The sequence below is a fragment of the Bacillus sp. RC51 genome (assembly GCF_044908115.1).
GTDB lineage: Bacteria > Bacillota > Bacilli > Bacillales > Bacillaceae_G > Bacillus_A > Bacillus_A mycoides.
This window is the reverse complement of record NZ_JBIYCW010000003.1, coordinates 230,687-288,357: the sequence shown is the minus strand read 5'-3', so window position 1 is coordinate 288,357 and position 57,671 is coordinate 230,687. Positions and strand designations below refer to the sequence as shown.

Annotated in this window: 61 protein-coding genes, 1 pseudogene and 2 other annotated features (1 of these 64 cut by a window edge); of the genes and pseudogenes, 21 read left to right on the top strand and 41 right to left on the bottom strand. The window is 35.8% G+C overall.

All coding sequences use genetic code 11. The features are described from left to right. The 11 genes from ABH959_RS09860 to ABH959_RS09810 all read right to left on the bottom strand — a co-directional run. Positions 1-716 carry the 5' portion of an L-lactate dehydrogenase gene (locus ABH959_RS09860; protein ID WP_420196576.1) on the bottom strand. The gene continues 235 nt to the left of window position 1, outside the view, so the window shows 716 of its 951 coding nt (coding positions 1-716); the start codon lies at positions 714-716; its stop codon lies beyond the left edge, outside the window. Between the two features lie 246 nt (positions 717-962). Beyond that, on the bottom strand, positions 963-1,211 hold the full coding sequence (locus ABH959_RS09855; protein ID WP_002034620.1) for a spore coat protein: 249 nt from the start codon (positions 1,209-1,211) through the stop codon (positions 963-965). Between the two features lie 13 nt (positions 1,212-1,224). Beyond that, positions 1,225-1,410, bottom strand: coding sequence for a hypothetical protein (locus tag ABH959_RS09850; RefSeq protein ID WP_002089398.1), 186 nt, complete (start codon positions 1,408-1,410; stop codon positions 1,225-1,227). Positions 1,411-1,553: 143 nt separating this feature from the next. Then, positions 1,554-2,267 carry a CPBP family intramembrane glutamic endopeptidase gene (locus ABH959_RS09845; protein ID WP_002068003.1) on the bottom strand — a complete coding sequence of 238 codons (714 nt, stop codon included), beginning with the start codon at positions 2,265-2,267 and terminating at the stop codon, positions 1,554-1,556. 462 nt (positions 2,268-2,729) lie between these two features. Further along, complete coding sequence (locus ABH959_RS09840; protein ID WP_404492526.1) at positions 2,730-3,296, bottom strand: permease; 567 nt, start codon at positions 3,294-3,296, stop codon at positions 2,730-2,732. Between the two features lie 98 nt (positions 3,297-3,394). After that, positions 3,395-3,952: a TetR/AcrR family transcriptional regulator gene (locus ABH959_RS09835; RefSeq protein ID WP_113938393.1), complete on the bottom strand. Its 558-nt coding sequence runs from the start codon at positions 3,950-3,952 to the stop codon at positions 3,395-3,397. 3 nt (positions 3,953-3,955) lie between these two features. Then, positions 3,956-4,678: an MBL fold metallo-hydrolase gene (locus ABH959_RS09830; RefSeq protein WP_404492525.1), complete on the bottom strand. Its 723-nt coding sequence runs from the start codon at positions 4,676-4,678 to the stop codon at positions 3,956-3,958. 139 nt (positions 4,679-4,817) lie between these two features. Next, positions 4,818-6,602, bottom strand: coding sequence for an acyl-CoA dehydrogenase family protein (locus ABH959_RS09825; protein ID WP_002089410.1), 1,785 nt, complete (start codon positions 6,600-6,602; stop codon positions 4,818-4,820). Positions 6,603-6,668: 66 nt separating this feature from the next. Further along, positions 6,669-6,848 (bottom strand): hypothetical protein, encoded by a 180-nt coding sequence (locus ABH959_RS09820; RefSeq protein WP_033708507.1) that lies wholly within the window; start codon positions 6,846-6,848, stop codon positions 6,669-6,671. Positions 6,849-6,896: 48 nt separating this feature from the next. Further along, on the bottom strand, positions 6,897-8,069 hold the full coding sequence (locus ABH959_RS09815) for an acetyl-CoA C-acetyltransferase (RefSeq protein ID WP_404492524.1): 1,173 nt from the start codon (positions 8,067-8,069) through the stop codon (positions 6,897-6,899). Between the two features lie 21 nt (positions 8,070-8,090). Next, positions 8,091-10,472 (bottom strand): 3-hydroxyacyl-CoA dehydrogenase/enoyl-CoA hydratase family protein, encoded by a 2,382-nt coding sequence (locus ABH959_RS09810; protein WP_404492523.1) that lies wholly within the window; start codon positions 10,470-10,472, stop codon positions 8,091-8,093. 237 nt (positions 10,473-10,709) lie between these two features. Here ABH959_RS09810 and ABH959_RS09805 point away from each other — a divergent pair, with 237 nt between their 5' ends. Further along, positions 10,710-10,856 carry a YuzL family protein gene (locus ABH959_RS09805; protein ID WP_085312722.1) on the top strand — a complete coding sequence of 49 codons (147 nt, stop codon included), beginning with the start codon at positions 10,710-10,712 and terminating at the stop codon, positions 10,854-10,856. Positions 10,857-10,953: 97 nt separating this feature from the next. Continuing rightward, on the top strand, positions 10,954-11,793 hold the full coding sequence (locus tag ABH959_RS09800; protein WP_113938396.1) for a D-alanyl-D-alanine carboxypeptidase family protein: 840 nt from the start codon (positions 10,954-10,956) through the stop codon (positions 11,791-11,793). Between the two features lie 22 nt (positions 11,794-11,815). Here ABH959_RS09800 and ABH959_RS09795 read toward each other — a convergent pair whose 3' ends face one another. The 7 genes and pseudogenes from ABH959_RS09795 to ABH959_RS09765 form a co-directional block, all read right to left on the bottom strand. Further along, entirely contained in the window at positions 11,816-12,733 is a 918-nt protein-coding gene (locus ABH959_RS09795; RefSeq protein ID WP_002067989.1) for a proline dehydrogenase family protein, read from the bottom strand. A 310-nt stretch (positions 12,734-13,043) separates the two neighbouring features. Then, entirely contained in the window at positions 13,044-13,289 is a 246-nt protein-coding gene (locus ABH959_RS09790; RefSeq protein WP_001290599.1) for a YusU family protein, read from the bottom strand. 47 nt (positions 13,290-13,336) lie between these two features. Next, positions 13,337-13,639, bottom strand: a complete 303-nt coding sequence (locus ABH959_RS09785; protein WP_001018862.1) for an MTH1187 family thiamine-binding protein — start codon at positions 13,637-13,639, stop codon at positions 13,337-13,339. Between the two features lie 77 nt (positions 13,640-13,716). Continuing rightward, positions 13,717-14,541: a methyl-accepting chemotaxis protein gene (locus ABH959_RS09780; protein ID WP_404492549.1), complete on the bottom strand. Its 825-nt coding sequence runs from the start codon at positions 14,539-14,541 to the stop codon at positions 13,717-13,719. Positions 14,542-14,664: 123 nt separating this feature from the next. Next, a pseudogene (locus ABH959_RS09775) lies at positions 14,665-15,660 on the bottom strand (cache domain-containing protein); the annotation flags it as partial. Positions 15,661-15,875: 215 nt separating this feature from the next. Next, positions 15,876-17,006, bottom strand: a complete 1,131-nt coding sequence (locus ABH959_RS09770; RefSeq protein ID WP_404492522.1) for an RNA-guided endonuclease InsQ/TnpB family protein — start codon at positions 17,004-17,006, stop codon at positions 15,876-15,878. Continuing rightward, positions 17,006-17,134 carry a hypothetical protein gene (locus ABH959_RS09765; RefSeq protein ID WP_257475345.1) on the bottom strand — a complete coding sequence of 43 codons (129 nt, stop codon included), beginning with the start codon at positions 17,132-17,134 and terminating at the stop codon, positions 17,006-17,008. The genes ABH959_RS09770 and ABH959_RS09765 overlap by 1 nt, the downstream gene beginning before the upstream one ends. Positions 17,135-17,819: 685 nt before the next feature. Here ABH959_RS09765 and ABH959_RS09760 point away from each other — a divergent pair. After that, a complete protein-coding gene (locus ABH959_RS09760; RefSeq protein WP_404492521.1) occupies positions 17,820-18,578 on the top strand; it encodes a TrmB family transcriptional regulator in 759 nt (252 codons plus the stop codon). A gap of 179 nt (positions 18,579-18,757) precedes the next feature. Here the strand turns inward: ABH959_RS09760 and ABH959_RS09755 are convergent, their stop codons facing one another. From ABH959_RS09755 to ABH959_RS09745, 3 genes are all read right to left on the bottom strand, one after another. Further along, the gene (locus ABH959_RS09755) at positions 18,758-18,925 is read right to left on the bottom strand and encodes a hypothetical protein (protein ID WP_404441942.1); all 168 of its coding nucleotides are present in this window, start codon (positions 18,923-18,925) and stop codon (positions 18,758-18,760) included. 80 nt (positions 18,926-19,005) lie between these two features. Beyond that, positions 19,006-20,190, bottom strand: a complete 1,185-nt coding sequence (locus tag ABH959_RS09750) for an MFS transporter (protein WP_404492520.1) — start codon at positions 20,188-20,190, stop codon at positions 19,006-19,008. Between the two features lie 111 nt (positions 20,191-20,301). Continuing rightward, complete coding sequence (locus ABH959_RS09745) at positions 20,302-21,615, bottom strand: APC family permease (protein ID WP_404492519.1); 1,314 nt, start codon at positions 21,613-21,615, stop codon at positions 20,302-20,304. A 65-nt stretch (positions 21,616-21,680) separates the two neighbouring features. Next, positions 21,681-21,917 (bottom strand) — a binding site (T-box leader). Positions 21,918-22,082: 165 nt separating this feature from the next. Between ABH959_RS09745 and ABH959_RS09740 the strand changes: the two genes are divergently transcribed. Beyond that, positions 22,083-22,310, top strand: coding sequence for a hypothetical protein (locus ABH959_RS09740; protein ID WP_219301023.1), 228 nt, complete (start codon positions 22,083-22,085; stop codon positions 22,308-22,310). Positions 22,311-22,396: 86 nt separating this feature from the next. On the opposite strand, the gene ABH959_RS09735 is transcribed toward ABH959_RS09740, so the two are convergent. The 3 genes from ABH959_RS09735 to ABH959_RS09725 form a co-directional block, all read right to left on the bottom strand. Then, positions 22,397-23,362 carry a hypothetical protein gene (locus tag ABH959_RS09735; RefSeq protein ID WP_219374967.1) on the bottom strand — a complete coding sequence of 322 codons (966 nt, stop codon included), beginning with the start codon at positions 23,360-23,362 and terminating at the stop codon, positions 22,397-22,399. Between the two features lie 129 nt (positions 23,363-23,491). Next, entirely contained in the window at positions 23,492-24,274 is a 783-nt protein-coding gene (gene yidC / locus ABH959_RS09730; RefSeq protein ID WP_002015966.1) for a membrane protein insertase YidC, read from the bottom strand. A gap of 28 nt (positions 24,275-24,302) precedes the next feature. Further along, complete coding sequence (locus ABH959_RS09725; RefSeq protein WP_002015967.1) at positions 24,303-24,587, bottom strand: hypothetical protein; 285 nt, start codon at positions 24,585-24,587, stop codon at positions 24,303-24,305. Positions 24,588-24,862: 275 nt separating this feature from the next. Between ABH959_RS09725 and ABH959_RS09720 the strand changes: the two genes are divergently transcribed. Next, complete coding sequence (locus ABH959_RS09720) at positions 24,863-25,756, top strand: YitT family protein (RefSeq protein ID WP_000530031.1); 894 nt, start codon at positions 24,863-24,865, stop codon at positions 25,754-25,756. Between the two features lie 340 nt (positions 25,757-26,096). After that, positions 26,097-26,483 carry a DUF3938 domain-containing protein gene (locus ABH959_RS09715; protein ID WP_113938609.1) on the top strand — a complete coding sequence of 129 codons (387 nt, stop codon included), beginning with the start codon at positions 26,097-26,099 and terminating at the stop codon, positions 26,481-26,483. 225 nt (positions 26,484-26,708) lie between these two features. On the opposite strand, the gene ABH959_RS09710 is transcribed toward ABH959_RS09715, so the two are convergent. From ABH959_RS09710 to ABH959_RS09690, 5 genes are all read right to left on the bottom strand, one after another. Next, the gene (locus ABH959_RS09710) at positions 26,709-26,849 is read right to left on the bottom strand and encodes a DUF3985 family protein (protein ID WP_000404757.1); all 141 of its coding nucleotides are present in this window, start codon (positions 26,847-26,849) and stop codon (positions 26,709-26,711) included. Positions 26,850-26,934: 85 nt separating this feature from the next. Then, the gene (locus ABH959_RS09705; RefSeq protein WP_002139250.1) at positions 26,935-27,987 is read right to left on the bottom strand and encodes a zinc metalloprotease; all 1,053 of its coding nucleotides are present in this window, start codon (positions 27,985-27,987) and stop codon (positions 26,935-26,937) included. 42 nt (positions 27,988-28,029) lie between these two features. Next, the gene (locus tag ABH959_RS09700; protein ID WP_043314342.1) at positions 28,030-28,737 is read right to left on the bottom strand and encodes a DUF3169 family protein; all 708 of its coding nucleotides are present in this window, start codon (positions 28,735-28,737) and stop codon (positions 28,030-28,032) included. After that, positions 28,727-28,972, bottom strand: a complete 246-nt coding sequence (locus tag ABH959_RS09695; RefSeq protein ID WP_002067963.1) for a helix-turn-helix transcriptional regulator — start codon at positions 28,970-28,972, stop codon at positions 28,727-28,729. Before ABH959_RS09695 ends, ABH959_RS09700 begins: the two co-directional genes overlap by 11 nt. 275 nt (positions 28,973-29,247) lie before the next feature. After that, positions 29,248-29,862 carry a DedA family protein gene (locus tag ABH959_RS09690; protein ID WP_002143668.1) on the bottom strand — a complete coding sequence of 205 codons (615 nt, stop codon included), beginning with the start codon at positions 29,860-29,862 and terminating at the stop codon, positions 29,248-29,250. Between the two features lie 414 nt (positions 29,863-30,276). On the opposite strand from ABH959_RS09690, the gene ABH959_RS09685 reads away from it, so the two are divergent. The 5 genes from ABH959_RS09685 (at position 30,277) to ABH959_RS09665 (ending at position 34,701) form a co-directional block, all read left to right on the top strand. Continuing rightward, positions 30,277-30,720, top strand: a complete 444-nt coding sequence (locus ABH959_RS09685; RefSeq protein ID WP_002034632.1) for a DUF3978 family protein — start codon at positions 30,277-30,279, stop codon at positions 30,718-30,720. Between the two features lie 30 nt (positions 30,721-30,750). Next, positions 30,751-31,212 (top strand): L,D-transpeptidase, encoded by a 462-nt coding sequence (locus ABH959_RS09680; RefSeq protein WP_002015973.1) that lies wholly within the window; start codon positions 30,751-30,753, stop codon positions 31,210-31,212. A 364-nt stretch (positions 31,213-31,576) separates the two neighbouring features. Further along, the gene (locus tag ABH959_RS09675; protein WP_000148832.1) at positions 31,577-32,242 is read left to right on the top strand and encodes a response regulator transcription factor; all 666 of its coding nucleotides are present in this window, start codon (positions 31,577-31,579) and stop codon (positions 32,240-32,242) included. After that, on the top strand, positions 32,220-33,659 hold the full coding sequence (locus ABH959_RS09670) for a sensor histidine kinase (protein ID WP_113938608.1): 1,440 nt from the start codon (positions 32,220-32,222) through the stop codon (positions 33,657-33,659). Before ABH959_RS09675 ends, ABH959_RS09670 begins: the two co-directional genes overlap by 23 nt. Positions 33,660-33,798: 139 nt before the next feature. After that, positions 33,799-34,701, top strand: coding sequence for an EamA family transporter (locus ABH959_RS09665; RefSeq protein ID WP_113938607.1), 903 nt, complete (start codon positions 33,799-33,801; stop codon positions 34,699-34,701). 342 nt (positions 34,702-35,043) lie between these two features. Here the strand turns inward: ABH959_RS09665 and metG are convergent, their stop codons facing one another. After that, complete coding sequence (gene metG, locus ABH959_RS09660) at positions 35,044-36,678, bottom strand: methionine--tRNA ligase (RefSeq protein ID WP_113938606.1); 1,635 nt, start codon at positions 36,676-36,678, stop codon at positions 35,044-35,046. Between the two features lie 50 nt (positions 36,679-36,728). After that, positions 36,729-36,999 (bottom strand) — a binding site (T-box leader). A gap of 113 nt (positions 37,000-37,112) precedes the next feature. Here metG and ABH959_RS09655 point away from each other — a divergent pair. From ABH959_RS09655 to ABH959_RS09640, 4 genes are all read left to right on the top strand, one after another. Next, positions 37,113-37,931, top strand: a complete 819-nt coding sequence (locus ABH959_RS09655) for a class I SAM-dependent methyltransferase (protein WP_113938605.1) — start codon at positions 37,113-37,115, stop codon at positions 37,929-37,931. 415 nt (positions 37,932-38,346) lie between these two features. Continuing rightward, on the top strand, positions 38,347-40,041 hold the full coding sequence (locus ABH959_RS09650) for a methyl-accepting chemotaxis protein (RefSeq protein WP_404492518.1): 1,695 nt from the start codon (positions 38,347-38,349) through the stop codon (positions 40,039-40,041). 228 nt (positions 40,042-40,269) lie between these two features. Then, complete coding sequence (locus tag ABH959_RS09645) at positions 40,270-41,961, top strand: methyl-accepting chemotaxis protein (protein ID WP_404492517.1); 1,692 nt, start codon at positions 40,270-40,272, stop codon at positions 41,959-41,961. 118 nt (positions 41,962-42,079) lie between these two features. Continuing rightward, positions 42,080-42,397: a metal-sulfur cluster assembly factor gene (locus ABH959_RS09640; protein ID WP_002015982.1), complete on the top strand. Its 318-nt coding sequence runs from the start codon at positions 42,080-42,082 to the stop codon at positions 42,395-42,397. 44 nt (positions 42,398-42,441) lie between these two features. Here the strand turns inward: ABH959_RS09640 and ABH959_RS09635 are convergent, their stop codons facing one another. The 7 genes from ABH959_RS09635 to ABH959_RS09605 all read right to left on the bottom strand — a co-directional run bounded on the left by ABH959_RS09635 (position 42,442) and on the right by ABH959_RS09605 (position 48,517). After that, on the bottom strand, positions 42,442-44,091 hold the full coding sequence (locus tag ABH959_RS09635; protein WP_016093519.1) for a M4 family metallopeptidase: 1,650 nt from the start codon (positions 44,089-44,091) through the stop codon (positions 42,442-42,444). Positions 44,092-44,300: 209 nt separating this feature from the next. Then, a complete protein-coding gene (locus ABH959_RS09630) occupies positions 44,301-44,999 on the bottom strand; it encodes a pirin family protein (protein WP_113938602.1) in 699 nt (232 codons plus the stop codon). Between the two features lie 50 nt (positions 45,000-45,049). Continuing rightward, on the bottom strand, positions 45,050-45,460 hold the full coding sequence (locus tag ABH959_RS09625) for a MarR family winged helix-turn-helix transcriptional regulator (RefSeq protein ID WP_113938601.1): 411 nt from the start codon (positions 45,458-45,460) through the stop codon (positions 45,050-45,052). 113 nt (positions 45,461-45,573) lie between these two features. Further along, entirely contained in the window at positions 45,574-46,008 is a 435-nt protein-coding gene (locus ABH959_RS09620; RefSeq protein ID WP_002015986.1) for a DUF3920 family protein, read from the bottom strand. 136 nt (positions 46,009-46,144) lie between these two features. Next, the gene (uptA, locus tag ABH959_RS09615) at positions 46,145-46,738 is read right to left on the bottom strand and encodes an undecaprenyl phosphate transporter UptA (RefSeq protein WP_404492516.1); all 594 of its coding nucleotides are present in this window, start codon (positions 46,736-46,738) and stop codon (positions 46,145-46,147) included. A gap of 81 nt (positions 46,739-46,819) precedes the next feature. Then, a complete protein-coding gene (locus tag ABH959_RS09610) occupies positions 46,820-48,019 on the bottom strand; it encodes a cation:proton antiporter (protein WP_113936313.1) in 1,200 nt (399 codons plus the stop codon). Beyond that, positions 48,020-48,517, bottom strand: coding sequence for a cation:proton antiporter regulatory subunit (locus tag ABH959_RS09605; protein ID WP_001026068.1), 498 nt, complete (start codon positions 48,515-48,517; stop codon positions 48,020-48,022). It lies immediately after the preceding gene. A 409-nt stretch (positions 48,518-48,926) separates the two neighbouring features. Here ABH959_RS09605 and ABH959_RS09600 point away from each other — a divergent pair, with 409 nt between their 5' ends. From ABH959_RS09600 to ABH959_RS09590, 3 genes are all read left to right on the top strand, one after another. Then, the gene (locus tag ABH959_RS09600; RefSeq protein ID WP_113936312.1) at positions 48,927-50,360 is read left to right on the top strand and encodes an alanine/glycine:cation symporter family protein; all 1,434 of its coding nucleotides are present in this window, start codon (positions 48,927-48,929) and stop codon (positions 50,358-50,360) included. A 239-nt stretch (positions 50,361-50,599) separates the two neighbouring features. Continuing rightward, on the top strand, positions 50,600-51,040 hold the full coding sequence (locus ABH959_RS09595) for a Dps family protein (RefSeq protein WP_002112747.1): 441 nt from the start codon (positions 50,600-50,602) through the stop codon (positions 51,038-51,040). A 287-nt stretch (positions 51,041-51,327) separates the two neighbouring features. Further along, positions 51,328-51,525 carry a hypothetical protein gene (locus tag ABH959_RS09590; RefSeq protein ID WP_000656312.1) on the top strand — a complete coding sequence of 66 codons (198 nt, stop codon included), beginning with the start codon at positions 51,328-51,330 and terminating at the stop codon, positions 51,523-51,525. Positions 51,526-51,541: 16 nt separating this feature from the next. Here the strand turns inward: ABH959_RS09590 and ABH959_RS09585 are convergent, their stop codons facing one another. Together ABH959_RS09585 and ABH959_RS09580 are read right to left on the bottom strand one after the other, a co-directional pair. Then, positions 51,542-51,823: a hypothetical protein gene (locus tag ABH959_RS09585; RefSeq protein WP_113936309.1), complete on the bottom strand. Its 282-nt coding sequence runs from the start codon at positions 51,821-51,823 to the stop codon at positions 51,542-51,544. A gap of 119 nt (positions 51,824-51,942) precedes the next feature. After that, positions 51,943-52,521: an LOG family protein gene (locus ABH959_RS09580; RefSeq protein WP_012261956.1), complete on the bottom strand. Its 579-nt coding sequence runs from the start codon at positions 52,519-52,521 to the stop codon at positions 51,943-51,945. A gap of 73 nt (positions 52,522-52,594) precedes the next feature. On the opposite strand from ABH959_RS09580, the gene ABH959_RS09575 reads away from it, so the two are divergent. From ABH959_RS09575 to ABH959_RS09565, 3 genes are all read left to right on the top strand, one after another. Beyond that, positions 52,595-52,918: a MazG nucleotide pyrophosphohydrolase domain-containing protein gene (locus tag ABH959_RS09575; RefSeq protein WP_002143684.1), complete on the top strand. Its 324-nt coding sequence runs from the start codon at positions 52,595-52,597 to the stop codon at positions 52,916-52,918. 53 nt (positions 52,919-52,971) lie between these two features. Continuing rightward, a complete protein-coding gene (locus ABH959_RS09570) occupies positions 52,972-53,478 on the top strand; it encodes a ferritin (RefSeq protein ID WP_113936308.1) in 507 nt (168 codons plus the stop codon). Between the two features lie 148 nt (positions 53,479-53,626). Next, complete coding sequence (locus ABH959_RS09565; protein WP_404492515.1) at positions 53,627-54,799, top strand: DUF418 domain-containing protein; 1,173 nt, start codon at positions 53,627-53,629, stop codon at positions 54,797-54,799. A 43-nt stretch (positions 54,800-54,842) separates the two neighbouring features. On the opposite strand, the gene ABH959_RS09560 is transcribed toward ABH959_RS09565, so the two are convergent. Together ABH959_RS09560 and ABH959_RS09555 are read right to left on the bottom strand one after the other, a co-directional pair. Then, the gene (locus tag ABH959_RS09560) at positions 54,843-56,024 is read right to left on the bottom strand and encodes a NupC/NupG family nucleoside CNT transporter (protein ID WP_113936306.1); all 1,182 of its coding nucleotides are present in this window, start codon (positions 56,022-56,024) and stop codon (positions 54,843-54,845) included. 353 nt (positions 56,025-56,377) lie between these two features. Beyond that, positions 56,378-57,559: a NupC/NupG family nucleoside CNT transporter gene (locus tag ABH959_RS09555; protein ID WP_002089478.1), complete on the bottom strand. Its 1,182-nt coding sequence runs from the start codon at positions 57,557-57,559 to the stop codon at positions 56,378-56,380. Between the last annotated feature and the right edge of the window lie 112 nt (positions 57,560-57,671).

The window sequence follows — 57,671 nt, the reverse complement described above, 5'->3', positions numbered from 1 at the left end:
TTTCCGATTCCGTAATAAGTAGTTCCTTTGCGCTTATAAATTTCCCATCCAGCTTTTGCAGTCTTCTCAACAATTTCATCTAAATCTATTTCACCTAAGCGTTCTTTTTGTTCCTCTAAAATTTGCAGAATTGATTTTCCACCAACAGTTACGTGAGACCAAGCAACCATTTGAGAATCACCATGTTCTCCTAATGAATACCCATGAATACTACGAGGATCTACATGTAACATTTCAGATAAAATTGTTCTTAAGCGAGAAGAATCTAGTGATGTACCAGTACCTATCACACGATTTCTAGGTAATCCAGATAATTTCCACACTTGATATGTAATAATATCAACTGGGTTCGATGCGAGTAAGAAAATACCATCAAATCCACTTTCCATTACGCCGCCAACAATACTTTCCATAATCTTTGCACTTGCTCCTAAAGTGTCTAAACGGCTTTGTCCAGGTTTTGGAGCTGGTCCTGCTGTAATAATTACAATGTCCATATCTTTGCAGTCTTCATAACTTCCTGCATATACTTTTGTTCTTGTATTTGTAAAGTTAATGCAGTGCGATAAATCCATCGCTTCTCCAACTGCACGTTCATGATTTATATCAATTAACAATAGCTCTTCGCAAATCCCTTGGTTTACAATGGAATACGCACAGCTTGATCCAACTAATCCAGTACCGATAATTGCAATTTTTCTTGTGTTTCTATTCATAGCAATCTCTCCTAATTGATCATGTAGTCTATTTCTTTCGTTCTTTACACCCCTAATTATAGAGGTTCTCACGATAGAAACCATGGATACTTTGTGAAATATTGAGCAAACTTTTGTCCTTTTTGTGAATTGTTATATTACATTTTCGTCATATTTGTTACAACCGGAAAAATATTTTTTATGTATTTATTGACATATACCAAACAAAAAAACGAGCGAATCCATTCGCTCGTTTCATTCATCACACTATTCCGCACTTAATTGACTTTTCAATTGCTGTACAATCATTGGATTAGCAGGTGCTGCCGGTTTGTAATAACTTTTTTGCTTTGCGTATTCATACATATTACGTTGACGGGATTCATCTTGATTACGAATTTGAATTAACGTTTGATGTAACTGTTCATTATCAGACTGAGAAATATAATTTGCATAACTTGTTAAACTTGAATTTAACCCTGCTAAATAATCATTTACCATATCTTTTTCATTCATTTCTCTCTTCCTCCTATCCTAGAAAAGTCATTAACTGCTGTTTCGTATTTCGTGCATCTTGTGCATCCTTCTCAAGCATTTGCTTTAGCTGTGGGTCCGTACAAGCCTGTGCATACTGTTCCAATTTGTTAATAATCGTCGCATGTCCACCAATTAAATGACGTAAGTTTTCAACTTCAAGCTCTGTTAAGTTTTGCATCTAACATACCCGCCTTTCTTTGTTCATTCATCATTAGTATTTGGTTCTTTTTGGATTGTATTCATTAACTTTTCCCACATATAAACAAAATAAAAGATGAATAGCTAGGCCATTCATCTTTTCTGCTAAATATTCATTCAATTTTATAAAGAAACAATCATACTTATACTCACAAGTAGGTTCCATACAATATGTAAAATGATACTAGGTACAATAGATTGTGTTTTCTTATATAACATAGCAAATACAATCCCCATAATCATTGCCGTAATCGGAAAACCACCATGAAGAATCCCAAAGATGAAGGAAGAAATAATGGTACCAACTAGAAAACTATATTTCTTTTCAAAAAATCGATACAAAATACCTCTATATAAAATTTCTTCTTTAATTGGTGTAATTATAGCAACACTTAACACATATATAATACTTTGTAGACTATTTTGAAGTCCTAAGCTCCCTAATTGATCTCGTTGCTGCTCTGCACTTTCAAAGCTAAACAACTCTAACATTACATACTGAGTTAATGCAATGATGATAAAACCTATTAATAAATACAAGTAGGTTTTCCCATTTTTTAAAACAGATACATCCCAAATGTTCTTAATAAAATGAAGCACTGGTTTATAAGCAAATAAAACAATAGTAACAACAGCTGCATCAAATAGAAGTAAATAATATCCCTCTAAATTAGCACGTAATACCTCTTCTCCAAAAATTCCAAGGGCTAAAGCAAGGAATAATCCCCCTAAGAGTGAGAACCCTAGAATGCTTGCAATCGTTACAACTAGATTTTTATATGTTATGTTATCTACTTCTCTTTCTGCATTATACGCGTCTAATACTGCTTTTTTCATACTATTCCTCCATTTGTTTTCATTACCTTAACAAAAACACTTAATACAAATATATAGATATCGTAACAAAATTTTCAAAAAGAATAATATGCAATTTTACATATCATGAAAACTTTGTATTATATAGTTTTTGAAACTAGATTACTATAGAATAATTATTAGATGGAATTCCAAAAATTTCTTATCTATCCACCATAACCCTCGCATCATATAAAACTTATTAATTAAAGGAGAAATGAACATGAAAACACATGACTTCCTTACAGAAATCCAGAAGGGCTCTGAACCTAATCCCTATCAAGACCCTATCGCATTTATTTTCGTTTGCTTTTCCTTAGCCATATACACATTTTTCAAACCTGCAAGATAATATCATTTAATGAGAAAAAGCCTACGGTTCTTTTGGAATCATATGCACTAAAAAACCTTAGAATCGCTTCTAAGGTTTCTGGCTATTCATACTCAAAACGCCATACTTATACGTAACGAAAGAATTAATAATATAACTACCAATCCGCCGGTTACTCTTGCTATAAATTTCTTTTGTTCGCCCGCACTGGAAACGGTAAATCTGAAGTATAATATGCCACCCACCGCAATAAGAATACATTCCAATATGATACTAATAGCCGGAAATCGCCACAACCCAAAACCTAGCATAGGTAAGTCTCCGAAATTCCCTGGAAGTAGCGGCAAATCAGCGCGGTGCACAAGTAAATCAAGAATCCAATGACTAGAAACTACAGCCCCAACAACAAAGCCACTCCGTTTGCCCCAAAATCTCATACCTACTATTCCTGCAACAAAGGCAATAAACAATGCCCCTATTAAAGAATGTGAATAATCTGCGTGAATGATTGCTTCACCATAACCATTACTATTAATAGGCTCAATTGTCTCTACTCCTAAAACATAAAGCGGTAAAAAAATGACATCCAATAATTGTGTGCTTAACATGAGAGCCCAAAGTGGTAGTTTAGGTGACTTTGTTTTCACTACTGCCGCTAAGCCAAAATGTCCTGCAAACATTTCACTTCACATCCTTTTGTAATCTTGTCTCCAGCAAACGGCAGCCTACTATACAAAAAGCATGATCAGTAACAAATTCACGTTTTTTTGCTTCCTATTCAATCTCTCATTACATGTAATCCTTTAATAAACGTTTCCAATAATACATGTAAACTTGTATCTAAATCTAGCGGCAAACCAAATCCACCTTGCTGTTCAATCGACGCAAATCCATGACAAATACTTCTGAATCCACGTGTCGCATGAAGTGCATTCTCTCCTTCTAAGCCATACTGTTGTAAAACCTGAAGACAAAGCGTTACAATTCCGTCACCTGCTTTTCTTACTTCTTCATCTCTTAAAAAAGTTGCTTCATACAGTCCAGGATGCTTGCGTACGAATGCTACATACTCTTTTCCTAAAGCATGAATTGCTTCATCCATACATTTACCCTCGGCCGCTTCTTCCAGTCTTTTATACAGCTGTTTGATTCCGTACATACCAAGATTTTTCCGTACATCTTGTAAGCCTTTTACATGATTGTATAGCGAGGGTGAACGTACCCCTAATGTTTGCGCTAATGAAGCTAACGTTACTTCTTGTATTCCATTTGTATCTGCAATTTCGGCCGCTGTTTCTACAATTTTCTGTAATGTAAGTCCGATTCTCGGTGACATAAATTATCCCTCTTTCCTACCTTCTATATTCCGCTTAGCTTCCTTAATAGCAAGTTTTATGACAGTGCCTGGATTCTTTATCATTTTCCCATGTCCTGCCGCAAGCAAAGAAGGCTCATATTCGCTTAACTTCTCTGCACTTTGTAATGATATTTCTTTGCTCCACGTTGCCATCGCAGGGAACGGAAACCAAAATTTCATTTGACCCGAAACAGCCATACCTCCTCTTGTTTGGAATGCATCCCCGACAATAAGAGCTTTATTTCGTACATCAAGAAACGACATGGATCCTGGCGTATGTCCCGGTGTCATAATCGCAAGAAGCGATCCAACTCGGTCGCCATCTTCCAATAAAACATCAGGTACCGTTTTTACCTTTTTAGGTACACCGCCTTTTATCGGTATATTCGGTTCATCCTCTTGTAACGTCGTATCTCCTTCTAACAGCTTTGCGTCCCGCTTAGAAATATAGACTGGAACATTAGGAAGTACTTCCTTTAATGCGTCTAGTGCACCGATATGATCATCATGCGCATGTGTTAATACAATCTTAGTAATGGGTTTCCCTATGTTCTCAGCCGCCTGTAAAATACCTTTTGCGCTATATGGCAAAGCCGCATCAATTAAAGTTAAACCATCTTCTTCCTCCACAAAGTAACAATTCACAGGAAACACTCTTGGTAAAAATGACAATTGATATACCGTTTTTTCATGTATCACTCTCATATTTCCAGCTCCCTTTCCGAATAAAACTAATGCTATTAGTTTTATTATACTAATGGCATTAGTTTTATGTCACTAAAAATTTCATTTTTGCAAAAAAAAGAACAGTAGCCGTTTATACGACTACTGTTCTTTACAGCTATTAAACTGTGTAACGCTCATCTTCTAAAATTTTTGCAGCGATTTCACGTTTCTTCGGAATTACGTTAAGTGGTGTGTGGCGAGTTAATTTACGTAATGATGATAACATCATGCGCAGCATGTCGCCATTTTCAACTGCGATAAGTGTTTCTTTCGCATCTGCTTCGATTTCGTTGAATGCTTCTTGGCAGAATACTTCAGTGTATAACACTTTTTGTTTATTCTTTTCAAGACCAGTTGTTTTAATTGCTTTTTCTGTACGAAGAAGAGCTGATTCCATTGCGTAAAGATTGCTTACGATGTCAGCGATATTCACAAGAATTTCTTGCTCTTTATCTAATGCTTTACCGTATTTTTGAGCAGCTAATCCAGCTACCATTAAACCGATTTTCTTCGCGTTCTTTACTAAATATTTTTGAAGTGCTAATGGCTCATCGCCTACTTCTTCTGGCATCATCATCATTAACTCTTCTTGTAATTTTTGTGCTTTTTGAAGAAGTGGTAATTCACCTTTCATCGCTTTACGTAAGAACGTACCTGGTACGATTAGGCGGTTAATTTCGTTCGTGCCTTCGAAAATACGGTTAATACGAGAATCGCGGTACATTCTTTCAATCTCGTACTCTGCCATAAATCCGTAACCACCGTGAATTTGAACACCTTCATCTACTGTATAATCTAGCACTTCAGAACCGAATACTTTATTTAAAGAACACTCGATTGCATATTCAGCGATAGAAGCTGCTACTGCTTTACCGTCTTTTACTTCTTCTTCAGATAATGTGCTCATGCGGCTTTCGAATAAACCTACTGTACGATATACAGAGCTTTCAGCTGCATATGTTTTCGCTGCCATATTCGCAAGTTTCTCTTGAATTAATGGGAAGCGAGCGATTGGTTGTTTGAATTGTTGACGTTGATTTGCATATTGTGCTGAAATTTCTACTGCACGTTTCGCAGATCCAACTGTACCAACACCTAATTTATAACGACCGATATTTAAAATGTTGAACGCAATAATATGGCCTTTACCGATTTCACCAAGTAGGTTTTCTTTCGGTACTAACGCATCTTCTAAAATTAACGTACGAGTTGAAGAACATTTAATACCCATTTTCTTCTCTTCAGGGCTTGTAGATACACCAGCGTAGTCTTTCTCTACGATAAATGCTGAGAAGTGCTCACCGTCTATTTTTGCGTATACGATAAATACGTCAGCAAATGCAGAGTTTGTAATCCATTGTTTTTCACCATTTAATACGTAATGCGTACCTTCTGCATTTAAACGTGCAGTTGTTTTTGCACCTAATGCGTCAGATCCTGAACCTGGCTCAGTTAATGCGTATGCCGCTAATTTTTCACCAGTTGCAAGTAGTGGTAAATATTTTTTCTTTTGCTCTTCGTTACCGAATAACACGATTGGTAAAGATCCGATACCTACGTGAGCACCATGAGTAATTGCAAAACCACCAGCGCGCGAGAATTTCTCTGCGATTAACGCTGAGCTTACTTTATCAAGACCAATTCCGCCGTACTCTTCTGGTACGTCAGCGCCTAGTAAACCAAGTTCACCCGCTTCTTTTAAAAGACGCACAGAACGATCAAATTCGTGTTGCTCTAAATATTCAAGCTCTGGAAGAACTTCATTTACGATAAAGTCCTCTGTCGTTTTTGCAATCATTTTATGCTCAGATGAAAAATCTTCTGGCGTAAATACTTGATCAATCGTAATCTCCTCTACTAAAAAGCTACCGCCTTTAACCGCATTTCCTACTGTTTTTTCCATGAAAATTTCCTCCTTCATATTTTCATAAGCCGCTTTTCTCATTTTAAGAGAAGCTAGCTCTCACTTTTATTTTTTATAAAGTGAAACTTTAATCAGTGGGGGTTTTGTTCCTTCCCACTGATTATTAGTTGAACCAATCGGGCGTTTACGGGCAGTTGATCTCCCACCTACTTCTTTGCTCCAGCCGAATTTCGAAGTGGGAGTTTTACTGCCCGTTAATGCGGGATAAACCTTTGTTGCTTCCATTCTTTGCTTTAGCGCCCTCTCGTTTAGAACGAGCCGCTTCCACTTTTTTTATAGTAATTCAAACACTCCCGCTGCTCCCATTCCGCCGCCGATACACATTGTTACGATACCGAATTGTTGGTTGCGGCGTTTCATTTCGTGAATAAGAGATAGTGTTAGTTTTGCACCTGTACAGCCAAGTGGATGTCCAAGTGCGATTGCACCGCCGTTTACGTTTACTTTTTCTTCATCTAAACCAAGTTCACGAATAACTTGGATAGATTGAGAAGCGAATGCTTCATTTAGTTCAAATAGACCGATATCAGATAGCTCTAAACCAGCTAGTTTTAATGCTTTCGGAATTGCAGCGATTGGACCGATTCCCATTACTTCTGGTGGTACTCCAGCTACTGCGAATGAACGGAATTTTGCAAGTGGCTTCATGCCATCGCTCACTGCTTTTTCACGATCCATTAATAGTACAGTTGCTGCACCGTCACTCATTTGTGAAGAGTTACCAGCCGTTACAGAACCGCGAACGTTAAATGCTGGACGTAATTTACCTAAAATGTCTAGCGTTGTCTCTGCTCTTACACCTTCGTCTTGTGCGAAAATGATTGTTTCTTCTTGCAGTTTGTTGTTTGATCCAACCGAGCGTAACGTCACATCTACAGATACTGTTTCATCCGCAAAGTTCCCTGCAGCTAATGCTTTCGCAGCACGTTGATGACTTCTTACTGCAAATGCATCTTGTTCTTCACGAGAAATTCCATATTTCACAGCAACTTGCTCTGCTGTATGTCCCATACCCATATAATATTCTGGAGCAGCTTCTACAAGGCGACTGTTCGGACGAACAACGTGCCCCATCATTGGAACTAAACTCATTGATTCCGCTCCGCCTGATAATACAGCTTCAGAGTGACCAAGCATAATGCGCTCTGCTCCGTAAGCGATACTTTGTAAACCTGAAGAACAGTAACGGTTAATTGTAATAGCTGGAACATCGTAAGAAAGTCCTGCTAATCCGCCGATATTACGAGCCATATTTAAACCTTGCTCTGCTTCTGGCATCGCACAACCGAAAATTAAATCATCGATTGGTCCTTCATAATTCGCACGCTTTAACGTTTCTTTTACTACTAACGCCCCTAGATCGTCAGGACGAACTGTTTTTAATGAACCCCTCTTTGCTTTTCCAATTGGTGTTCTTGCTCCCGCAACAATGACAGCTTCTCTCATGAACGATATCTCCCCTCGTTATTAGTTACGTAATGGTTTTCCTTTTACAAGCATGTGCTGCATTCTTGCTTGTGATTTCATCTCACTTACTAAGCTAATAAATGCTTCACGCTCTACATCTAATAAATACTGCTCATCAACTTCTGTTCCGTACGGTACTTTTCCGCCCGCAATGACATATGCCAGTTTCTTCGCAATGTGCAGATCATGTTCAGAAATGTAACCTGATAAATGCATTGCCTCTGCACCAAGTACAAGCGCTGCATATCCTGACTCACCAACAACTGGTATCTTTTTGCGGATAGGTGCTTTATAACCTGCTTCATATAAAGAAAGTGCTTTTTGTTTCGCATCATATAGTAAGTGATCACCATTCACACTAATACCGTCTTTATCGCCTAAGAAGTTGTTCGATACAGCTTCTTGTGCTGATGTAGAAACTTTCGCCATCGCTACAGATTCGAATACTTTATTCGCAACTTTTTGTAAGTCGAATTCTACACCGTTTGCCATTTTATTTAAGTGTTTAATGTATAACTCTTTGTTACCGCCTCCGCCAGGGATTAAGCCAACACCTACTTCTACTAAGCCCATATAAGTCTCACTAGAAGCTTGAATGCTCGCAGCTGGTAAGCAAACTTCTGTACCGCCGCCAAGCGTCATACCATATGGCGCCGCTACAACTGGCTTAGAAGAGTACTTAATTTTCGTCATTGCATCTTGGAAGTTTTTCACAACCCACTCAATTTCAAAGTAGTTGTCGTCTTGTGCTTCCATTAAGATCATTGCAAGGTTCGCACCAACGCAGAAGTTCTTCGATTGGTTTCCGATAACGAGACCTTTATAATTTTTCTCTACTTCATCAACAGCGTAGTTAATCATTTGCGTAATATCCATACCGATTGCATTGCTCTTCGAATGGAATTCTAAGCAAAGGATACCATCGCCTAAATCAATTAAGCTCGCTCCGCTATTTTTCTTTAACACACCGTTTTTCTCTTTTAACTGCTTAAGAGAAATTGCTTTTTTGTTACGTTCGATTAGCTTATATTCACCATTGTCGTAATAGTAGCTATCGCCGTTATCATGTTTATAGAAAGTAGTGAAACCTTTCTCTACCATTTCTTTCACCCAAGTAGGAACAACTGCGCCGTTTTCTTCCATCTTTTGAACAGACTTTTCAACGCCGATTGCATCCCAAATTTCGAATGGTCCTTGCTCCCATCCAAAGCCCCATTTCATCGCTTGGTCAATTGCAACGATATCATCAGCAATTTCTTTATGAAGCTTTGCAGAGTATAAAAGAGTTGGTGTGATAATGTTCCATAACAACTCTCCTGCGCGATCTTTCGCGTATACAAGCGCTTTCAATTTATTCGCTAATCCTTTTTCTTGCTTACTTAACTCTACGGACGCAGCTTTTAATTTTTTACGCGCTCCATATTCCATCGTTTCAGGGTTTAATTCTAAAATTTCTTTTCCTTGTTTTAAGAAGAAGCCTTGACCTGTTTTGCTTCCAAGCCATTTTTTATCAAGCATGTCATGCATAAAAGCAGGTACTTTAAATACGTCGCGCTCTTCTTCTTGTACATTTTCATATACGTTATTTGCAACGTGTACGAATGTATCTAAACCAACAACATCTAATGTACGGAACGTTGCGCTCTTCGGACGACCAATTAATGGACCTGTTACAGAGTCAACTTCTCCAATGCTATAGCCACGCTTAATCATTTCTTGAAGCGTTACAAGCAATCCATACGTACCGATGCGGTTTCCAATAAAGTTTGGTGTGTCTTTTGCGATAACAACGCCTTTTCCAAGAACGTCTTCGCCAAATAGTTTCATGAAGCTTAATACTTGTGGATCAGTTTCTTTCGTCGGTATTACCTCTAGAAGTTTTAAATATCGTGGTGGGTTAAAAAAGTGTGTTCCTAAGAAGTGTTTCTGGAAGTCGTCTGAACGACCCTCTGCCATTTTTTCAACGGAAATGCCTGATGTATTTGAGCTCACAATTGAGCCTGGTTTACGAACAGCATCTACTTTTTCAAATAGTTTCTTCTTTATATCTAAGTTTTCAACTACTACTTCAATAATCCAATCTACATCAGCTAGACGCTCAAGATCATCTTCTAAGTTACCTGCTTCAATCAGTGCTAAATTTCCTTTCACTGTCAGAGGAGCTGGTTTTTGCTTTAATAGTTTTTGCACAGCCGTATTACTAAAACGATTTCTCACACTTTTATGTTCTAATGTAAGTCCCTTCGCCTCTTCTTCTTTCGTAAGCGCAGGTGGTACAATATCAAGCAATAATGTCGGAATACCAATATTAGCTAAGTGTGCCGCAATCCCTGAACCCATTACGCCTGAACCTAGAACAGCAGCCTTTTTAATTTGGAACATCCATTTCTCCCCCTATTCTTGAATGAATGCTCATTCAATTTTTCGACATAAGTCGCAATCAATGAGTGAGCCTCTACTAATAAATATATGATACAGTTTGAATTTTCGCAATATATTTATTGATAAAATTTTCTGAAATAAATATATTTCTTTCATTTGGCTATGCTATACATGTGTATTTTCTTCATTAAAATGCACTTTTCCTTTTTATAATCTGACGAAACAGGAGGAATATATATGGCAAAACTTAAGAAGAACCCTTCAAAAGCTGGAATTAGCGCAGCAAGTGTAACTGGAAATGCAGGTCCGCATAATCACGGTGTTGAAAAAGGGCGTCAAAGTAATAACCAACAATTTAAGAAGCATAATATGGGCGAAAAATAACGCTATATTTTTGGGCAGAGAACGTGGCATAATGATTAATGGCTGCTTTTTCTGCCCAATTTATTTGTACATATGGAAAACAAAAGAGGGAACGACGATGAAACGAACAATAATTATGATTGTAATGATCGCCACACTATTTACAGGGATGATTTTCTTTTCTTACGCTCACAGACAACAAGCTGTAAAAGTAGATCAGCCTAACATTACTGGGCAATACGGGATTACAATCGATGCAGACACAGGTGAAATCTTGTATGGAAAACGGGAAGATGAACGCTCTTATCCCGCTAGTATAGGGAAAATGATGACTACCTTACTCTTACTAGAGAATGTAAAAGAAGATGAAGAAATTACGGTTACAGAGAATGCGATTAAAACAGAAAGTCAAAGTGCAAAGATTAAGCTTAGCGCGGGTGAAAAGTTAAAACGTGACGAGGCATTAAAACTTATGCTTATTATTAGTGCAGACCCAATCGCTGAGTCAATCGCTGAACATATTGCGGGATCAAAAGAAAAGTTTGTGAAAATGATGAATGTTAGAGCGAAGGAACTCGGTACAAAGCATGCGACTTTCAAAAACGCAAGTGGTGCTGATGCACTTGGAAATAAAGTATCACCTTATGATATTGCTATTATTACGAAAGAAGCATTAAAGTACCCGGTTGTTTTAGAATATATGAATTCAACACGTACAACTCTACATACTTCCGAACGCTCTCCAAAAATCGCAAACTATGGACGAGAAGAACTATATGACGATCCATATGCGATTGGAAGTAAAAGCGGTTTATCAGCACTCGGAAAATACACAGTCGTAACAGTTGATGAAAAAGACGGTAAACGCGTCATTAACGTCGTGTTATCTTCTACTCGTACGCAGCTATATCCTGATACGAAGAAAATGGCGCACTACGCATTTCAGCAATTAAAATAACCAAGGAGTATTTTCTCCTTGGTTATTTTTTGATCATACCTTTTAATACGAACGCAACGTTTGCTGGACGTTCTGCTAGACGGCGCATGAAATAGCCATACCAGTCGTTTCCATAAGGCACGTAAACGCGCATTTTGTAACCTTCTTTTACTAGCTCAAGTTGACGCTCTGTACGAATACCAAATAACATTTGGAATTCAAATTGATCCCTTGGAATGTTGTGTTCTTCCGCAAGTTTTTTCGTATATTCAATAATCGCTTCGTCATGTGAAGCAATTGCAGTGTAATTTCCATTTAATAAGTGCATTTTAATAATTTTTTTATAATTGTCATCTACATCTTTCTTTTCCGGGAACGCTACTTCTTCAGATTCTTTATAGGCCCCTTTTACAAGACGTAAATTAGGATTATAAGCGTTTAAATCTTCAATATCTTTTTCTGTACGATATAAGTAAGCTTGAATAACAGTACCAATATTATCGTATTCAGATTTCAATTGTTTAAAGATATCAATTGTTTTTCCGCAGCGCGTATAGTCTTCCATATCAATTGTAATAAACACACCATTTTCTTTTGCAGCTTCTAAAATACGGCGCATATTGTTCATTACGATTTCGTCAGAGATATCTAATCCCATAGAAGTCATCTTTAAAGAAAGCTGTGAATTAAGACCTTCTCTTCCAATTGCACGAATCGCTTCAATCGATTCGCTGGCCATTTCATTTGCTTCCGCTTCATTATCAACGAATTCACCTAAATAATCGATTGTTACACAAAGACCTTGCTTATTTAATGCTTTAATTGCAGCTGTCGCCAATTCAATCGTTTCCCCTGCGACGAAGCGACCTGCACCAAAGCGTAAACCGTACTTTTTAGCCAGTTTTGTTAGCGCTTTATTTTTAGATAAGAAAAGAAACGAATTTCGCATTAATTGTTCCATGTAATTCACCCCTATGACTATAATTTATCTGTTTTTTACCCCTCTTCGAAATTATATCATTGTTTAAAATTATTTGATACAAATAATTATTTAGATAATTTATAAAATACTATCAAAACATTTAAAACCCTATATCCTCGTTTATAAATATGAAGAAAATATTTTTCGACATTCAGAAAAAACGGGTTTACTAGGGAAAAAATGAGCATGCCGAAAATATTCGACATGCTCACAAAACCATTTATATTTCATGTAAATTATATAAGGATATTAATAACAAAAACTTGAGGTAACATTATCTCAAACCTTCTTACTTCTCATTTCGCTTCTCATCATTCAGCTTTTTAATATTCGTAATTAACTGTACCATCTCTTCTTTTGCATCTGGATACGTCTCATTCCAATGTTTCACTAAAGCTGGCATCGTCTTAGCCATATAAGAATAAAGTGCCCATTTCTGTACCTGCTCTTTTCGCTCTTCGTTGCTCTCTCCAAGTAATAATTCCGTGTATTTCTCTAGCAAACCGTCAAATTGCTCGTTAAACTTTTCACTCATCTTATTTCCTCCTATATGAAAAAAGCAGCGAAGATCGCTGCTTTTTCTTATAATTTTGATCGAACAGAGTTTAATTTCTTCTCCATCGTGCTTACTTTATCACGACGATCATCGATACGAATTGTTGTTGCAACACGCTGTGCACCTTTCGTATATGGAACTTCATGCATTTGTTGAATTACTTCTAAAATGACAGGAAGATCGCCTTCAATTACTGTATTCATCGGTGTTAATTGATACTTCACACGATCAGCATTTTTCTCTAGTACCTTTTGTACTTCTGCTACATATTCACTAACACTTGGATTACCTGTTCCTACTGGAATAATCGATACATCAACAATTGCCATAATAATCTTCCTCCTATAACTACTTTATATATATCCATTGTCTATTTTACCGAAATCCTCATCATTTTACTAATACATTACTCTTCTACTTTAAACTGCTCAATCAATCTTTCTAAGTCTCTCATATTCTCTGTCAAACTTCCCATCGTGTGAGCAACTTTCTCTAGATGATTAACCTGTGACTCAGTCGCTGCATTTACCTCTTCAGAAACAGCTGCACTTTCTTGACTCGTACCAGCGATTGTTTGCATAACATCTGTAATTTCTTCTTGCTCGTGACCTATATTCTGCACTTCTGCTACAATCTTCTCTACTGAAGCACTAATTGTACTTACGACTGACATGATTGTGCGGAATTCTGTCTCCGCCTCTGTCGTAACTTTATTTTGTATATCAGCAATATCTTTCAACTTACTTACAACTTCTACAACTCGCTTTACTTCTAATTGTACATCACCAATCATCGTTGCAATCTCTCCGGTTGCCTCTTTTGATTGTTCAGCTAAATTTCGAACCTCTTCAGCAACAACCGCAAATCCCTTACCTTGTTCACCTGCACGTGCTGCTTCAATCGAAGCATTTAAAGCAAGTAAATTTGTTTGATCCGAAATACCTTTTATAAGCTCTACAACATTTTGAATCGATCCAACTCTTTGCTCTAACTTACCAGACGCTTCCTCTGTATGAACAATGATAGAAGATGATTGTCCTCTCGTACGAACTAAATTCCGCATCGTATTGAGCCCATGTTTAGATGCTTCCTCTGCTTTGCCGGTCACTCCCTTTATTTCACCAACGGAACTATTCATCTGTTCCATCGACTGTGCCATATTTTCAAGTTGTGCTGAAACTTCATCTACACTATTAGCAAGAGTAGACGCGCCTCCGCTCACATCATCCATTGCACCTGAAACTTCTCTACTAGCTGCTACAGTTTCATTCGTTAAATAATGCAGATTGTGAGTCGATTTCTGTACTGTCGATACACTATTTTTAATTTTACTTACCATTTCATTCATTTGCTCAACCATATGATTAAAGTGAATCGTAAGCGTACCAACCTCATCTTTACTTGTCACCTTCATTTGCAACGTTAAATCACCTTCCGCTACTTTTTGAACGTGATTTGTTAATAGTTGTAATGGTCTTGCTAATCTTCTTGAGAATAAATATGAAGCTAATATTCCAATTAATAAACTTATACATGCCATTATAATAACTGTATTTCTTGTTTCTACGAGTAAGTTATCAATTGACTCTTTCGGATATACAATCCCAATTTTCCATTTCATCTTATCAAACAATTGACTATAGGCTACTACATCTTTTCCACCTAATGTCGCCGCCGCAAATTTCGTTTCATCTTTATTTAAACTTTTAACAAGTGGTTCTTTCGAAACATCTTTTCCTACTTTCTCCGGGTACACAATGGCAATATTTTTATCATTTATAACAAACATTTCTCCGCCATTATTATATTGAATATTATGGAGTAGCTTTTGAATCGTTCCTAGCGATACATCCATTGCTACAACACCTAACACAGAACCATCTTGTCCGACAATGGCTTTTGAAACTCCAATACTTAACTTACCCGTCGCGATTTCATATTGTGGTTCTCCCCAAATAGTCGATTCTGTAGCTGCTTCTGACGCTTTATACCAAGGGCGACTCGTCGGATCATATCCTTCTGGAACTGTCCCACCATCTGCAAGATTTGCACTCAACGTTTTTTTATCTTTCGTCCCAATGTAGACATCTAAAATATCAGGATGATTCTTTTTAAACCTTGAAAATTCCTTTAAAATAAAACTCTCCTCTTCTGGAGTAACCCCATCTTGTAGCATGTTTTGAATATCATCATGAGATCCATAATGACCCATATCTTCTTCAATTCGCTGCATAAATGCAGTTAACTGCTCTGTCACAAGATCCATCGTATTTTCAGAATACTGGTCTAAGGAGTGCGTTTCTTTCTCTTTTTGCAATTGATACACAGCTGTACCTAATATTACAAACATCATAGAAATAAGTACCGAAAATACTACTGCAATTTTTAAACGTAAACTTCTCAACATATTCCCTCAAGCATCCCGATACGATAAACTTAACTAAATCTATACAATTCAATCAAATTTACACAAGTTAGTGCTTCATCGTGTTCTCGCAACCCCGAAGGGACGAGGGGTATAACACTCCACACGAGGCAGTATCGTTACCTCCTATTATCAAGCATTTATTTTACCCATCTTGATAAATTTATCGAAGCATTTACATCCCTATCGTGATGGCTATTGCATGAAGCACAACGCCACTCACGTATTTTTAAACTCCACTGTCCTTCTGGTTGAACTGAATGGTCGTATTTCACTCCGCAACATGAGCAAATCTTGCTTGAGGCGAACCATTTATCAGCTTTTACATACGCAATGCCGTACTTCTCGCACTTGTATGACAAACATTGAAAGAAGAAGTTTAATTTTTGAAATGAAAATGCTTTCGATAGTTTTTTGTTTTTTAACAGGTTTGAGATAGATAAGTCTTCCACAACAATCCTCATTGGCTTGGTTTTCACCAATTTTGCTGTTGCTTGATGGATATGGTTATTTCGGATATTCGTAATTTTCCTAGATAACCTCAGGTGTTCAGCTTTCGCTTTTTCATATCCGGTAGATTGAATTTTCACACCTTTTTTAAATCTCCTAGACATATCTCTTTGCGCTGACTTTTTCCTTTTCAAAAGTTTTTTAACCTTGGCGTCTTTGTTTATATTTCGTTCTTTCATACCATTAGAAGCTACAAAAAGCTCTTTTAAACCAACATCCACACCAATCGACTCATTCGTTAGTTCTTGTGATTCAAAGTCTTCTTGAAACCCTACACTAATCCACCAGTGACGACCATCAAATGTAACTCTTGGATTGGATGGTTTTTTATTTCTTGGTAGTTGTTGGCTTGTTTTTACTTCTCCAATAGACTGAATATCAACTACTTTCTTTCCTATAATCAGTCTTTCATAATTGGCATAAAATCCTTGAATTAAATCTTTTTTAGATTTATAAGAAGTGTGATAACCATTTTTGTACTTTTTGAACGAATGTTTCCTCGCCGTATCAAAATCTTTTGAAGCCTGTTTGGGAACTTGTGCGTTGATGTCATGTAACCACTCATATCTCTTTCGCTTCTTGATCTTTGTAAATCGTTTCTGTAAAGCTAACTGTGAAACAGATTTTCCAAATAGCTTATAGTATCTATCACTCATTCTTTTACAATAGTTATAAGCGAATCTTGCAGCACCAGCATGGTTTCTAAGCACTTTTTCTTGTTCAGGCGTTGGAATCAGTCTGACTTTCTTCGCTAATATCATCAGAATTTAACTTCTTTAATGAAAGATTTGTTCTTCTGAATAGTAGCGTGTTCCACCAGCATTCTCCTGAGACTACCAGGATACAAACCTGTTAATTCCGATACTTGACTAACTCGTGAAAATTTCATTATTATTCTCACCTCATTGAACCAAACGTAGCACGTACGTTCGATAAATTCAATAAAGTTTGATAGATTCAATAAAATTTATCTTGTTCAACTAAGGGCGCAATTCCTTAGCCAGTTCTTTTATGAACTTCTCATGTTTTCACATGAGCGCAGACTATATGTTTATCTACTTAGAGATAGAGGATTTTTCCACCACCATAGGCTTGTGATGTACTCTCGTCAGTTATACGAGATAGTCGTTGAACGTTCATCTTATCCATTTTGACTTAGATGATTCGAGGCGGAAGACCCATTGTTCTAGTGTTTAGGTTTTAACCTTGCACGATCTGATTGATTTTTTCTGCTTTCGCAACATTCACGCTCACCATTTCTAGCCACGTTGTAGTTCAATCAGCTTTAGGGATTGCCCGCAGTTAACCCTCACTACTAGCCAATCACTTGACTAGCAGGGCTTACTGATATATTTAATTAACTTTAGTTATAATTGGTTAAATAAATCGTAACAGTTAATTACCCTTCTCGTTGTATTGTAATCATATTAATCACTATATTAAGTATAATGGATAAAGTTTAAAAATTGAAATTAATTCTCATCTCAATTTGAGTAGAAACCTACTACCACTTGTGTAAAAACAAATAGTTCATTATCCTTAAACTATATAATCTCATTCGTTCGGAGGGAACTATGCTACAAAAATTCGGTTTCTCACAATATGAAAGCCAAGCTTATGAAGTTGTCGTATCAAGCAATGACCCATTAGATGCAACAACTATCGTTAAACATTCAGGTGTTCCAAAAGCAAAAATATACGAAGTGTTAGCACGACTCATTGATAAAGGGATGGTAATGGATTCTGTTTCTGAAAAGAAAAAATTGTATACAGCATTACCACTCAAGCTAGCAATTGAAAAGTTAACGACAGAATTCCAATCTAATATTAAAGAACTTGAAAATAATATTTCTAAAAAATCATTTACAGATGACCGCGTTTGGAGTTTAAAAATGCAGTCTTCTATTAAAGTACAAAGTAGGCAACTTGTAGAAGATGCAAAAGAATCCATACGCATCTCCGCATGGAACGATACCCTTTTAGAATATCTTCCTTTACTAGAACAAAAAGCAAAACAAGGCGTCCAAGTCGAGTCCCTCATAGTTGGAAAAATGGAAACTGACTTAGAAAACATGCATTTTTTAATCCCAGCTCAAGAACCTAACGCATTAGAGCGTTATTTACTACTCATCGTTGACGATCGTGAAATTTTATTTGCTGGTGTAGAGCAAGAATCATGGCAAGCGATGAAAACAATGTCACAACCTTTCGTGAAGTTCTTTACGGAGTTCTTCTATCATGACGTTGCACTTGCGAAGATTACAGAGAAGCACCATGACCTCTTTATGCAGGATGAAGAAATTAAGGAATTGTTGATGAAGTTGAGGTATTAACAAATCCCAAAATCGATTCTACCATTTGAATAGATAATATAATTTTTCATACAAAAAAAGCTGTACCAAACGGAGTTTACATACTCATTTGGTACAGCTCTTTTTTACGCTTTCGCTAATTTAATTTTATGTAGTTGGTTTTTCGGATGGTTTTGATTTGTAAATACAGAACGTTCATTTTACGATTTTTTTTGCTCCTTTATCTCCCTCAAAAGCTCAATAATCTTCTCATTTTGCTCTACTTGTTTCTCAGAATTTTGATAGATGAAACGAATCCATCTAAATACAAAAACAATCACAAATAACGGAAGTACTGTGAATATAAAACCAATAATTGAATAATCCATATACTATCACCTCGCTATATACTTCCTTCTCCATGTCTCTACTAACCCCTGCATTTTTTACACACAAAAAAAAGAACCTATCAAACGATAGATTCTTCTTTCCTAAGCTGATTCGAGCGTCCTCTCGTAATAGAGAAAATCGCACAAAGCAGTGCCAATATAATGAAAACGCCGCCTACCCAAGCGTTATATATAACAGATGATTTCTCAATAACAACTCCGCCTACTGTTGAACCGAGCGCAATTCCTAAATGAAGTGCAGAGTTATTTAAACCTTGCTGAATACCAGCTGATTCTGGCGCAATTTCAATTAAATAGTTTTGCTGTGCTGGCGAAATTGCCCAGCTCAGCATACTCCAAAGACCCATCATAATAATGAAGAGCGGGAATGAGAATGTCATCATCGGCAACATAAAGATTGCACATGCAAATACGATAATGATGGAAATAATACTTTTCTTCGATCCCCATTTATCAGCAAGCCAGCCGCCAAGGCCACCTCCAAGTACCGCTGCAATTCCGAAAATGAAGTAAAACACACTAATCCAATTTGCTTCAACATGCATCACATCTTTTAAAAACGGTGTTAAATATGCGTATAGCGTTAAATGTCCTGTTAAAAATAAAAATGATGTTAACTGTGCACTTACAATTTTTTTATCCTTTAACGTAGCAATTTGTTCTCTTATTGATAATACCGATGCCGGGGGTACTTTCGTTAAGAATAATGAAATACAAGCAATCGCCATAACCGTCAATATTGAAATTAATACAAATGGTGCACGCCATCCATATGCATTTCCGAGCACAAGACCTAGCGGTACTCCAAGTACGAGTGATCCACTAATACCCATGAAAATGATTCCAATTGCACGCGCACGGAAATGCGGCTCTACTACACTAGAAGCAAGTGTTACCGATAGTGCAATAATAAGCGATCCACTCGCTGCACAAATTACCCTCGAGAACATTAACATCTCGTAATTCACACTAAATGCCGAAATGATATTTCCAATTAAGAAAATTGATAATGCCACAACATACAATTTTTTTCTTTCAAACTTGCCTGTTAATGCTAATAAAACCGGCCCTGATAGAGCGAATACTACTGAAAATATTGTAATAAGCTGACCAGCTGCACTAATCGACACACCTAAATCATTAGCAACTAAATCAAGCGTTCCTCCTATAATTAGCTCAACCGTTCCGACTACGAAAGCTGCAATAGCTAAAATATATACACGAAAATTCAAGCCTTTCCCCACACTTTCTCTTTTGGTTACTACCATTATAGTAACCAAAAGAGAAAGTGGACGCAAGTACAAATTTTTTTACAACAAAAAAAACAGGCGTATAATACGCCTGCCCTTCAATCATTAAACTCCAGTTTCTTTCTTCTTATTTAAGTACCAATACACCGGAAGTCCAGTAAATACAATTCCAATTGATAAGAAGCAGCTTACCGGATCGTTAATAATTGCACTTCCAAGTACAAACAACGATCCTAAAATCGCAACGATTGGTACAATCGGGAATAACGGTACACTGTATGCACGCTCTTTATTCTTGTTACGTTTTCTTAAGATGAAGACACCTATAAATGTCATTACATAGAAAATATAAATAATGAATACGGAAATCTCGGATAGCTTATTCGGATCACTAATAATCATTAAAATAATTCCTAATATGATTTCAACAGTAATCGCATTCGCTGGTGTTTTAAATCTCGAATTTTCTTTTGCAATAAACTTAGAAAACGGAAGGTGTCCACGCTCTGCCATCGACATCGGAATACGTGGGAATGTTAAAATCTTTCCATTTAAACAACCGAAAATAGAAATGATAATACCGATACTAATAATTTTCCCGCCATATTCTCCAAGTAACATTCCCGCAGCTGTCGCCGTTGCGTTTTCTCCAAGGGCTACGATTTCCGCTGCTGGTAATACATTTAGTAACGCTAAGTTAATTAATACGTAAGCAGCTGTTACAATTAAAATCCCAACTGTCATTGCCTTCGGTAATAACTTTGTTGGATTCTTCATTTCTCCGCCAATAGAAGCAAGCAAAATCCAGCCATCATAGGCAAATAAAGTTGCTAAAATTGCCATCCCGATACTTTGATTTTCTGATATCGGTACAACTACGTTGAAGATATCACTATTCCCTTTCCAAAACCCTAGCACAACAATTAATATAATTGGAATCATCTTCCCAACTGTCGTAACCGTTTGGACGATGCCCCCATATTTTGTTCCCAAACTATTTATAACGCCTAGGAACACAACTGTTCCAATTGCGATTGGTAAATTCCAGACTTTATCTAAATAGAAAAAATTGATCATTAAAGAACTAAAATACAAACCTAACGTTCCAATAATAGCTGGTCCATAAACAATTGTTTGCATCCAGCCAGATAAATACCCCCAAAAACTTCCGTAAATCTCCTCTAAATACGTATACAACCCACCATTTTTCGGAATTTGCGCTCCAATTTCGGCTACTGTTAAACCACTTGCTAACGTCAACAGACCACCAATTACCCAAGCAAGAATAGCCATATTAGAACTCCCTGAGTAATCTAATACGCTCCCTGGTTTCATAAACACACCAGACCCAATAATAGTTCCTACTACGATAGAGAGTGCTACTGTTAAACCAATTTTGTTTTTCTCATCATGATGCATGCTGCGTATCCTCCTTCCAATTCTAGTGTGATGCAAAAATGAAATAAAAAAACACTCCTCCCTAAAAAAGGGACGAGTGTTGTATTCGTGGTTCCACCCTTGTTTCAATTAGTAAAGTGACACACTTCACCAATTTCTCAAGTCTAAATAACGGTTTTTGCCGGCATGCAATTACTAGATATCCGTTCACTGCTGCAGTTCAGAGGTGGTAATCGATTTTCCCGTATTAGGAAGCTCACAGCCAAAGGCCTCCCTCTCTGATAATCGTAAAAAACTGATCATATCCTCATCATCACTTCTTGATGTCGAATTTTGTAGTTGTTTCCCATTATATTGAATTGTTAGAAAAAATCAATATATTTTTTATATAACATAAGAAATATTTCTCTTCTTATATTATAACAGAAGTTACCATTTTTCTCTAATTCCCTAAAAATGGTATAATCCATGTAGGAAGTGTACTAATAATGATTGCTATTTTTTGTATCATCGCTACGGTTCTTTCTTTTATATTCGCTATCATGTATCGATATAAGTATCCTGGTTATAGCATTTTAGCGGTAGCTATTATACCAGCTGCTTCCTTCTACGTATTAGGTAAATACCAATATACTGAAGTGTTTATCGGTTTTGCAATCTTCTACTGCATCTTTGGATACATACTAACAATGAAAAGAATTTTATTGAATCATTAAAAGGGACCGATTTCTGCTTACAGAAATCGGTCCTCGCATGCATCATATCCCTCGGTTGCCCACACGAAAGATACGACATAGTTCAATTATTTATCTTCATTTTTCATAAAAAATTTATGATTTGGAAGATCCACATTTAAATCTGCTAATTGTTTCTTTTCCTTTTCTAGAATCGCTTTCGCTTTTTCTTTTGTCGCCTCATCTAAGTTTGCAAAGATGTCTTCATGCTTCCCTTTCTCTGGAAGATTCACACCTAGTTTTGTCAATTCTTCTTTCGCTTGCTCGCGAGTTAATTTCCCTGACTTTTCTTGCTCAAAAATGGACTTCGCTTTTTCTTTTGTCGCCTCATCTAGATTCGCGAACATATCACCGTGCTTCCCTTTCTCTGGGAATTTCACACCTAGTTCTTTCAACTTCGCTTTCGCTTGCTCACGAGTTAGTGTTCCAGACTTTTCTTGCTTCAAAATTGCTTCCGCCTTTTCTTTTGTCGCCTCATCTAAATTCGCAAATATGTCACCATGCTTCCCTTTCTCTGGAAGCGTTACGCCTAATTCTTTCAATTTCTCTTTCACTTGCTCATGCGTTAATGCTCCGGACTTCCCTTGCTCAAAAATGGACTTCGCTTTTTCTTTTGTCGCCTCATCTAAATTCGCGAATATATCTTTGTGCTTACCTTTCTCTGGGAATTTCACGCCTAGCTTTGTTAATTCCTCATTTGCTTGTTCGCGAGTTAATTTCCCGGATTTTTCTTGCTCTAGAATCGACTTTGCTTTTTCTTTCGCCTGATCATCTAGTCCTGCAAACATTTCCTTGTGCTTACCCTTCTCTGGGAATTTCACACCTAATCCCTCTAACTGTTTCTTTGTATCATCCATAATCGTTTTTACTTTTTGTTTTGTTGCTTCATCTAAATTCTTCTTCGCAGTTCCTTTTGTAACTTGCTCAGCTGCTGGAGTATTAGTTGCCGCAAACGCTGGTATACCAGCTCCTCCTATAATTCCAAATGATAAAGCACCTGCAATTGCTAAATATCCAACTGTTTTCTTCTTCATAGGAAATTTCCTCCTTCATATTTCTAAAGCATGTACACTTTCGTATACAATGCCAATAATAATGTTGGTTTCTTAAAATTTCCTTAACGATTTAAATAAAAAACACCGCTCATCACGAGCGGTGTTTTTCTAAGCTTTTTGTAATTGTAATTCTTCACGTTCCATTACTTTTCTTAATACAATTGTTTGTGTCATTGTAAATAAGTTACCTGTAATCCAATACAGCACCAGTCCTGATGGCGCCGCAAATCCCATAAATAGAATCATTGCAGGCATCATAATTTGCTGTATTTTCAGCATTTGAACTTGTTCTCCAGGCGTTACATTTGATTGGAACACCTTCATTTGAATAAATGTTGTTAACGCTGCGATAATCGGTAATATATGATATGGATCTGCATGTCCTAGGTTCACCCATAAAAATGAAGATGTACGAATCTCTTCAGTTCGGCTAATCGCATAATACAAAGCAGAGAAAATCGGCATTTGTATAAAGATTGGCCAGCACCCAGCTAACGGATTCCAACCGCCTGATTTCATTAGTTCTGACATTTCTTTTTGATACTGCTTTTGTTTTTCAAGATCTTTACCCACATCACCGTATTTCTGTTTCAGCTTCTGTAATTCAGGTTGCATTTTTTTCATTTTCGCTTGGCTACGATATTGTGAAACAGCTAATGGAATCATTGCTGAACGAATAACGAGCGTCATGATAATGATGGCAATCCCGAAGCTAGCACCAGGTATATGATGAGCAACAAATTGAATCATAAATGAGATTGGATATACGAAATAATGGTTCCAAATTCCCGTACTATGTGAATCAATTGTACCTGCATTACTGCAGCCAGATAAAACAAAAACAAGTAATAATGATAAACTAATGAGCCTAGCTCGGTATGATTTTAACATGTTCATTCCTCCAATGTTTCGTAATTAATTAGCGAAACATTGGTGTATACGGACCTACCTCGTCACTCTCTCCACTCGATTCTTGTCTGCGGACAGAACGAATCATTCCATATTTATAAAAAATAGAAAATAGCGGTACATTTCTTGTACCCTCTTCACACGTATCTACTAGTTTAAAAGCTCTCTGTCTACCGCTCGATGCTTGCTGACGCACAAAGCGAGAAACGTTAGCAAGAAAAAAGACTTCTAATACACAAAGCGCTGTCGTTACAAACGATATATATAGAATTGCATCCTGCAATAAAAATTCCATCGCTTCACATCCTTAATAAAGTCATTTTAGCATATTCAGCAAACATTCTCTATTTCCTTTTGTTCTCAAAAGTTTTTTTTGCATATTTTCTCAAAAAATTATGCTAGAAAACCAATGTATTCGCTTTCTTTAGTATATTCACACGTATCTTTGAATAGGTTTAATTTGTTAGAAATTTATAAAATTTTTGCATTATAATAAAACTATTGCCAGTTTTTGAAAAAAGCTTTATTCTCTTCTTGTAATCAAAAATGAATATGGAGATGAAACATACTATGGGTCAACTAGGAGACGCCGATTACGTTCCCGACACCGCCTTTTTATCCTTCCCAGCAGCTAAAACATTTCATTTAGAATTTATCATACAGTTAGTTGTTATTTTTATAGCTTCTATTTTGTATGCAATTTCTATGAATATGTTTTTTATCCCGCATAATATGATTAGCGGTGGGTTCGCTGGTGTAGGGATGATTATCGGTTATTTAATGCACTACAATATCGGAGCACTTATCTTTTTACTAAACATTCCGCTTCTTATTTTAAGTCACTTTTACTTAGGAAAGAAGACAACCTTTTTAACGGCATACTTTGTGGCTGTATCATCTTTAGCGATGAACATTATCCCAGTACACCAAGTTTCAGATGATATTTTGCTGTCTTCTGTATTCGGTGGTGTCATCTGCGGTGCTGCCTCAGGAATCATATTCCGATTTGCTTCTTCAACAGGTGGTTTTGATGTTGTTGGATTGATTGTAGCGAAACATCGCGATGTTTCAATTGGAGCAATCATCTTTGGATTCAACTTAATCTTACTTGTTGCAGCAGGATTTATTTTCGGATGGGATATTACGCTTTATACGTTAATTAGTCGGTTTGTAGTCAGCAAAGTAATTGATGCCGTGCATACAAAACATATTAAATTAACGATAATGACAATTACAGAAAAAGGTGAGGAAATAAAAAGCTCACTATTACATCACGGCATACGTGGCGTAACAATGGTAGATGCTGTCGGCGGCTATACAAACCATAAGAAAAAAATGATTTACACTGTCGTAACTCGCTACGAGTTGGGCGAAATGAAACGTATTATCCGCCAAGTGGATAATAAAGCATTTATGAACATTACTGAAACAGTTGAAATTGTCGGCCGTTTCAAACGTATATAAAAAAGCGCAAGGAACTACAATTCCTTGCGCTTTTTATTTTTTACACTTATTACAAAATCAGATAATTCTATTATTGTATCACTAAATGTGTTATAATAAAACTAGACTAACAAAAAAGAGTATATAGACTTGGAAGTTTCTCTTATTTTTATAAGCAAAAAGAAACGAGCAGTCGGGTATATTTCAGACACCATACACGTAACGGTTTAAAAAAACCGATCATCTTAGTTATTCTTCACTGATCTTTTTATAAAAGATACGTACAACTAAAATTCACTTCAATATACTATACCTACCTTTTTGACTTCCAAATCATCTTATTACATAAGGAGATGAACATATGAATCAATATATACGATACACACTAGCTGTCCTATTTGCCATCGTCGGCGGCGTGATCTGTTTCTGGACAAACACAGAGCTTGGAGAGAATATCATTTTTAATGGAATCGAAACCCTTGTAAGCGCTTCAATTTTAGGCGGATACATTTTCTTCCTCTTCAATCCAGAAGAAAATGCTCAAAAAACAATGTTATTAACAATGATCGGAATCGTTGGTGGATGTATTTCCTACTCAATGACAAACTATACATTACCAATTCAATTAAGCTCAGCTTTCTTCCACGGTCTATGGACTTGGTTTATCGCATTCTGCCTAGCAGACGTATTCAACCTATTACAAGACCACGAAGAAGAAAATGGTCAACAAATTGAAAGTAACTCTTAAGCTGGAAGATACTCTTCCAGCTTTTTTGTTGCCTGTTCTTTCCTGTTCATACCCCATCCCCAAAATAAAAAGAAGTTACCTCCACGGCAACTTCTTTCCCATATACCCCACTTAGTATTCAATTAAATATATCAACGATTTTTAAAATATATCGATCGTTTCTCCACTTATATCAGCGATTTTTTCATTATATCGACGGTTCGACACTCAAAACGCACAACATGCCTATCCCCCAAGTAACTTACTGCCGAACTCAACGATTAAAAAGATAATTAATAGGATCGCGAGTATCTTTAATGCTACATACGCCACTTTAAAAACAGCATAAATGAGCAAGACTATCAAAATAATCGATAAAATTTCCATATGTATCTCCTCCTATCTCTTTTATTCTACCTGTACTTCGTTTTTTATGAAATCGAATAAGATGACATATAAAAAAGAGGATACCTCACCCATCGTAAGATACCCTCGCCTGTAGCTGCTCAAACCATTCTCTCTCTACTTGTAAATATCCCATTCCACTCTTCTCAGCACTCTCCAATTCTTTATCAGCTTTCTTCATATAAATGCGGGAAGCTTCCATATCGTCCTCTAAATATTTAATAATTCCTTGTGTACGGTAATATCCATTTAAATCCATTTTGGTAATGGCCTTTGCATGTTCCTTTGCTTCTTGCAGAGAAAGGCTATCCATCTGATAAAGAGCTTTATATAAAAGATACCAACTATGAAAACTACCAACGAAAAATTTATTTTCCTTCGTTACAGATAGCTGAACAATTTGTTCTATATACGGTATCGCTCTTTCCATTCCCTTTTGATCAGCTCGGGCATAAAAGACGAGCATAAGTCCGCTCATTATCTCTCTTATACTTTTATCCTCTTTTAATTTTTCCTCACTAAGTTCTACTAATCTCTCATCCCAATCTTTCGGTCTTTTATAACTAAATAACTCACTCGATATTTGAATCGTATATAAATGCTGCTTAGCTTTTTCATCATCTTTAATTAAAATGAGAAATTGCATGCCATCACTCAGAAGCGTTCCTTTTATCGGCACAATTGTAACCGCAAAGATTGCAAAATGGAAAAAGGAAAAATATAAAAGATATTGATAATAACTTACCATGTATATGTAACCTGAAGTAATACCGAATAGTAAACTTGTAATCGGTCCACCTAAAGTGAGCCATGCCCATTTTTCTGAAAGATTCGGTGTCTCTATAGAGGGTGGTACTAGTGTTGCAACGCCTCCAAAGTATGCCCATAATTTATTTTCTCGAATGCGTAATTTCCCCTTTTCTTTTTGAATAGTAATGGGTCCTACTGTCATAAATTTAAATGTCAAACCACCTATTACACCAAATGCTACATGTCCTAACTCATGAATGGCTAACACTAACAATGAAATTCCAACTATTGCCCATAGGTTCAAAATTACTTCTAATTTCCCAGTTCGGATTACTCCGTATAAAATGGACAAAACTAGCGCCGCCGTCATGGAACCAGCTGGCCTTCTTAAAATATCCACCTTTTTCTCCCCTTAATAAATCATTTTTCTCTGCATTTCGTACATGAATTTTCCGAGATGCAATATCCAAATAAATGAGATTAAGCCAATTAATACAAAATCGATATCACTAGCCGCTGTATATATAACGGCAGCCCACCATACATATGCCAATATTGTATTCGTAAATTCATATGCTTTATATCCAGCCTCATGCACAATGTGCTTTAATCCTTCATCTGCGTTTTTCGTCCACATTTTCATAGATTCCATATATGTTACACCTTGTTCAGGATATAGCTTATTATAACGATTTTTTGTTATGAGCCCGATAACCACTACAATAGTTAAACAGACAATAGAAGCTACTAAATTCCACACTGCAAATGACACATTTGTATCCTGTAACAGTGCACGTCTACATGTAATAACTGCATATACAAACCATGCCTGCGTAACTATATCACCTACACGTAAATATATACTTATAATGCCTAATTTTCTGCCTTGTACGCTCTCTTCTTCATCGCGTGCCTTCGCTAACATACGTGTATTCTTCCAAGTGTAGTACATCATTAAGATTCCAAAAATAGTACATACACCTATAAATGTATTAGATGATAATTTTCTCGGTTCATTCGAGAGTAAATTTAAAGCTATATAAGATGTTAAAAAGCCACCCATCATACTTAATGCTATTTTCCCCACAAAATCAAATTGTTTTTTTCGTTTACTCTTCATCTTCATCGTCCTCTTCCCCCTCCACCAACATAAATATCTCCTCCACCGGCGCTCCAAAAATTTGTGCGATTTTTAGCGATAACACAATAGATGGTGCATAATCTCCGCGCTCAATTAAACTAATGGTTTGCCGTGATGAGCCAATCGCTTTCCCTAAATCCCCTTGTGATAAACGATGCTTTGCTCGAAATTCCCTCACTCGATTTTGAAGCTTCATGTCTTCCCTCTTTTTCATTTATTTAATTAAAATTGTAAATAATATCCTTATATTTGTCAATTATAATTGTCATTTTGACTTATATACATGTCAAAAATAAATCTATATTCTCCTAAATATATAACTTAGATAATAGATTTTAATAATCACATACAGAAAAAAATAGGAACGTATTATATACCAGCCACCGGTTACGGTATCGATGGAAAAATAAAAGCAAACTGGAAAATACAATAAAAAAGGCAGTGCTTTTGCACTGCCTTCCTAAAATCTGACATAGAATGGATTCCATATTAACTTGCGTTTTGTAAAAATACTCGTTTTAGTTGCTTGCGGAAACGAATGCTTAACGTAATTGCCACAATGACAATCGCTCCGAAAATGATTTTGCCGATATGATCTCCCAGTAATCCGAAAATATCATGTAAGTTACCACCTAACCAGTAGCCGCCAATTAAGAAGAACGATACCCAGAATAAAGCACCTGAATAAATTGTAATTGCAAAGCGGCGAAACGGTAAGTTAATGATACCTGCAAAGTATCCTGTAAAATGACGTACACCAGGAATGAAGAAGCCAATAAAGATAAGGAAATATCCATATTTATCGAACCACATTCTCGTTAAATCAATTTTTCTTTGTGTTAAAAATACGTACTTCCCGTATTTTTGAACAAAAGGCATACCAAGCTTATTACCTAAAAAGTATTGAATCGTCATTCCTACACTTGTCCCAATAAAGGATAGGATAATTAAAATAGGTAAACTTAGATCACCCTTCTGTGCTAAAAACCCCGCATATGCTAATGTTGGCTCTCCCGGAAACGGAAGTGCAATATATTCTAACAGCAGGCCTACAAGTACTACATAATACCCATATTGCTGAAATAATTCATGAACCCATTCCATGTCATCTCCCCTTTCATTCACGTACAACTTGTTACTATTATTGTATAAAAAAATTGTCGAAATAACTATCACAATAGCTTACATTTTTATTACATTTTTGTAAGGCTCATTCTAAAGTTTTTTGTTCTCTATTTACTTATATCTATTAGCATTTAAAAACAAGCTAACAACTATATATCACGCGAAGGAAATCCATTAATATACATTTTCTATCCAGTTTTTAACACTCGAAAACCACCTTATTTTGTTCTCTATAAAAAACCACCACAAACTCATATGAACTTCATATTAGCTTCATATACGTATTGTAAGATTATATCGGAATTTGTTGAAAAATTTAGCTAATATATGACTAAACATTAAACTGAATAAATATAAGTCGCTTTTCGAAATTGAAAAAAGGGTGAATAAGAAATGGAAGCTTATAAAATGCACGATTTTATTAATACGAATGTTGAATCTCATCAAAATGAAACCGTTTTTAATTTACAAATATGTGAAACAAATGAATTTGACGTAAGTTTAACAAAATCTACAACGCTGTCTTTTATCGTTTCAAAAAAGAACATTAAGATCGTCACGAGAAAATGGGTTAATTCAAATCAAGAAAGCATGATTGGCAAAAGCTACATCATTCCAACGAAAGCTTTTCACTATTTCTTACCGATTATTTCTGAAACTGAAGATGAACTAAATATTCGAGTTCAAAGTTTTGGACTACATGGTGAGCTTTTATTAAATGAAAGATTACTTATTGATAAAAACAACAAATGTAATACAAAGATTACTACCTTCTTTGAAACATTAGATGAAAATGTCAATCAAGCATTACGAGGATTACAAATTCATTGTATGTAAGACTACTACAATAAGTAAAAGGAGAATATAATGAAAAAACTATTATTAAGTGCGCTATTATCATTAGGATTTTTAACTCTTCCATTCACTACTGCAGAAGCAGCTACGACGAAAGATCAGCTTATCGTAAACACAAAAATAAATAAAATGGATTATTATCAAGATGGAAAATTCATAAAAAGTTTCACTGTCGCTACTGGAAAAGCAGCAACACCAACACCTAAGGGTACTTTTCAAATTGTAAATAAAATTAAAAACCGTCCTTACTATACAGGAAAAATTAAAGGCGGCGATCCACGTAATCCACTTGGGGACCGCTGGCTCGGATTAAATATGGCAGGAACTTATGGAACAACGTATGCGATTCATGGAACTAACAATAATCAAGCAATCGGGAAAGCAACAACACTTGGTTGTATTCGTATGTTTAACAATGATATTCACTGGTTATTTGAGCGCGTTCAGCAGCAAGCTACTGTCACTGTAAATTAGCCTAGGAACAAGATTTATGTGTAGCCAAGAATTTTATGTCTTGGCTTATTTTATTTATTCATTTACAGTAGCAAAACAACTGTATTTACATATATAATAAAAATAGATTGCATTCAACATCATCGTAACATTGATAAACATGGATATTAAAATTATACAGTTATAATATTTTATAAATTTTACAATACATACTATAATAGAACTACTGTAATTCTGAACTATTCAGTGACACTAAACAATCCCCCTTGCTACTTTCATTACTATTTTATAGCGGGGGCTTATTATATGTATAAACAATCTGAGTCATCCAAAAAATGATGAATTCGAATATTGCAGTAAAAAGCGTTATTTAGGAGGTGTTACTATGACGCATATACTGGTGATTGAAGACAACCCAGATATACAAGAACTTATTCGTGAATTTCTAATGGCACAAAACTTTACTGTTGATGTAGTTGGTGCTGGAACAGAAGGCATTCTTCTTTTCCAAAAAAATTCATACGATCTTGTCCTCCTCGATGTAATGTTACCAGATATAGATGGCTATAGTATTTGTAAAATTATGCGAGGACAATCTGATGTACCAATCATTATGTTAACAGGCTTACATAATGAAGAAAGTGAAATTAAAGGATTTGAGTTAGGTATTGATGACTATATTACAAAACCGTTCCATTACACCGTATTTATAAAACGTGTAGAAGCTGTATTAAGAAGGGCAGCAACAAAGGAAGCAGAAGCTGCAACTATACTACAATTCCATGAATTGATGTTAAATTCTACAGCATATGCCGCTTATGTTCATGGTAATCAAATTGAATTGACTACAAAAGAATTTGAAATTATATATACTTTACTGCAAAATCGGGGAAAAGTACTATCAAGAAGTGATTTGTTGAATAAGGTATGGGGCTATGAACATTATGGTGATGTGAGGGTTATAGATACACATATTAAAAACTTACGAAAAAAATTAGAAATTCCTTATATTAAAACGGTGAAAGGCATTGGCTACAAAATCGAATCGTAGCAAAGACAACATCACCAAAAATATATTCATCAAAACCTTATTATTTTGTATTCTGTTATCACTTTGTCTTTATCAAATTATTTATTTTCTAGCCTCAAATTACGATAAAGATCGTTTGAAAGCTTCTGGAACGCAAACTGCGGAACAAGCGGAATCAGACAAACAAAACGACCAAAGTAAAACAAAGCAAAATAAAGCTGTGTCAGAGAGTAGCATCTCTAATTTTCAATCTTCTCAAATAGACATGAAAGCACTCTCTACAGCCATCAATCATCTTTTGCAGCCTAGCCAAACTGCAAAAGCAAAAGAACATGCACAAAATATTCCAAGGAAAAGTAACACAACGTCTTCACTTACAGAAGCGGAAAAGCAAGTTACTAACAATGATGCCTTACATACACAAAATGCAGCAAGTAAAGCAAATGATACACATGATAATCCAAAGTTAACAGATGTGTTGCAGCAGTTAGCTCCACATATTGGGGCGACAATGCTAGCATTATCTCTGCTTGGATCTTTAATCTACGCCAAAATAATCGCCAAACCTTTCCGATATATGAGCGATGCTTTAAAAGATATTATGAATCTTGATTTCTCAGATAAAAAGCTACTTAACAAAAATACAGATCAAACAGATTTTAATTTGCAAGTAGCTGCCTCACAAGTACCTACTATTGTGAAAAATTTACATGAAAGCAATCAAGATTTAAGAAATGAACTCAAGAAGGAACAACAGTTAGAACAATCTCGTAAAGAATTTATGTCTATGATATCCCATGAATTAAAAACACCAATCGCAGCCGTTATGGGACAACTCGATGGCATGATTCACGGAATTGGCGCTTATAAAGATAGAGATAAATATTTAAAACGTTCATATGAGATGATGCAAGATATTAACATATTAACGGAAAAAGTGTCAGAATTATCCAAAATACAAAACCCTCAATTTAAACCAAATTTAAAAGTTATCTCATTAACTAATATTATTGAGGACGTTATAAAGAAAGTAGATTATTTTGTATCTGTAAAACAATTAAATGTTCAATCTAACATTAAACAAGATGCACAAATTTTAGCTGATCCTAAATTTATGCAAACTGCTATTTTTAACATTATTTCAAATGCAATTCATTATACAATTGACCATCAGCATGTATATATAAAACTTTATGAAAAGCCAAACGGTTACGCATTAGAAGTATTAAATACAGGTTCTCAAATTGATGAAGATAAACTTGCTCATTTATTTGAACCATTCTATCGCGCAAATCCTGACAAACATGGCTTAGTACAAGGTAGTGGTCTTGGGTTATATATTGTAAAACAAATATTAGATAAACATCAGTTTCCTTATGGAATACAGAACACACCTCAAGGTGTAAAATGCTCCATTGTATTCCCAAAAGCAATGTAAATTACTACTACAATTTCATACCCCAAACTCATACTTCGTATGAGTGGCGGAATTTTGTAGAGTCTCTGACTCTGTTTCGTTCGCCCGTTTTCCTTATTAGGATAACGGGCGTTTTTTATTATTTAAAAGGAGGATTTTTATGGAGAAATTTAAGTATTCATTACTAGTTTTATTCGGCGCTTGTAGCTACGGCGTACTTTCAACTATTTTTAAACTCGGATTCATCGACGGATTTTCCGCACACCAACTACTAGGAGGGCAATATGTCTTCGGATGGATTGGGCTCCTTTTACTCGTTCTGTTCTTTTCACGTCATAAAGTATCAAAAAAACAATTCTTTTCGTTACTAACAGTCGGCACAACAATGAGTATGACAGGTATTTTCTATGCTATTTCCGTAGAAGAATTGCCAGCCTCTATCGCTGTGGTTTTACTCTTTCAGTTCACTTGGATTGGTGTAGTCATCGAAGCAATTGCCAACCGGACATTCCCAAGCCGTGAGAAAGTTATATCTATTATTATTTTATTTACTGGTACATTGTTTGCTGGTGGAGTATTTGAAGGCCTTGGACAAAACTTTTCTACGAAAGGTATTATTTTCGGACTATTAGCTGCCGTCTCTTTCTCATTCTATGTATTTGTAAGCGGGCGCGTTGCTACAGATGTTCCGCCTTATACGAAAAGCTTTCTTATGACAACGAGTGCTACTCTTATTGTATGCTTATTTTTCCCGCCTACCTTTTTAACGGACGGCGCTTTACAAGCAGGCCTATGGAAATATGCTTTCTTCCTTGGACTGTTCGGGGTTATTATACCTGTCATTTGTTTTTCAATTGGTGTACCAAAAGTCGGAACGGGACTTGGTACAATATTAGGTGCAGCTGAATTACCAACAGCAATTATCGCTTCTATTACACTTGTTCATGAAGTTGTATCGCCAATGCAGTGGATTGGTATTGTGGTTATATTACTCGGTATTTTCACACCACAACTACTTACTGCTATGAAAGAAAAAAAACATAATCGTGTGCATAGTGCGTGACAACATCAACTTGTATATAAATGTGAATACAGTTACGATATGTTAAACTTTATTACTCAAAATAACATATGATATTGCGGCTATTATTCTCGTAATCCTTGCTGTGCTTTTCTTTTTGAAAGATAAGAAAGAGGGTTATACAGCATAACAAAAGACCTTTCATTTATCCCGCATTAACGGGCATTAAGACCCCCACCTCAAAATTCAGAGAAAGCAAAGAATTTAGGTGGGGGATCAACTGCCCGTAAAAGCCCGATTGGTTCAACTAATAATCAGTGGGGGATGAACAAACCCCCCACTGATTAAAGTTTCACTTTATTTGAAAGGTCTTTTCCTTATATTTCACTTTACCGCTCCATATAACTTTTCTACCTCATGTTCAATTTGTTTTACATCGATTCGCTCAAATAATGGCTGTACATTATCAATTCGGTTTGGCAACGTATTTTGAGGTTCCCAATTTACTTTAACACTCGATAATGTATTTCTAACTCTTTCACTTGAAAACGGTAAAAATGGTTCAAGCAGTTGTGCAAAGTTTGCTATTAGGTAAACACAATTATAAATTGTTTCCTCACATGAAACTGGGTCGTCTTCTCTTTGTTTCCAAGGCTGCTTTTCATCAAAGTATTTATTTGCAAAGCGTACTGCATCAAATATTGTTTCTAGTGCCACCTTAAATTTAGTTTGTTCAATCGCCTCTCCTACACTTTTATATAATCCTTCTACTTTATCTTTCAGCTCTACATCAATACTTCCCTTCGGTACAGCACCACCATAATATTTTTCAATAAACTTTAATGTCCGGTTCACAAAGTTCCCGTATGCACCTAATAGTTCACTATTATGACTGTAAATGAATTCACGCCATGAAAAATCAGTATCACGATTTTCTGGTGCGTTAACTGTTAAAAAGTAACGAATAGAATCGGGATTGTAGCGTTCCAATATATCAGGCACCCATACTGCCCAGTTTTTACTTGTCGATAATTTTCTTTTTTCTACTGTTAAATACTCATTCGAAACGATATGACGCGGGATCGCTTCTTCTCCTATTCCAAGTAATACCGCTGGCCAAATGATTGAATGAAACGGAATATTATCCTTACCATGTACATAATATGTTTTCGCTTCTTTATCCCAAAACTCTTGATCATCTTTCCCTGTTTCTTCAGCCCAATTTTTACTCGCCGAATAATATCCTGTCACTGCTTCAATCCATACGTAAATTTTCTTATCTTCATATCCTGCCACCGGAATTGGTACCCCAATTGGTAAATCACGTGACACTGCCCTATCTTGTAATCCTTCCTTTAAATATCTCTCTGTTAATTGAATTGCATTGTCGCGCCATGTTCCTTTCTGCTTTGCAATTTCTACGACCTCTTTAATTTGCTGCTGAAATTTATGCAATGCAAAATAGAAATGCTCTGTTTCCTGTACTGATGGCGTACTACCACATAACTTACATTTCTTTTCTAACAAATCGAGTGGATCTAAAATAGCGGAACAAGCATCGCATTGATCGCCCCTTGCTGCTTCATGACAATGCGGACAAAGGCCTTCTACATAACGATCTGGTAAAAATTGCGTACACGTTTCGCAATAAGCTTGTTCAACTACTTTTTTATAAATATAACCTTCTTCTAATAGTCGCAAAAAGACTTTTTGAACAGTTTCATGATGATGCTCGCTATCTGTACGTGTATAGCAATCATAAGTAAAACCAAGGCTACGAAAACATCGCTCAAACTCCTCGTGATACTTATCAGCAATTTCTTTCACCGTCACACCGTCTTGCTTTGCTCTAATTGTAATCGGTGTTCCATTACAATCACTTCCTGAAACATACAACACATGCTCACCTTTTGCCCTGTAATAACGTGCTAAAATATCTCCTGGTAACAAACTAGCAATGTGTCCAAGGTGTAACGAACCATTTGCATACGGCCAAGCGCCTCCAATAAAAATACTCATCTTATATTCCTCCTTTAAAATATAAAAAGCCCCGCCCTTATCTTAAAAAAGATAAGGGCGGGGCTGTATAAACAGTCGCGGTACCACCTTATTTCGTCAGTCATTCGCATAACTAACCTTAACAAGTACGGAGCTATATGCTCTTATACTGTGGTTTTGATAACGAGTACCAACTCTCGTCGCCGCCTACTATTATCATTTGATAAGTTCAGGACGAAGCTCAAAGGCCATTGTTCAAATGAATATTCTTGCTTCTTCTCAGCTACCGAAGCTCTCTGGACAGAATGATTTCATTCTACTTTTCCTTTTCAACGCTTTTATGTATAAAACTTATTTTACGACTTAACAACAGAAAAATCAAACTTTTATTCAAAAAAACAGGAAATTCTACTCACCCACCGAATAACTATACGTTCACAAAAGGAGTGATAAGATTGAATCAAAAGCAACTAAGTACTATTAATGAAAAAAGTTGGAACGCAGCTGCTTATGAAGCTTGGACAAATCGCCACGGGGCGCCAGAGGATTATGCGAAAAAGCTCATGGAAGATCCCGTGCGCGAGGTAAATCATTATTTACCTTACATACAATCTCCAAAAGGAAAGCGTATTATTAATTTACTCGGATCAAAAGGAAATAAAGCAGTTGCTCTTGCTCTTTTAGGAGCCGATGTAACAGTTGTAGACATTTCAGCAAGTAATGAAAAATATGCAACCGAACTAGCCGAAGCTGCTGGTGTCTCTATTCAATATATCATTTCCGATGTACTAGATTTAAATCTATCCCAATCATTTGATATCGTGTTACTGGAACTTGGCGTGCTCCATTACTTTTTAGACTTAAAGCCACTCTTTCATATAATCTCTCACTTACTAAAACAAGATGGGACCTTTATACTACGTGACTATCATCCCATTTATACAAAATTATTAGGAGTAGATCATCCATCATTTCGAGCAAATGGAAATTATTTCGACGAGGAACTTATTGAAGATGACGTAGCTTATAGTACTCTCCTTACGGGATCACAGAAATACGCTTTACCGAGAACAAAAATTAGGCGCTGGACACTAGGAGAAATCATTACATCAATGGCAGAAACAAATTTCAAGGTTGAAAAATTGATTGAAGAACACGGATCTCATCAAAAGTGGGTTTTCCCTTCTACTTCACCCGAAGGAATTGAAGAACGTATACCAGGTCTATACACATTAATTGCGACAACATGCAAAAAAGGATCCCTTCACGGATAGGATCCTTTTTTGCATGCTTACGCATATAAGTTGAGGTTGGAGATTACCATAATTCTGTAGAATAGGACACAAGATATTTCAACATTCGTCTCTGACTTACGTCGTCAAAAAGGGGTATGACCAACATAACGAAGAGTAATGTTCAGTTGATAGTGATAATCGTTATCAACTAATTAGAAGTATACAGGATGTTATTTCTAATTACAATAGTATTTCTTATTTTTATTTAAGAATTTTTTGATATACAAATGTATACATTTTAAGAACATTTACTCACATTAATCTGCCATATTCCATTATCTGCTATAATTTTCATTGAACAGATTAATAACTTCTTAATCATGTTTTTTATTAATTCCGTTCTTAATATTTATAAATTACAATAAATAGTTTTTCAAAAAAGGTAGGGGTAACAATGAAATATGTTAGCATTCGAAAAAAACTACTGTTCACACTCTTAAGCATTTCTTCCTTATTTAGCATTGCTCTTATTGTTATTCTTTCATTCGCTATGAATCAAGCAAGTGAAATCGAAACATTAAAGAATGATGTATCGAAAAGAGCAACGATTTTAAAAGAACGTGGCGATTGGTTCCAAGCGCAGGTCGCTGGTTTACAAGAATATTTACTATCACATGACCAAAAAGGATTGGATAAATTCAACCGGGAAGGAAAAAAACTAGCTGATACTAGGGAGAAAGTAACAAGTGATAAAAAACTCCCAGAAGGAATGAAAGAGGCCATTTTAATGGGAGCAAAATGGCGCAGCGTCGTAGATAATGAAGTCCTCCCCCTTGCACGGGAAGGAAAATGGGATGAAGCATCCAAAATTGCTCTTGCTCAAACAGATTATGTAAATGATCTTTTAAGTCGTTTTACTAAATATGCAAATGAAGAAAATGACAAACGGGACGTATTAATTGCTGACGTAGAGTCTTCTTCATCCCTTATTCAATATATTATTTTCTTCTCACTCATTACATGTACATTAACGTCTATTCTATTGGCATGGTGGTTCTCTGGTAAACTCGTTAAACCGATTCGACAAATTGATGCGAAATTAAAAGAATTAGCTTCTCAAGATGGCGATTTAACCGCTAGATTACACGTAACGAGTAAAGATGAAATTGGTGACATCGCAAATTCCTTTAATCAAATGCTTGCTAACTTACAGCGTATAATAAAGCAAGTTCAACAAACATCAACAAGTGTAAAAGAAGCTTCTGAAAATGTGTTTATCGAAACAACTGCTTCTATGGAAAATACCGCAAAAACTAAAGAGACTATGAATGCTCTTGAGCACAATATTCGTTCACAAGTTTCTAGCATTGAAGAAAGTTCAACAGCAATGGATGATATGGCAACGAGTGTTCAGCGTATTGCACAAGCTGCCTCTTCTGCCGCTAGCCTAGCTGTTACAACTTCTGAAAAAGCAGATGATGGAAATAAAGTCATTGAAAAATCTATTACACAAATGCATACAATTAACGAAGCTGTTAACGCTACATCACAAGTGGTAGAGCGACTCATTACACATACGAATCATATTGATACTGCACTTCAATCTATTTCTAATATTGCCGAGCAGACGAATTTGCTCGCTTTAAATGCTTCTATTGAAGCGGCCCGTGCTGGTGAACATGGAAAAGGATTCGCTGTTGTTGCCGATGAAGTACGGAAACTTGCTGAACAATCTCAGCTAGCAGCAAATGACATTAACCATTTACTTCATCAAATTCAAGCGGACACAAAAATAGCAAATGACATGATGACACAAGGTCAGTCAGAAGCTTCTGAAGGAATTACAGTCATTCGTACCGCTGGATCTTCATTCTCAGAAATTGTTAATCACATTAACAATTTCTCTACACAAATACAAGAAATGTCTGCAACTGCTGAAGAAATGGCCGCAAGTTCTGAAGAAATGAATGCAGCTTTAAATAATATCGCTTCTATTTCAAATGAAGTTGCTGCCGAAACATCGAAAACAGCAACTTCAGCTGGTGACCAAGTAAACAAAATGAGTGTCATTGCTAAAAAATCATCAGAAATGAAAACAATTGTGCAAGAACTTGAAGTGCTCGTTTCTCATTTCAAAACAAATGGTTAAAATGAAAATTTCATTTATACTTCTACGAACTCTAAATTGTTAGAAAGAGCGATTTAGAGTCTCTCTTTTTTCACGCTAAAATATCTCTTTCTATCTCCCATTCTGTCTGCTATAATTCCTAAAGGAAAGAAGAAAGCTTTATTCCAGATGGAGTAAAGCTTTCTTTCAATTTTTTACATTAATTAATTAATTCTAATACTAAGATTTTACAAGGAGGATTTTTATCATATGAATTTTATTAGCATTCGAAAAAAACTAATGTTTATGATGGGAATGATTTGCGCTTTATTCGGTATCGCCTTAGCTTTTATTTTATTCTTTACCATGGATCAGTCTCATAAAGCTGAAACATTACAAAAAGAAATTTCTCCTCTTGCAACAGAATTGAAAGAGCGCGGAGACGCTTATCAAGTACAACTTTCTGCTTTAAGAGGTTATTTACTACAACATGATCAAGTCGAATTAGACAAGTTTAATGAGATGAGTAAACGTCTTGAAGATACAAAAGAGCAACTTCTTTCTAACCCTAACACTTCTCAGTCCGTGAAAAGCACAATGGAATTAGGATCCACTTGGAGAAAGTTCATTGAAGAGAAAGTATTCACTCTTGCAAAAGAACAAAAATGGGAAGAAGCTTTACAAGTAGCTTCTACAGAGAATGGCACTGTTTATAAAGTAATCGGTGATTTCACAAATTACACTAATGAACAAGCTAAATTACGTGAACAATCTATTGAAAAAATCGATCAATCTTCACTACGAATTGAATATGTTGTCTTCTTATCACTTGTTATTTGTATTGTAACTGCAATTATTCTTGCATGGTGGTTCTCTGGTAAGCTTGTAAAACCAATTCAACAAATTGATACTAAACTAAAAGAATTGGCCTCTCAAGAAGGCGACTTAACAGCCCGTCTACAAGTAAATAGCAATGATGAAATCGGTGCTATTGCCACATCATTTAATAAAATGTTAGAAAACTTGCAGCACATCATTAATCGTGTTCAAAAAACATCTGTAGAAGTACAAACAGCTTCTGAAAATATGCTAGAAAAGACTAATACATCACGCGAGGCAACAATAAGAGTTCAAAGCTCGATGTCCAACTTAAATTCAAGTATTCAATCGCAAACTTCTAGTATGGAAGAAAGCTCGACTGCGATGGATGATATGGCAATAAGTGTTCAGCGTATCGCTGAATCTGCTTCATCTGTAGCCGAACTTGCTGTAGCTACATATGAACACGCTAACGATGGAAGTACTGTTATCCAAAAATCTGTTTCACAAATGACAACGATACATGAAGCTGTAAATGCTACATCAGAAGTAGTCGAACGTCTAATCACCCATACGAAATATATTGATACGGCTGTACAATCTATTTCTAATATCGCTGAGCAAACGAATCTACTTGCTTTAAATGCTTCTATTGAAGCGGCTCGTGCTGGTGAACAAGGAAAAGGATTCGCTGTCGTAGCTGATGAAGTTCGTAAACTTGCGGAACAATCAAAAACAGCGGCAAAAGATATTAACCAATTGCTTCATCAAATTCAAAATGATACGGAAACTGCTAGCTCTATGATGTCTCAAGGCCGCTCTGAAGCATTTGAAGGCATTACTGTCGTTCGGGAGGCTGGTACTTCTTTCACAACAATTGTTGAACAAGTAAATAAAGTATCAACTCAAATACAAGACATATCAGCAACTGCTGAAGAAATGGCTGCAAGCGCTGAAGAAATGAACGCTTCACTTAATAACATCGCTTCTATTTCAAATGAAGTATCTAGTGAAACAGCCGCAACGGCACAATCTGCTGAACAGAAAGTCATCGTGATGAATGAAATGACTCTCACTGCAAAACAAATGAAACAAACGGTTGCAGAATTAGATGAACTCGTATCTCATTTTAAAACTGAATAGCTTTTTTAAAAATATTCCTCTTCCAAGAGGAATATTTTTTTGAGCTCATTTCCTGCACATTATACATATATCCGTTATAATGAGAATCGATATCATTAATATTTAGGGGGTGCTACACATGTCACAACAAGCATTTGAAGAAAAGTTATATGCGAACTTAGAAGCTGTTATTGACCCTGAATTAGGTGTTGATATTATTAATCTTGGATTAGTTTATGACGTTACAGCAGATGAAAATAATAATGCTGTCGTTACAATGACGATGACTTCTATCGGTTGTCCAATGGCTGGCCAAATCGTATCAGACGTTAAAAAAGTATTATCAACGAACGTACCTGAAGTAAATGAAATAGAAGTAAACGTCGTATGGAACCCACCGTGGACAAAAGAACGTATGTCACGTATGGCAAAAATTGCATTAGGTATTCGTGATTAAATAAGAAAAAGACCTGACAATCCAGTCAGGTCTTTTTTCTCTTATTATTTTACTCCTACTGCATCATAAGCTTTTGTTACAGCTTGTACAGCTTTAGAGTTTTTACCGTATAGATCCTCTGCTGATTGAAGTGCAGCTTGACGCATCATTTTGAAATCAGAGTTTGCAGTTAAATATTTTGTAAGAGCACGATAGTAAATTTTTTCTGTTGCTTCACGGCCCACTCCAGTTACTTTCACATTGTAATGCGTGCCGCCCTCAGAAACTAAATACGCCGCCTTATTGTTAATACTACTGTTAATATGAACGCCGCCATTATCAGCTGTTCCAGTATAACGTTTATTATAGTGATCTGGGTAACCTTCACCTGGTTTTAATGGGTTTGGAATAGATGCCGGATCCTTCAGTGAACGAAGCGCATCACCAGGTTTACCAGGTGTATAAATATCAGCACCTAAATCCCAGCTCTTCTTCTCTACCATTACACCCATAATGTCAGATAACGATTCATTTAACGCACCTGACTCATCTTTATAAACAAGGTTTGCTGTATTTTCAGTTACAGCATGCGTTAATTCGTGGCCAATAACGTCTAGGCCAGCAGATAATGGAATGAATGTCTTACCATCGCCATCACCATACATCATCTGAACACCGTTCCAAGCTGCGTTATTCCAAGATTCACCTACGTGAACAGTAGAAATAAGTCTCGCACCTTTATCATCGAAAGAGTTACGGTTAAATGTCTTTTTATAATAATCATATACTTTTCCTGCATTCACATGCGCATCAACTGCCGCTTTATCTTCGAAGAACTTAGATTTACTTACAACTTCTTCTCCCGTATATCCAAGAATTTGTGAGAATAAATTAAACCAGTTTTCATCCATATTCTCTGCATCAAATGTATGGACACCTTGTCCTCGTGTACCATCAAATAAGTTGAATGCTCCTGTTTTCGTATCTTGAGCAATTTCAAATGATTGTCTAGCGCCTAATACTCCGTAACCAAATCCAGTAATGTTATCTACAGCATTATATTTCTCAATAACATTTCCATTTGTTGCATCAACAAAGTAATGCCAATATCCTGGAGCTGGTTTCGAAACCGACGCTTTTACAAGATATGCAAGATAGTATTGACCATCTTTTTCATACACATATAAATCTTTTTTCACACCATCATAATTCTTTACTTTACCAATTTCTTTCTCAATATTAGCTTTTGCAATCGTTTCTGCTTGTTCCGCACTAATACTTGCAGATGCAGGAATATTTTTATTATCTAAATTCGGAATAACTTGTCCGAAAAATGCTTTTACATTATTCTCTTTATCAAGCGTAACTGTTTGATCTGAACCATACACAGGAATGTTATTATGCTTCTCAACTAACTTCACATGTGTTGTACCAGAATCAGCATCTTTTTCTTCACCAACGATATTGAAATGTTTGTCAATATTTCCTGCTAGTTTAAACATATCTTTTTTACTCTCTAAATATTGAAAGACCGTCTCTTTTTTATCTAGTCCTTCCGGCGCTTTCCATTCTTCACCTATGTAAGCTGGTGTTTTAAACTCTTGGTGATACTGGATTTTTTGCTCTTCTGCTTTCGTCGTAGTTGCTCCAAATGCCCCAAACCCACTTGCGATAACAGTTAATGCTAATGCTGATGAAATTACTTGCTTTTTCAATCTAACACTCCCCATTTCCCTAAAAGTTTTTAACACCTTTATAAATATTCTGAATAATCTTTCTAATACCTGCTCTCAAAAATTGAGAAAGTTTTTTCTGATAATTAAACTCACCAAAAAGAGGACATCGAAAAACGATGTCCTCTTTCCTATAACTTTTCATTCCGCTATTTATATGCTGGAAAGCCACCACTGATTAAAGCCTCACTTTATTGCATTTTCATTTCAATTGCTAAATAGTGAGACTTCTCTTTCGCTTGAATGCGAATATCTTCTTCTACAGCCTCCGCTGCATCACGCATTACAAGTGTTTCACCGTTTACAACGCTGCTACCTTCAATTTGTACAAGGTACAATTGACGTCCTTCTTTAACAGGAAAATGAATTTCTTTACCAGCTTCTAATGATAAAGAATATAAATTTGCATCTTGGTGAATATGAATTGGTGCATCTCCATCAGAAGGAGATACCATATGGAACCACTCATTTTCACGTTTACTCCAATCAAATTTAAACTCACCATAGTTTGGTTTATGACCGTCGCGGTCTGGTAAAATCCAAATTTGTAATAAACGTAGTGTTTCATTTCCTAGATTATGCTCACTATGAAATACACCTGTGCCAGCACTCATATATTGAACATGTCCTCGCTCAATTGTTCCGCGGTTTCCCATGCTATCCTCATGTGTTAAAGCACCATCTACAACGTACGAAATGATTTCCATATCGCGGTGCGGATGCATATCAAAACCAGTTTGTGCCGCTACTAAGTCATCATTAATTACACGCAATGCTCCGAAGTTCATGTTATTCGGGTTATAGTAATTCGCAAAGGAAAAATGAAAATGTGTATTTAACCATCCATGATTTGCTCTTCCCATATTTTTATGATCAACTTTTCTAAACATATCCTTCACCTCATATTATCTCGAAATCGAGATATTTATTTTTAATTTTATCACTGCAACTTCTTCAGTAATTCTAATAATTGTTTTTGTTCTTTTCTATTTAACTTATCAAATTGCTCTGCTTGAAATGTTTCTTGCGGCGGGACTATTTCTTCATATAGAACCTTTCCCTTTTCTGTTAATGAAATATATTTCGTAGTACCTTCTTGTTCACGCTGAATCCAATCTAGTTGCTCCATCTTATTTAAAAGTTGAGTAACATTTCCTTTCGTAACAAACAACTTATTTCCAAGTTCTTGCTGCGTTAAATGATCGTTTCCTCCAATTTGAACTAATACATCAAACTGAGCGGCAGATACATTCCACTTTTTCAAATGCTGATTCGTCTCACGAATACTTCTATTATAAAAGCGTGATAAACGAAACCATAATATTAATCCAAGTCTTTCCTCTGCTTTCATTCCATCACCTCGCTCATTTGATACTATTAGTTTAGAACTAAACTTATTAAAGGTCAACTGCTTATTTTTAATTAGCAATAAATAAAAGCACAGTGATTTTCCTCCACTATGCTTCAGATTAAATTTCTATTTTTATATTCATCTAGCTTCCTCTCCGCGAAATGCCTCGCATCTTTCTCGATCCATCTTTCTTCGTATAGTTCATTTCCAACATATAGTACATCGTCCTTATGCTGCATCGCATGCCTGAATTCATGCAATAGCGTTTTGAGCACTTGCTCATACTCTTCCCACATACAAACGAAAATTAATTGTTTTTCTTTATGATAAAAACCACCTACTGGGAATAAAAACTCCTCTTCTTCTTCTCCTAATGATAAAAGTACATGATTCGCATCACACGTATCACAAAAAATAACTGGCGTTGCACTTACTTCAATAAGAGAAAACAAATCATTTCTTAACTTTTTGACATCCCAAGGAAGCTCCGAATCCAACACATACCAATTCTCAACTTGTTGATATACATTTTGAAACTGGAGTTCCATTTCTCAATAATCCCCTTCCTAAACTCCCTTTTCCTATATGTATGCCACAATATGGTAAATATTAAACATACACTTTCATCCTTTAAAAAATGACAATAAAAAAGAATCTATGTCAGCATAGATTCTTTTTCCGTAATCACTTTTTTTTCATCATTTTTTTTAATATAAAATAACCAATTGCACAAACAATAGCAGCAAGTGCAAAGTATTTCACATATGGCCCAGCTACTTTATTAATACTTTCCCACTCTGTTCCTAATTTAAAACCTAAATATACAAATACAATTGACCATGGAATAACAGCTAGTGTAGTTAGCGTAATAAACTTAGCATGTGACATTTTCGCAATACCCGCTGGTATCGAAATAGCATGACGCACAACAGGAATAAAACGCGCTGTAAAAATAACACCAGTTCCGTAACGATTAAACCACGCTTCAGCATAATCAATATGTTTCTTCTGAATCAAAATATATTTTCCATATCGCTCAAGAACAGGTCTTCCTCCGTATCGACCGATCCAATAAATGAATAGTTGTGCGATTACACCACCAATTGTACCGAACGCGACAGCCCCCCAAAATGTAATGCTTCCTGTTGATACTAAATAACCTGCATAAGATAATACGATTTCACTTGGGATAACCTCTAGCATTAATCCCAGCATAATTCCACAATAACCAAGTCCTTCTAGAAAAACTAAAACTGAATGAATCAACTCTCCTAACATCATTTACCTCTCTTTACTGTTTTCATTGCAAAAAATAAAAGTACAAGCAGTAAATATCTTGTACTTTTATTTTTTAAAAATTTATCTAGTCTTCGTATCCCACTTAAAGATTTTATTTAAAAGTTTATATACATTCTTTGACTCTTTCGTTAGAAGGGGACCTAAAATGGATAGTATAAGCACATATAGTGCTGAGAATGGTTTCAATACCGACATTAACCCACCCGCGATACCGATATTAGCCATAATGATTGAGAATTCTCCCCTTGAAACGATTGTTAATCCAATATTTGTTGATGCTTTATGAGATAATCCAGCTTGTCGTCCCGCAATCATCCCTGCTACAAAGTTTCCGATTATCGTCAGAAGTACAGCACCTAACGTTAACCATATTGCTCCGCCCAATGAAAACGGATCGATACTTAATCCGAAACTGAAGAAGAAGATAGCTCCGAAGAAGTCTCTAAATGGAACAACAAGATGTTCAATTCGATCACTATGCTCTGTCTCAGAGAAAACTAACCCTAAAAGAAGTGCCCCGATTGCTTCTGCAACGTGAATTGTTTCTGAAAAACCTGCAATAAAGAACAACGAAGCAAATACCACAATAATAAAAATTTCATCTGAACTAATATTGAGCAATCTATTTAATAACGGCGTTGCTTTTCTAGCCACAATAAAGAATAGAAGCATATATCCTAAAGCAATTCCAATTGAAGTAAGGGCACCTAAGAAGGAAGCGTGATCCCCAAGAACTAAGCCAGAAACTACTGATAAATATACAGCAAGGAATATATCTTCAAACATAATAATTCCTAAAATTAATTCGGTTTCATTATTACCAGTTCTTCTTAAATCAACTAATACCTTTGCAACGATAGCACTAGAAGAAATCGTAATAATACCCGCAATAATTAAGATTTCGAGTAATGGGAATCCCATTATAAATCCGTATAATAATCCTAGCGAAAAGTTAATCAAAATATAGATTGTTCCACCAATCGCGATAGAACGTCCAGATTTAATTAGTTTTTTCATCGAAAACTCTAATCCCAGATAGAAAAGAAGGAACAGAACGCCAATCCTTCCAAGGAAGGATATCACATTTGCACTTTCAATAAATTTGAGATCGATAACACCTATTGTCGGCGCGTGCGGCCCTACTAACATGCCAAGAACGATTAGAAAAGGAATTACTGAGAATTTAAACTTTCCAGCAATTACCGCCGCAATTGCTACTAAAACTAAAGCTGTACCAACTTCAAAAATTAAAGTATCCATCTAGTCAGTCCCCCTATTCGAAAGTAATTCATTAATAATTTTTTTAATTTCTTCTCTCTCACCTGAAACTACAAGCATATCTCCTTCTTCAATCACCGTGTCTGGACCTGGATTAAATAGCTTTTTCATATTCTTTTTCATAACTGCAATTATCGTTACGCTATATGTTTTTCTTATTTCAAGATCACCAATTGTTTTTCCAATTGCTGGTGCTGCATTCTCCACTTTAAACCACTCAATTGCTAAACCTTCAAAGACCATCTCAACATTTTCTAATGCCCTAGGCTTATATACCATCCCGCCTAATATTGCTGCAATTTGTCTTGCCTCTGAGTCACGTAATGAAATACTTGAGATGCTTTCTTCATGGTCTGAATCAAAATGATACATTTCTCTACGCCCATCATCATGAATGACAATCACCATCTTTTCGTTACCTTTCGTAACGATTTGAAATTTGTAACCAATACCCGGAAGTTCACTTTCTCTAATATTCATATTTAGCTCCTCCATAACTTCTTTATTTTAATTTTCTGTTTTTCTGTCTTTTGTTCATCCAATCAATTTTAGAAATTCTAACCATTCAGGATACCTATGACTTGGAAATCTTTTATTGTAATAATAAGTGGCTCCTAAAAAGATACTTAAAGATGTAATGATAAAAAATAAATTACTTCTTATTTTCAAACTCTTAAGACTTACTTTCAATAAAGATTCTTCTTTCAAATTATCCCCTCTTTTTCGCTTTAAATTTAGTTTTTTAAAATGTAAATAATTCTAAAAATATTACGATGTAACATAATCATAACACAAAATGCATTTAAGTAACATGATTTTTTAGAAAAATTGATTCTGGTATATTTTTTGCATATAATTTTCTTATTACGAAAAAAAGGAAGTGTATTATATGGTTGATATCTTTAGCAGATTCCTTGAGGTAACGAATAATATTTTATGGTCATATATTCTTATTGCAATGCTAATCGGCTTCGGTCTTTATTTCTCTTTCAAATTAAAATTTGTCCAAATTACTCATTTCGGTGAGATGGTCAGTTTAATTAGTAAAGGATTTAATCGAAAAGAAAAAAAGAAAGATAGCATCTCTCCATTCCAAGCATTTTGCTTAAGTGCAGCGGCACGTATCGGTATCGGAAACTTAGCTGGTGTAGCATTAGCCATTTCAATGGGTGGACCCGGCGCAATATTTTGGATGTGGTTTATCGCTATCCTTGGAGCAGCTACTAGTTTCGTAGAATGTACGCTCGCGCAAATTTATAAAGTAAAAGATGGAAGCAGGTTCCGTGGTGGACCAGCATATTACATGGAAAAAGGATTAAACAAACGCTGGATGGGTGTTTGGTTTTCACTTCTTATTACAGTTGCGTACGGATTAATTTTCAATTCTGTACAAGCAAATACAGTAACAATAGCGTTTGAAAATGCTTTTGGACTAGAACGAACTATCGTAGGAGCTGTTTTAGCTTTATTAGTTGCGGTAATTATTTTTGGCGGTATTAAAAGCATTTCACGTATTACAGAAATGATTGTTCCTCCAATGGCAATCATTTATATCGGAGTAGCTGTTTTTGTCGTTATTAACAACTTCAATATGTTACCAAGCATTTTCATGGAAATATTTAATGGTGCATTCGGTTTAGACCAAGCCATCGCTGGTGGCATTGGCGCAGCAATCAAATTCGGAATTCAGCGCGGTTTATTCGCGACAGAAGCAGGTATGGGTAGCTCCCCTAACGCAGCAGCAACATCAGATGTATCTCACCCTGTAAAACAAGGACTTGTTCAAGCATTAGGCGTTTTCGTAGATACATTCTTAGTATGTACATCAACAGCGTTTATCGTATTATGTTCTGGACTTTACAAAGGATCGAATTTAGAAGGTATTGAATTAACACAACAAGCATTAAGTTCACAAATTGGACCGTGGGCAAGCACTTTCTTAGCGATTATTATTTTCCTATTCGCTTTCAGTTCTTTACTAGGAAACTACTATTATGGTGAAACAAATATCGCATTCATTAAAGAAAGCAAAACATGGTTACTGATTTATCGTGTTGCAGTTGTCGGAATGGTGTTCTTCGGATCTATCGCTGCCCTTCAAACAGTTTGGAGTTTAGCTGATTTCTTTATGGGACTAATGGTATTCACAAACTTAATTGCCATCTCATTCCTTAGCAAGTTCGCCTACGCAGCATTAGTAGACTATATAAAACAAAAGAAACAAGGAAAAGATCCTGTCTTCGTTGCAAGTTCTATCCCTGGCTTAAAAAATACAGAGTGTTGGGATGGGCAAGATTTAGAAGAGAAGAAACAAGTTGGATAACAACTAAAAGCGGAAGAGGCTCGCAGGAAAAAGCGAAGCCACCGAATATTCTAGCCGCTGGAGCTATATAATAAAAAATCCCTATTACTTCATAGTAATAGGGATTTTTTATTTACAACAGTTCATAATTTGTTCAAATTAATTCCAGCAAAAGGGTTGATTTATACAAATTACTAGATTATAATAATTATAAATTAGTAATTCATATAAAATAATAACTCAAGAGGAGATTGATCATAATGAATACACAAGTAATCGAAGCATTAAACAAACAAGTAGCAAACTGGAGCGTTTTATTTACAAAACTACACAACTTCCATTGGTACGTAAAAGGACCTCAATTCTTCACACTACATGAAAAATTTGAAGAGCTTTACACAGAATCAGCTACTCACATCGATGAAATCGCAGAACGCATTTTAGCAATTGGCGGCAAACCAGTAGCAACAATGAAAGAATACTTAGAACTATCTTCTATTCAAGAAGCAGCTTACGGAGAAACTGCAGAAGGGATGGTCGAAGCAATCATGAAAGACTACGAAATGATGCTAACTGAACTGAAAAAAGGCATGGAAATCGCTCAAAACTCTGATGACGAAATGACATCTGACCTACTACTAGGCATCTACACAGAACTAGAAAAACACGCTTGGATGCTACGTGCATTCTTGAATCAATAATAGATTAAAAGCGGAAGCGGCTCGTTCAGAGTCGCTTTTTTCTATTGATTGGTCGCACTTGATAATACATAAAATTATATCGATCGTAATTCACGATATATCAACGTTTCGACAAAGAATATCGCTTTACCAACAAATCACGACAATATTAGCACTCACCTTTTCTACTTTTATCAATATATTACAATCTCTTTTATGTTAAAATATAGGAAACACCCTTTAGTAATTAGATCCAAAAAGCTTGTCCAAGTTCATCATTTACTACTTAAATGGCGGGAGTGGTTCAGTTGAAAGACTACTTAATTAGAGCATTTTTTGCGTTAATAACAGTTGGGATTCTCTTACTCATAGCTAATATTTTCAACATACGTGTCGAGGTTAAAGACTATGCTTTCCTCGTTGTTGTAGCTATTGGTGGCGGTTGGGGTGGCTGGTACCTGTATAAAAAACAAAGTAATCAAAATGATAAAGGCATTCCGAAGTAATATGGAATGCCTTTTTTTATTTCCGTTTATAATAAATAATAAAATTCAAGCCGCTAATACAGCCAATCGCAATAAACATGCAAAACGATTGTGGATCTCCACTTAGACTATACTCATCAACGATAAACCCTGACATAAAAAGTGTTATCGCCGAAACACCGATACACAATACCGAAATAAACCAAAGCGAAAACTCATTAATCAGCTCTTTCTTCTGTGTTGAAACAATTAGCATAACCAAAATAGACGCCGCTAAAATACTTTTAAAAACAGGCCGTAAATACACAAACTCCTCCATCTATTTCTCCTTTCCAAAAAAACATTATATCTCAACGTTAACATATTTAACCAAATTAAAAACACATGTCTTTTTGCGATAAAAAGACATGTGTTTCCAAAATCCACTATAAAAATGTACTATGATAACTGCTTCCACTTAGTTCCCAAAACAGGACGCTCGTAATTTTGTATTTCATGAATTAGTTTATCAGCCGTCTCAGCTGAAACGATTAACTCTTTATTCGACGGGTTCATAAAGCCTTCTTCCGCTGCGCGATCAACCATTTGCAGAATTGGCCCGTAAAAGTCTTTAATGTTTAATAAACCAACTGGCTTATCATGTATACCAATTTGTGACCAACATACAACTTCAAATAGCTCTTCAAATGTTCCGTATCCGCCTGGTAATGCAATGAAAGCATCCGCAAGCTCTGCCATTTTCGCTTTACGTTCGTGCATCGTTTCTACTTCAATTAATTCTGTTAATCCTGTATGAACGATTTCACCACGGAATAAACCACGCGGCATAACACCTGTTACACGTCCACCTAAACGAAGAACTTCGTTTGCTACTTCTCCCATTAATCCAACGCATGAACCGCCGTATACAAGCTCATAATCGTTCTCAACAAACATTTTCCCTAACTCTATTGCCTGCTCCTTAAATTCTGGTCTTCCCCCTAAATTTGAACCTGCAAACACACAAATCTTTCTCATTCCTACACCCCGAAACTATATATTGTTATGATACAATGAGTATTGTACAACATATTGAAGGGATGAGGAAGAAATGGATATCGTCGCATTTCAAAGATGGGTGGAGGAATTTTACGAAAAACGAAGCTGGTCACAGTACAACTCCTTTATTCGCTTAAATTTCTTAACTGAGGAAGTTGGGGAAGTTTCACGCGTTGTTCGCGCAATTGAAATCGGTCGTGATCGCCCTGATGAACAAATAAAAACACAAGAAGAGCTAAAACAAGAACTAAAAGAAGAACTTGGTGATGTACTATCTAATCTTATTGTTCTTTCACAAAAATATGATTTGGATTTACAAGACATTATGGAAACACACGTCACAAAGCTTTCAAAAAGATTCGAAACATCTAAATGAGAACATTATCAATTGTGATATAATGTTCTTGTCAAAATAATAAGGGGGATTTTATGTTATCTAAAAAATTGCACGACGCATTAAATGAACAAATGAACTTTGAATTTTACTCTGCACACGCTTATATGGCAATGGCTGCTTACTGTACAGCGGAAAGCTACGATGGATTCGCTAACTTTTTCCTTGTACAAGCTGAAGAAGAGCGTTTCCACGCAATGAAGCTTTACAACTACATTAATGACCGCGGCGAGCGCGCTATTATTACTGGATTTGATCATCCTAATAACGAATATGAGTCTGTATTGAATGCTTTTGAAGTAGCACTTGAGCATGAACGTGAAGTAACGAAGCGCATTTATCACTTATCTGATATCGCTTGGGATGAGCGTGAACACGCAACAATTACCTTCTTAAAATGGTTCGTTGACGAGCAAGTAGAAGAAGAAGCTTCATTTGATAGCATCATCCAAAAATTAAAACGTATTACAAACGATTCAAACGCATTATTTATGCTAGATGCTGAATTAGAGAAACGTACATTTACGCCTCCAGCTGAGTAGTATTCCAATCACCTTAATGAATGTATTAAGGTGATTTTTTTATTTTTTCTCTAGCTTAAAATCACCTTAAATTTCCTTGTATTTGACATAGTACCAGTAAAAAAATGGTATTATTTTCAATGTTAAATAATATACGAGGAGAGAAAAAATGAATCAGCGTGTAGAAGCTGTTGATGCAATCCGTGGTTTCGCTTTGTTGGGTATTTTACTTGTCAATATGACCTTAATTCAATTTGGATTCTTTGCCAGTGAAAAACCAACTTACATATTTGGAAAACTTGATGAAGGCGCTAATTGGTTTATTCAATTTTTCGGCACCCACAATTTCATGTCCCTATTCTCTTTTTTATTTGGTCTTAGCATTATTTTGTTGCAAAAAAGTATTATTGCGAAAGGAAAAAAATTCTTCCCCACATACATAAGACGTATTATCATTCTTTTACTACTAGGCTACATTCACGGCACCTTTGTTTGGGAGGGAGATATTTTATTTGCCTACGGGGTTATCGGGATTTTCTTAATGATGTTCATCAATCGAAGACCGAAAACGTTGCTCATTTGGGCATCTATTTTACTAGCACTCATTATGCTCGCATCTTACCAATCGGAATCAACATCGAACCCCTATGATGATTTCGCACCTTATACTGAAAAGGAACATAAGGTCCATAAGACTGGAAGCTATATGGATCATGTCAACTTTAGATTGACTGAAAATCCTTTTGATTATATGGGGATTAACGGTGTATTCGGATTAGTTTTCATATCAATTTTCGCAATAATTTTTATGTCTCCACTTTTCTTACTCGGAATGTATGTGGGGAAAAAGGGCTGGCTATTTGAGGTCGATCAACATATACCTGCTGTCAAAAAAATATGGCTTATCACTGGGATTTTCTCTTTTACAATTAAAATCTTAGCCATATTCGTGAAACATCCGATTTTAATTATGTTACAAGATAGTCTTACACCAGTAACCATGACCTTCTTTTACGGAAGCACGATTATTTTATTATTCCATTACAAAAAGGTAGCGCGTTTACTAACATACATGGCGAACATGGGAAAAATGTCGGTTAGTAATTACTTAGCGCAATCTATTATCGCAACAACTATTTTTTACGCATATGGGTTTGGCTTATACGGTAAAATCGGATACTTCTTCGGTATTCTTTTAACCATCGGAATTTATACGATTCAACTATTGGTTAGCACATATTGGCTACGGAAATATCGAATGGGGCCTGTTGAATATATATGGAGGCTTGGAACTTATTTAGAGAGACCACGATTTAAAAGAAGTTTGAATAAAGCAAGTTAAACAAAAAAAGCAATGAGCCCAATGCTCATTGCTTTTCTTATTATTAAAGCATAACCCCAACGATAATCGCTGATAATATACTTACTAACGTTGCACCGTATACAAGTTTTAATCCGAATGAAGATACAACGTTTGCTTGTTTGCCATCGATACTCTTCGTTGCACCTGCGATAATTCCGATTGATGAGAAGTTCGCAAATGATACAAGGAAGATAGATAAAATGCCTACTGTACGAGCTGATAAATCTCCAGCTACTTTACCAAGGTCAAGCATTGCAACGAATTCGTTTGTTACTAATTTCGTTGCCATAATTTGTCCTGCTGTTAGCATCTCAGATGTTGGAATACCCATTACGAATGCTAATGGTGAGAAGACATATCCTAAAATACTTTGGAATGTGATTCCGAAAATTGAATCGAATACACCGTTAATTGCTGTAATTAATGCTACGAAACCGATTAACATCGCCGCTACTGTTACAGCGATAGAGAAACCAAGCATAATATATTCGCCTAACATTTCAAAGAATGTTTGTTTTTTATCTTCTTGTAATTCTAAAATATCGTCTTCTTCTTTTACTTCATATGGATTAATGATATGAACGATAATGAATCCACTGAATAAGTTTAATACAAGTGCTGTTACTACATATTTTGGATCAATCATTTTCATGTAAGAACCTACGATTGACATCGATACTGTTGACATAGAAGATGCACAAAGTGTGTATAAACGATTTTTCGGTAATTTGCTTAGTTGATCTTTTACTGTAATGAATACTTCACCTTGACCAACAATTGCAGCTGCTACCGCATTATATGATTCTAGTTTTCCTAAACCGTTAATTTTACTTAATACGAAACCGACTGCACGAATGATAATCGGTAAAACTTTAATATGTTGTAAGATCCCGATTAATACTGCTAAGAAAATAATTGGTAATAATACTGTTAAGAAGAATGGTGCTTGTCCATCGTTTGCTAGACCACCAAATACGAAATTAACCCCAGCTTCCGCAAATTTTAAAATAGCGCCAAATCCATCTGCAATCCCTTTTACTAATACAAATCCGATCTTTGTATTTAGTAAGAAATACGCAAGTACCAATTGAATTACGAGCATAAGTGCAATTGGTTTATATTTAATTTTCTTACGATCTGAACTTATAAGGAAACCTAGTACAAATACTACAAGTAAACCGACTAGAAACATTACTATCTTCATGTGTGAATCCTCCACTTCTCCCACGAGTTATTGGTCGTATAACGTATAACGAATGACGTCTGACCATTGATGTTAAAAAAATTTTAAACCCCTAAATATTATTCAACTGTTTTCTAAAATCAGTAAGCGTTTACATAAATTGCAATTTATAAAAGGTAGCCTCTTCTCTCCTACCATACTTGAAAGTCTGAAATTGATACCACCTACAAATCAAATTGTAAGCGTTAACTAATCGAAATGCAATATAAATTTTAAAATATTTTTATATGTTAATATATTCCTAAATAATTGGTTTTTTCATGTAAATTTACCATAAAAAAATAGCCCTAGCTATGAGCTAGGACCATCTTTTTTTACAACATAACACCAACGATAATCGCCGATAAAAGACTTACTAATGTCGCACCGTATACAAGTCGTAATCCGAATGATGAAACAACGTTTGATTGGTTTTCATCGATTCCTTTCGTTGCACCTGCGATAATTCCGATAGATGAGAAGTTCGCGAATGATACAAGGAATACAGAAAGAATACCGACTGTACGAGCTGATAAATCACCAGCTACTTTTCCTAGATCAAGCATCGCAACAAACTCGTTTGATACTAATTTTGTTGCCATAATTTGTCCCGCTGTTACCATTTCTGCTTGCGGGATACCCATTACGAATGCTAATGGAGAGAAAATATATCCTAAAATAGCTTGGAATGTAATACCGAACACTGAATCAAACAAGCTATTGATTGCTGTAATTAATGCTACGAAACCAAGTAACATTGCTGCTACCGTAATCGCAATCGTGAAACCAAGCATAATATATTCGCTCAGCATTTCAAAGAATGACTGTTTTTTCTTATTTTCTAACTTCAGTGTATCTTCTTCTTCCGTAATATCGTACGGATTAATAATATGAATAATAATGAAACCACTAAATAAATTTAATACAAGTGCTGTTACTACATATTTTGGTTCAATCATTTTCATATAAGAACCAACGATCGACATCGATACTGTCGACATGGAAGATGCACATAGTGTATATAAACGATGTTTTGGGATTTTACTTAATTGATCTTTTACTGTAATAAATACTTCTGCTTGCCCAACAATTGCGGCCGCTACTGCATTATATGATTCTAATTTTCCTAAACCATTTACTTTACTTAGCATAGTACCAATAGCACGAATAAATATCGGTAAAATTTTAAAGTGTTGCAGAATTCCGATTAACACTGCAAAGAATACGATTGGTAATAAAGCTGTTAAGAAGAATGAAACCTCTCCTTTATTAACAAGACCACCAAATACGAAAACGATTCCAGATTCCGCATATCCAAGAAGTGCTCCAAATCCATCTGAAATTCCTTTTACTAAAATATAACCAATTGGCGTATTTAATAAGAAATACGTTAACGCTAGCTGAATAACAAGCATAATTGCGATTGGTTTATACTTAATCTTCTTACGATCAGAACTTATAAGAAAGCCGAGTACGAATACAACTAGTAGTCCTACAAGAAACATAACAAACTTCATTAATAAAATCCTCCATTTAACTCTTCATTAACGTTGAACGTCTGACTACTCAAAACAAGGAATAATCCGAACTTTCCATTTCTCCTCCAAAACCTTCAATCGGATATGAAAA

What these genes read in the sequence shown, in the direction of transcription:
- ABH959_RS09755 (WP_404441942.1), bottom strand. Translation starts at nt 18,925, where the DNA reads ATGGATTATTCAATTATTGGTTTTATATTCACAGTACTTCCGTTATTT.
- ABH959_RS09640 (WP_002015982.1), top strand. Translation starts at nt 42,080, where the DNA reads ATGTCACAACAAGCATTTGAAGAAAAGTTATATGCGAACTTAGAAGCT.
- ABH959_RS09715 (WP_113938609.1), top strand. Translation starts at nt 26,097, where the DNA reads ATGAATCAATATATACGATACACACTAGCTGTCCTATTTGCCATCGTC.
- ABH959_RS09560 (WP_113936306.1), bottom strand. Translation starts at nt 56,024, where the DNA reads ATGAAGATAGTAATGTTTCTAGTCGGTTTACTTGTAGTATTTGTACTA.
- ABH959_RS09645 (WP_404492517.1), top strand. Translation starts at nt 40,270, where the DNA reads ATGAATTTTATTAGCATTCGAAAAAAACTAATGTTTATGATGGGAATG.
- ABH959_RS09610 (WP_113936313.1), bottom strand. Translation starts at nt 48,019, where the DNA reads ATGGATACTTTAATTTTTGAAGTTGGTACAGCTTTAGTTTTAGTAGCA.
- uptA (WP_404492516.1), bottom strand. Translation starts at nt 46,738, where the DNA reads ATGTTAGGAGAGTTGATTCATTCAGTTTTAGTTTTTCTAGAAGGACTT.
- ABH959_RS09605 (WP_001026068.1), bottom strand. Translation starts at nt 48,517, where the DNA reads ATGAATATTAGAGAAAGTGAACTTCCGGGTATTGGTTACAAATTTCAA.
- ABH959_RS09585 (WP_113936309.1), bottom strand. Translation starts at nt 51,823, where the DNA reads ATGGAGGAGTTTGTGTATTTACGGCCTGTTTTTAAAAGTATTTTAGCG.
- ABH959_RS09595 (WP_002112747.1), top strand. Translation starts at nt 50,600, where the DNA reads ATGAATACACAAGTAATCGAAGCATTAAACAAACAAGTAGCAAACTGG.
- ABH959_RS09855 (WP_002034620.1), bottom strand. Translation starts at nt 1,211, where the DNA reads ATGAATGAAAAAGATATGGTAAATGATTATTTAGCAGGGTTAAATTCA.
- ABH959_RS09665 (WP_113938607.1), top strand. Translation starts at nt 33,799, where the DNA reads ATGGAGAAATTTAAGTATTCATTACTAGTTTTATTCGGCGCTTGTAGC.
- ABH959_RS09630 (WP_113938602.1), bottom strand. Translation starts at nt 44,999, where the DNA reads ATGTTTAGAAAAGTTGATCATAAAAATATGGGAAGAGCAAATCATGGA.
- ABH959_RS09845 (WP_002068003.1), bottom strand. Translation starts at nt 2,267, where the DNA reads ATGAAAAAAGCAGTATTAGACGCGTATAATGCAGAAAGAGAAGTAGAT.
- ABH959_RS09680 (WP_002015973.1), top strand. Translation starts at nt 30,751, where the DNA reads ATGAAAAAACTATTATTAAGTGCGCTATTATCATTAGGATTTTTAACT.
- ABH959_RS09695 (WP_002067963.1), bottom strand. Translation starts at nt 28,972, where the DNA reads ATGAAAAAGAGGGAAGACATGAAGCTTCAAAATCGAGTGAGGGAATTT.
- ABH959_RS09710 (WP_000404757.1), bottom strand. Translation starts at nt 26,849, where the DNA reads ATGGAAATTTTATCGATTATTTTGATAGTCTTGCTCATTTATGCTGTT.
- ABH959_RS09835 (WP_113938393.1), bottom strand. Translation starts at nt 3,952, where the DNA reads ATGTCACCGAGAATCGGACTTACATTACAGAAAATTGTAGAAACAGCG.
- ABH959_RS09785 (WP_001018862.1), bottom strand. Translation starts at nt 13,639, where the DNA reads ATGGCAATTGTTGATGTATCGATTATTCCAGTAGGAACAGGTAATCCA.
- ABH959_RS09745 (WP_404492519.1), bottom strand. Translation starts at nt 21,615, where the DNA reads ATGCATCATGATGAGAAAAACAAAATTGGTTTAACAGTAGCACTCTCT.
- yidC (WP_002015966.1), bottom strand. Translation starts at nt 24,274, where the DNA reads ATGTTAAAATCATACCGAGCTAGGCTCATTAGTTTATCATTATTACTT.
- ABH959_RS09555 (WP_002089478.1), bottom strand. Translation starts at nt 57,559, where the DNA reads ATGAAGTTTGTTATGTTTCTTGTAGGACTACTAGTTGTATTCGTACTC.
- ABH959_RS09810 (WP_404492523.1), bottom strand. Translation starts at nt 10,472, where the DNA reads ATGTTCCAAATTAAAAAGGCTGCTGTTCTAGGTTCAGGCGTAATGGGT.
- ABH959_RS09740 (WP_219301023.1), top strand. Translation starts at nt 22,083, where the DNA reads ATGATTGCTATTTTTTGTATCATCGCTACGGTTCTTTCTTTTATATTC.
- ABH959_RS09850 (WP_002089398.1), bottom strand. Translation starts at nt 1,410, where the DNA reads ATGCAAAACTTAACAGAGCTTGAAGTTGAAAACTTACGTCATTTAATT.
- ABH959_RS09825 (WP_002089410.1), bottom strand. Translation starts at nt 6,602, where the DNA reads ATGGAAAAAACAGTAGGAAATGCGGTTAAAGGCGGTAGCTTTTTAGTA.
- ABH959_RS09675 (WP_000148832.1), top strand. Translation starts at nt 31,577, where the DNA reads ATGACGCATATACTGGTGATTGAAGACAACCCAGATATACAAGAACTT.
- ABH959_RS09700 (WP_043314342.1), bottom strand. Translation starts at nt 28,737, where the DNA reads ATGAAGAGTAAACGAAAAAAACAATTTGATTTTGTGGGGAAAATAGCA.
- ABH959_RS09765 (WP_257475345.1), bottom strand. Translation starts at nt 17,134, where the DNA reads ATGAAATTTTCACGAGTTAGTCAAGTATCGGAATTAACAGGTTTGTAT.
- ABH959_RS09705 (WP_002139250.1), bottom strand. Translation starts at nt 27,987, where the DNA reads ATGACGGCGGCGCTAGTTTTGTCCATTTTATACGGAGTAATCCGAACT.
- ABH959_RS09580 (WP_012261956.1), bottom strand. Translation starts at nt 52,521, where the DNA reads ATGAGAAAGATTTGTGTGTTTGCAGGTTCAAATTTAGGGGGAAGACCA.
- ABH959_RS09625 (WP_113938601.1), bottom strand. Translation starts at nt 45,460, where the DNA reads ATGAAAGCAGAGGAAAGACTTGGATTAATATTATGGTTTCGTTTATCA.
- ABH959_RS09650 (WP_404492518.1), top strand. Translation starts at nt 38,347, where the DNA reads ATGAAATATGTTAGCATTCGAAAAAAACTACTGTTCACACTCTTAAGC.
- ABH959_RS09720 (WP_000530031.1), top strand. Translation starts at nt 24,863, where the DNA reads ATGGGTCAACTAGGAGACGCCGATTACGTTCCCGACACCGCCTTTTTA.
- ABH959_RS09690 (WP_002143668.1), bottom strand. Translation starts at nt 29,862, where the DNA reads ATGGAATGGGTTCATGAATTATTTCAGCAATATGGGTATTATGTAGTA.
- ABH959_RS09805 (WP_085312722.1), top strand. Translation starts at nt 10,710, where the DNA reads ATGGCAAAACTTAAGAAGAACCCTTCAAAAGCTGGAATTAGCGCAGCA.
- ABH959_RS09565 (WP_404492515.1), top strand. Translation starts at nt 53,627, where the DNA reads ATGAATCAGCGTGTAGAAGCTGTTGATGCAATCCGTGGTTTCGCTTTG.
- ABH959_RS09620 (WP_002015986.1), bottom strand. Translation starts at nt 46,008, where the DNA reads ATGGAACTCCAGTTTCAAAATGTATATCAACAAGTTGAGAATTGGTAT.
- ABH959_RS09780 (WP_404492549.1), bottom strand. Translation starts at nt 14,541, where the DNA reads ATGGATGATGTGAGCGGAGGCGCGTCTACTCTTGCTAATAGTGTAGAT.
- ABH959_RS09830 (WP_404492525.1), bottom strand. Translation starts at nt 4,678, where the DNA reads ATGAGAGTGATACATGAAAAAACGGTATATCAATTGTCATTTTTACCA.
- ABH959_RS09770 (WP_404492522.1), bottom strand. Translation starts at nt 17,006, where the DNA reads ATGATATTAGCGAAGAAAGTCAGACTGATTCCAACGCCTGAACAAGAA.
- metG (WP_113938606.1), bottom strand. Translation starts at nt 36,678, where the DNA reads ATGAGTATTTTTATTGGAGGCGCTTGGCCGTATGCAAATGGTTCGTTA.
- ABH959_RS09760 (WP_404492521.1), top strand. Translation starts at nt 17,820, where the DNA reads ATGCTACAAAAATTCGGTTTCTCACAATATGAAAGCCAAGCTTATGAA.
- ABH959_RS09570 (WP_113936308.1), top strand. Translation starts at nt 52,972, where the DNA reads ATGTTATCTAAAAAATTGCACGACGCATTAAATGAACAAATGAACTTT.
- ABH959_RS09820 (WP_033708507.1), bottom strand. Translation starts at nt 6,848, where the DNA reads ATGGAAGCAACAAAGGTTTATCCCGCATTAACGGGCAGTAAAACTCCC.
- ABH959_RS09725 (WP_002015967.1), bottom strand. Translation starts at nt 24,587, where the DNA reads ATGGAATTTTTATTGCAGGATGCAATTCTATATATATCGTTTGTAACG.
- ABH959_RS09800 (WP_113938396.1), top strand. Translation starts at nt 10,954, where the DNA reads ATGAAACGAACAATAATTATGATTGTAATGATCGCCACACTATTTACA.
- ABH959_RS09685 (WP_002034632.1), top strand. Translation starts at nt 30,277, where the DNA reads ATGGAAGCTTATAAAATGCACGATTTTATTAATACGAATGTTGAATCT.
- ABH959_RS09840 (WP_404492526.1), bottom strand. Translation starts at nt 3,296, where the DNA reads ATGTTTGCAGGACATTTTGGCTTAGCGGCAGTAGTGAAAACAAAGTCA.
- ABH959_RS09795 (WP_002067989.1), bottom strand. Translation starts at nt 12,733, where the DNA reads ATGGAACAATTAATGCGAAATTCGTTTCTTTTCTTATCTAAAAATAAA.
- ABH959_RS09735 (WP_219374967.1), bottom strand. Translation starts at nt 23,362, where the DNA reads ATGAAGAAGAAAACAGTTGGATATTTAGCAATTGCAGGTGCTTTATCA.
- ABH959_RS09815 (WP_404492524.1), bottom strand. Translation starts at nt 8,069, where the DNA reads ATGAGAGAAGCTGTCATTGTTGCGGGAGCAAGAACACCAATTGGAAAA.
- ABH959_RS09790 (WP_001290599.1), bottom strand. Translation starts at nt 13,289, where the DNA reads ATGAGTGAAAAGTTTAACGAGCAATTTGACGGTTTGCTAGAGAAATAC.
- ABH959_RS09575 (WP_002143684.1), top strand. Translation starts at nt 52,595, where the DNA reads ATGGATATCGTCGCATTTCAAAGATGGGTGGAGGAATTTTACGAAAAA.
- ABH959_RS09600 (WP_113936312.1), top strand. Translation starts at nt 48,927, where the DNA reads ATGGTTGATATCTTTAGCAGATTCCTTGAGGTAACGAATAATATTTTA.